Origin of the sequence: Pseudomonas sp. CROZ-RG-20F-R04-15, assembly GCF_022662375.1 — a bacterium.
Classification (GTDB): Bacteria; Pseudomonadota; Gammaproteobacteria; order Pseudomonadales; family Pseudomonadaceae; genus Aquipseudomonas.
The window spans coordinates 56,914-114,584 of the sequence record NZ_JAKNQL010000014.1; the positions used below are offsets into that span (position 1 = coordinate 56,914).

Annotated in this window: 46 protein-coding genes (2 of these 46 only partly in view); 28 read left to right on the top strand and 18 right to left on the bottom strand. The window is 60.9% G+C overall.

What is annotated here, in order from left to right; genetic code table 11:
- Nucleotides 1-15, bottom strand: partial view of a prepilin peptidase gene (locus L8H52_RS20100; RefSeq protein WP_242208427.1) — the 5' portion only. It extends 456 nt beyond the left edge of the window; 15 of the gene's 471 nt are visible here — the first part of the coding sequence; its start codon is at nucleotides 13-15; its stop codon lies off the left edge, out of view.
- 75 nt (nucleotides 16-90) lie between these two features.
- Here L8H52_RS20100 and L8H52_RS20105 point away from each other — a divergent pair, with 75 nt between their 5' ends.
- Nucleotides 91-534 (top strand): TadE/TadG family type IV pilus assembly protein, encoded by a 444-nt coding sequence (locus L8H52_RS20105; RefSeq protein WP_242208428.1) that lies wholly within the window; start codon nucleotides 91-93, stop codon nucleotides 532-534.
- A complete protein-coding gene (locus tag L8H52_RS20110) occupies nucleotides 531-3,296 on the top strand; it encodes a PAS domain-containing protein (protein ID WP_242208429.1) in 2,766 nt (921 codons plus the stop codon). The genes L8H52_RS20105 and L8H52_RS20110 overlap by 4 nt, the downstream gene beginning before the upstream one ends.
- Here L8H52_RS20110 and L8H52_RS20115 read toward each other — a convergent pair.
- The 5 genes from L8H52_RS20115 to L8H52_RS20135 all read right to left on the bottom strand — a co-directional run bounded on the left by L8H52_RS20115 (nucleotide 3,293) and on the right by L8H52_RS20135 (nucleotide 7,809).
- The gene (locus L8H52_RS20115; RefSeq protein ID WP_242208430.1) at nucleotides 3,293-5,281 is read right to left on the bottom strand and encodes a pilus assembly protein TadG-related protein; all 1,989 of its coding nucleotides are present in this window, start codon (nucleotides 5,279-5,281) and stop codon (nucleotides 3,293-3,295) included. The two genes, L8H52_RS20110 and L8H52_RS20115, sit on opposite strands and share 4 nt — an antisense overlap.
- Nucleotides 5,282-5,518: 237 nt before the next feature.
- Complete coding sequence (locus tag L8H52_RS20120; protein ID WP_242208431.1) at nucleotides 5,519-6,076, bottom strand: DUF4136 domain-containing protein; 558 nt, start codon at nucleotides 6,074-6,076, stop codon at nucleotides 5,519-5,521.
- A gap of 54 nt (nucleotides 6,077-6,130) precedes the next feature.
- Nucleotides 6,131-6,745 carry a DUF4136 domain-containing protein gene (locus L8H52_RS20125; protein ID WP_242208432.1) on the bottom strand — a complete coding sequence of 205 codons (615 nt, stop codon included), beginning with the start codon at nucleotides 6,743-6,745 and terminating at the stop codon, nucleotides 6,131-6,133.
- Nucleotides 6,746-6,757: 12 nt separating this feature from the next.
- Nucleotides 6,758-7,507, bottom strand: a complete 750-nt coding sequence (locus L8H52_RS20130; RefSeq protein ID WP_242208433.1) for a methyltransferase domain-containing protein — start codon at nucleotides 7,505-7,507, stop codon at nucleotides 6,758-6,760.
- On the bottom strand, nucleotides 7,507-7,809 hold the full coding sequence (locus L8H52_RS20135) for a MazG-like family protein (RefSeq protein ID WP_122606447.1): 303 nt from the start codon (nucleotides 7,807-7,809) through the stop codon (nucleotides 7,507-7,509). The genes L8H52_RS20130 and L8H52_RS20135 overlap by 1 nt, the downstream gene beginning before the upstream one ends.
- 245 nt (nucleotides 7,810-8,054) lie before the next feature.
- Between L8H52_RS20135 and L8H52_RS20140 the strand changes: the two genes are divergently transcribed.
- Complete coding sequence (locus tag L8H52_RS20140; protein ID WP_242208434.1) at nucleotides 8,055-8,348, top strand: hypothetical protein; 294 nt, start codon at nucleotides 8,055-8,057, stop codon at nucleotides 8,346-8,348.
- Nucleotides 8,349-8,606: 258 nt separating this feature from the next.
- Complete coding sequence (locus L8H52_RS20145; RefSeq protein WP_242208435.1) at nucleotides 8,607-9,956, top strand: MATE family efflux transporter; 1,350 nt, start codon at nucleotides 8,607-8,609, stop codon at nucleotides 9,954-9,956.
- Here L8H52_RS20145 and L8H52_RS20150 read toward each other — a convergent pair.
- The 7 genes from L8H52_RS20150 to L8H52_RS20180 form a co-directional block, all read right to left on the bottom strand.
- Nucleotides 9,950-10,825 carry an alpha/beta hydrolase gene (locus L8H52_RS20150; protein WP_242208436.1) on the bottom strand — a complete coding sequence of 292 codons (876 nt, stop codon included), beginning with the start codon at nucleotides 10,823-10,825 and terminating at the stop codon, nucleotides 9,950-9,952. The two genes, L8H52_RS20145 and L8H52_RS20150, sit on opposite strands and share 7 nt — an antisense overlap.
- Nucleotides 10,826-10,842: 17 nt before the next feature.
- Nucleotides 10,843-11,637 carry a DUF4123 domain-containing protein gene (locus L8H52_RS20155; RefSeq protein WP_242208437.1) on the bottom strand — a complete coding sequence of 265 codons (795 nt, stop codon included), beginning with the start codon at nucleotides 11,635-11,637 and terminating at the stop codon, nucleotides 10,843-10,845.
- The gene (locus tag L8H52_RS20160; protein ID WP_242208438.1) at nucleotides 11,634-12,971 is read right to left on the bottom strand and encodes a contractile injection system protein, VgrG/Pvc8 family; all 1,338 of its coding nucleotides are present in this window, start codon (nucleotides 12,969-12,971) and stop codon (nucleotides 11,634-11,636) included. The genes L8H52_RS20155 and L8H52_RS20160 overlap by 4 nt, the downstream gene beginning before the upstream one ends.
- A 232-nt stretch (nucleotides 12,972-13,203) precedes the next feature.
- Complete coding sequence (gene speA / locus L8H52_RS20165; protein WP_007914615.1) at nucleotides 13,204-15,117, bottom strand: arginine decarboxylase; 1,914 nt, start codon at nucleotides 15,115-15,117, stop codon at nucleotides 13,204-13,206.
- Nucleotides 15,118-15,336: 219 nt separating this feature from the next.
- Nucleotides 15,337-15,708: a translation initiation factor Sui1 gene (locus tag L8H52_RS20170; RefSeq protein ID WP_242208439.1), complete on the bottom strand. Its 372-nt coding sequence runs from the start codon at nucleotides 15,706-15,708 to the stop codon at nucleotides 15,337-15,339.
- A 187-nt stretch (nucleotides 15,709-15,895) separates the two neighbouring features.
- On the bottom strand, nucleotides 15,896-16,453 hold the full coding sequence (locus L8H52_RS20175; protein WP_242208440.1) for an NUDIX hydrolase: 558 nt from the start codon (nucleotides 16,451-16,453) through the stop codon (nucleotides 15,896-15,898).
- Between the two features lie 3 nt (nucleotides 16,454-16,456).
- On the bottom strand, nucleotides 16,457-17,524 hold the full coding sequence (locus L8H52_RS20180; protein ID WP_242208441.1) for a DUF2333 family protein: 1,068 nt from the start codon (nucleotides 17,522-17,524) through the stop codon (nucleotides 16,457-16,459).
- 434 nt (nucleotides 17,525-17,958) lie between these two features.
- Between L8H52_RS20180 and gcbA the strand changes: the two genes are divergently transcribed.
- From gcbA to L8H52_RS20245, 13 genes are all read left to right on the top strand, one after another.
- On the top strand, nucleotides 17,959-19,629 hold the full coding sequence (gene gcbA, locus L8H52_RS20185) for a diguanylate cyclase GcbA (RefSeq protein WP_034151562.1): 1,671 nt from the start codon (nucleotides 17,959-17,961) through the stop codon (nucleotides 19,627-19,629).
- Between the two features lie 51 nt (nucleotides 19,630-19,680).
- Nucleotides 19,681-21,627: a methyl-accepting chemotaxis protein gene (locus tag L8H52_RS20190; protein WP_242208442.1), complete on the top strand. Its 1,947-nt coding sequence runs from the start codon at nucleotides 19,681-19,683 to the stop codon at nucleotides 21,625-21,627.
- Nucleotides 21,628-21,868: 241 nt separating this feature from the next.
- On the top strand, nucleotides 21,869-22,321 hold the full coding sequence (aroQ, locus tag L8H52_RS20195; RefSeq protein ID WP_007914604.1) for a type II 3-dehydroquinate dehydratase: 453 nt from the start codon (nucleotides 21,869-21,871) through the stop codon (nucleotides 22,319-22,321).
- Nucleotides 22,322-22,369: 48 nt separating this feature from the next.
- Nucleotides 22,370-22,828, top strand: a complete 459-nt coding sequence (gene accB / locus L8H52_RS20200) for an acetyl-CoA carboxylase biotin carboxyl carrier protein (protein ID WP_242208443.1) — start codon at nucleotides 22,370-22,372, stop codon at nucleotides 22,826-22,828.
- A 17-nt stretch (nucleotides 22,829-22,845) separates the two neighbouring features.
- Complete coding sequence (accC, locus tag L8H52_RS20205; RefSeq protein WP_129388522.1) at nucleotides 22,846-24,204, top strand: acetyl-CoA carboxylase biotin carboxylase subunit; 1,359 nt, start codon at nucleotides 22,846-22,848, stop codon at nucleotides 24,202-24,204.
- A gap of 258 nt (nucleotides 24,205-24,462) precedes the next feature.
- A complete protein-coding gene (gene prmA / locus L8H52_RS20210) occupies nucleotides 24,463-25,341 on the top strand; it encodes a 50S ribosomal protein L11 methyltransferase (RefSeq protein WP_242208444.1) in 879 nt (292 codons plus the stop codon).
- Nucleotides 25,342-25,371: 30 nt separating this feature from the next.
- Complete coding sequence (locus L8H52_RS20215; protein ID WP_242208445.1) at nucleotides 25,372-26,649, top strand: DUF3426 domain-containing protein; 1,278 nt, start codon at nucleotides 25,372-25,374, stop codon at nucleotides 26,647-26,649.
- 185 nt (nucleotides 26,650-26,834) lie between these two features.
- Nucleotides 26,835-27,845 (top strand): tRNA dihydrouridine synthase DusB, encoded by a 1,011-nt coding sequence (dusB, locus tag L8H52_RS20220; protein WP_007914598.1) that lies wholly within the window; start codon nucleotides 26,835-26,837, stop codon nucleotides 27,843-27,845.
- The gene (gene fis, locus L8H52_RS20225) at nucleotides 27,842-28,162 is read left to right on the top strand and encodes a DNA-binding transcriptional regulator Fis (protein ID WP_003221275.1); all 321 of its coding nucleotides are present in this window, start codon (nucleotides 27,842-27,844) and stop codon (nucleotides 28,160-28,162) included. Before dusB ends, fis begins: the two co-directional genes overlap by 4 nt.
- 83 nt (nucleotides 28,163-28,245) lie before the next feature.
- Nucleotides 28,246-29,853 (top strand): bifunctional phosphoribosylaminoimidazolecarboxamide formyltransferase/IMP cyclohydrolase, encoded by a 1,608-nt coding sequence (gene purH / locus L8H52_RS20230; protein ID WP_242208446.1) that lies wholly within the window; start codon nucleotides 28,246-28,248, stop codon nucleotides 29,851-29,853.
- 147 nt (nucleotides 29,854-30,000) lie between these two features.
- Nucleotides 30,001-31,296: a phosphoribosylamine--glycine ligase gene (gene purD / locus L8H52_RS20235; protein WP_242208447.1), complete on the top strand. Its 1,296-nt coding sequence runs from the start codon at nucleotides 30,001-30,003 to the stop codon at nucleotides 31,294-31,296.
- Nucleotides 31,297-31,395: 99 nt separating this feature from the next.
- Nucleotides 31,396-34,173 (top strand): hybrid sensor histidine kinase/response regulator, encoded by a 2,778-nt coding sequence (locus L8H52_RS20240; protein WP_242208448.1) that lies wholly within the window; start codon nucleotides 31,396-31,398, stop codon nucleotides 34,171-34,173.
- 64 nt (nucleotides 34,174-34,237) lie between these two features.
- Nucleotides 34,238-34,834 (top strand): MarC family protein, encoded by a 597-nt coding sequence (locus L8H52_RS20245; protein WP_025111770.1) that lies wholly within the window; start codon nucleotides 34,238-34,240, stop codon nucleotides 34,832-34,834.
- Between the two features lie 86 nt (nucleotides 34,835-34,920).
- Here L8H52_RS20245 and L8H52_RS20250 read toward each other — a convergent pair whose 3' ends face one another.
- The 5 genes from L8H52_RS20250 to cobG form a co-directional block, all read right to left on the bottom strand.
- Nucleotides 34,921-41,748: a TcdA/TcdB pore-forming domain-containing protein gene (locus L8H52_RS20250; RefSeq protein WP_242208449.1), complete on the bottom strand. Its 6,828-nt coding sequence runs from the start codon at nucleotides 41,746-41,748 to the stop codon at nucleotides 34,921-34,923.
- 625 nt (nucleotides 41,749-42,373) lie between these two features.
- Nucleotides 42,374-44,074 carry a precorrin-3B C(17)-methyltransferase gene (gene cobJ, locus L8H52_RS20255; protein ID WP_242208450.1) on the bottom strand — a complete coding sequence of 567 codons (1,701 nt, stop codon included), beginning with the start codon at nucleotides 44,072-44,074 and terminating at the stop codon, nucleotides 42,374-42,376.
- Complete coding sequence (locus L8H52_RS20260) at nucleotides 44,074-44,805, bottom strand: precorrin-2 C(20)-methyltransferase (protein WP_045122954.1); 732 nt, start codon at nucleotides 44,803-44,805, stop codon at nucleotides 44,074-44,076. The genes cobJ and L8H52_RS20260 overlap by 1 nt, the downstream gene beginning before the upstream one ends.
- Entirely contained in the window at nucleotides 44,805-45,431 is a 627-nt protein-coding gene (locus L8H52_RS20265; RefSeq protein ID WP_064117254.1) for a precorrin-8X methylmutase, read from the bottom strand. Before L8H52_RS20265 ends, L8H52_RS20260 begins: the two co-directional genes overlap by 1 nt.
- Nucleotides 45,424-46,722: a precorrin-3B synthase gene (gene cobG / locus L8H52_RS20270; RefSeq protein WP_277930465.1), complete on the bottom strand. Its 1,299-nt coding sequence runs from the start codon at nucleotides 46,720-46,722 to the stop codon at nucleotides 45,424-45,426. The genes L8H52_RS20265 and cobG overlap by 8 nt, the downstream gene beginning before the upstream one ends.
- Before the next feature lie 132 nt (nucleotides 46,723-46,854).
- On the opposite strand from cobG, the gene cbiE reads away from it, so the two are divergent.
- The 11 genes from cbiE to urtB form a co-directional block, all read left to right on the top strand.
- On the top strand, nucleotides 46,855-48,066 hold the full coding sequence (cbiE, locus tag L8H52_RS20275) for a precorrin-6y C5,15-methyltransferase (decarboxylating) subunit CbiE (protein WP_242208452.1): 1,212 nt from the start codon (nucleotides 46,855-46,857) through the stop codon (nucleotides 48,064-48,066).
- The gene (locus tag L8H52_RS20280; RefSeq protein ID WP_242208453.1) at nucleotides 48,059-49,156 is read left to right on the top strand and encodes a cobalt-precorrin-5B (C(1))-methyltransferase; all 1,098 of its coding nucleotides are present in this window, start codon (nucleotides 48,059-48,061) and stop codon (nucleotides 49,154-49,156) included. Before cbiE ends, L8H52_RS20280 begins: the two co-directional genes overlap by 8 nt.
- Nucleotides 49,153-49,881, top strand: coding sequence for a cobalt-precorrin-6A reductase (locus L8H52_RS20285; RefSeq protein WP_242208454.1), 729 nt, complete (start codon nucleotides 49,153-49,155; stop codon nucleotides 49,879-49,881). Before L8H52_RS20280 ends, L8H52_RS20285 begins: the two co-directional genes overlap by 4 nt.
- Nucleotides 49,882-50,224: 343 nt before the next feature.
- Nucleotides 50,225-50,536: a hypothetical protein gene (locus L8H52_RS20290; RefSeq protein ID WP_064388729.1), complete on the top strand. Its 312-nt coding sequence runs from the start codon at nucleotides 50,225-50,227 to the stop codon at nucleotides 50,534-50,536.
- Between the two features lie 47 nt (nucleotides 50,537-50,583).
- Nucleotides 50,584-50,982, top strand: a complete 399-nt coding sequence (locus L8H52_RS20295) for a DUF2946 domain-containing protein (protein WP_242208455.1) — start codon at nucleotides 50,584-50,586, stop codon at nucleotides 50,980-50,982.
- Nucleotides 50,983-51,030: 48 nt separating this feature from the next.
- Complete coding sequence (locus tag L8H52_RS20300) at nucleotides 51,031-51,510, top strand: copper chaperone PCu(A)C (protein WP_242208456.1); 480 nt, start codon at nucleotides 51,031-51,033, stop codon at nucleotides 51,508-51,510.
- A gap of 21 nt (nucleotides 51,511-51,531) precedes the next feature.
- Nucleotides 51,532-51,978: a DUF2946 domain-containing protein gene (locus L8H52_RS20305; protein WP_242208457.1), complete on the top strand. Its 447-nt coding sequence runs from the start codon at nucleotides 51,532-51,534 to the stop codon at nucleotides 51,976-51,978.
- Between the two features lie 84 nt (nucleotides 51,979-52,062).
- Nucleotides 52,063-54,183 (top strand): TonB-dependent copper receptor, encoded by a 2,121-nt coding sequence (locus L8H52_RS20310; protein ID WP_242208458.1) that lies wholly within the window; start codon nucleotides 52,063-52,065, stop codon nucleotides 54,181-54,183.
- Nucleotides 54,184-54,348: 165 nt separating this feature from the next.
- Nucleotides 54,349-55,728: a PepSY domain-containing protein gene (locus L8H52_RS20315; protein ID WP_242208459.1), complete on the top strand. Its 1,380-nt coding sequence runs from the start codon at nucleotides 54,349-54,351 to the stop codon at nucleotides 55,726-55,728.
- A 254-nt stretch (nucleotides 55,729-55,982) separates the two neighbouring features.
- Entirely contained in the window at nucleotides 55,983-57,248 is a 1,266-nt protein-coding gene (urtA, locus tag L8H52_RS20320; RefSeq protein ID WP_064117243.1) for an urea ABC transporter substrate-binding protein, read from the top strand.
- 256 nt (nucleotides 57,249-57,504) lie between these two features.
- Nucleotides 57,505-57,671, top strand: the start of a protein-coding gene (gene urtB / locus L8H52_RS20325) for an urea ABC transporter permease subunit UrtB (RefSeq protein ID WP_242208460.1). Its footprint extends 1,336 nt past the window's final position; 167 of the gene's 1,503 nt are visible here — the first part of the coding sequence; its start codon is at nucleotides 57,505-57,507; the stop codon falls past the right edge of the window.

The window sequence follows — 57,671 nt, forward strand, 5'->3', positions numbered from 1 at the left end:
GACAAAACTGTGCATCCGGTAAAAACCGTCCGTTTTTGCTGAATGATTCTATGCTGATACTACGCAGTGACAGTCAGGGTAGACGCACTCATGAAAACCGGCTTTCGGAAGTCGCAAAAAGGTGCGGTGGCGATCGAGTTCGCCTTGGTGTTCATCGTCTTTTTCGCCGTGTTCTACGGTCTGGTCAGCTACAGCCTGCCGTTGGTGATGATGCAATCGTTCAATCAGGCCACGTCCGAAGCGGTGCGCCGCAGCGTCGCGGTCGACCCCAACACACCTAATTATTCAACGGTGGTGATCAACACCGCTAACGCCACCCTGACCCAGCAATTGTCGTGGATCCGGCCGATCTTCAACCTGGTGATCGGCGTTGATACCAGCGTCCAATACAGCGCTTCGGGCCTGCTGACGGTGCAAGTGAATTATCCGGTCAGCAAACTCAATCAGGTCATGCCGTTTCTGGTGCTGCCGGGCATCGGCACAGTGCCCAATCTGCCGCCCTACCTGACCGCCACCTCGAGTCTGCAATTTTGACGTCGGGGGACAAGCTCTTCGGGCGCTTGCTCAAACGCACACCGCCCGCCGCCCACGAGTTGCCCGACCCACTCGGCTCACCCGCAACAGGCTTGCACCTGTACCTGAACGACGACGCTGGCGTGCTGCACATCGCTGGCCCGTTACGTCATCTGCTGGCGCAGCACAACCCCCACCATCAGCCCTTGCCACTGAGCGCTTATCTGTTGCCCCACAGCACATTGACCATCGAAGGTCGGCCGAGGGAGTGGCAAGGGCTACTGCTCGATCTCGACTTTTCGGGCTTGGGCGAGCAGCCCTTGCACTTGCGTGGCTGGGTCCAGCCGCAGGGCGAAGGCTGGTTGATGCAGTTGATCGACATCGCCGACCTGCTAATCGAACGCCAGCAATCGCGCCACCGTGACGCCTGCCAATTGATGGCCGGGCAGATCAGCGAACAGCTGCGCGCGTGCAGCCAGCTGCGATTGCCGGTGATCGTCAGCGAACAACTGCAGGTGATTGCCCAGCGCTGGCACATCCCTTGTCTGGCACTGGCCTTGCTCGATGATGAGGCACAGGGCTGGCAGATTTATCGCCAGTATCGCGCCCACGATGCGCCAACCTTGTGGCATGACGAGCAACGTCTCGGCACGCCGCTGGACAGCCTCAACGGCGCCGCGCCACAGCGTGTCGGCGCGCACCATGGTCTCGACGAACACTCACGGGTGCAGGCTCTGTTTGGCAATGCCGAAGGTTTCGCCGTGCCGTATAGCGATGAACGCGGCGTGGTGGCCTGGCTGCTCTGCGGCTTTTATCCCGTGGACAGCGCCGCGCCCTACCTGACCGAGCGCGACTGGATAGCGCTGCTCGCCGCGCTGGCCGGGCCGTTGCTCGGGCGCCTGCGCGAACAGCAACATCACCTGCAACTGGAACGCATCGAAGCGCTGCAAACCCTGCTTGGCACCGGCTGGTGGGAGATTTTGGCAGGCGACGACAACATTCAACTGGCCCCCGCGCTGGCGGCGGCCCTGAACCTGACCCTGAACCTGAATCCTGGCGGATTACCGCTGGAAGACTGGCTGGCACAGATCCATCCCGCCGACCGCGACGAGTTGCGCAGCCGTCTGCAGGCCTTGCAGCAACACGGTGAAGCCCTGACATTATCGGTGCGCCTGCGCGGTGGTGATAACGAGCAGGCGCCCACGTGGTATCGCGTGCAGGGCCAAGTGATTGGCCACGGCGAGCACCGTCGGCGGGTCGGTTTCATGCTCGATATCAGCGACATCCAGAACCAGCAACAACGCGCCGCTGCGGCGCATGCACGGCTCGACAACCTGATCGCCAGTTCGCCGGCGGTGATTTACGTCCAGCACTACCACGAAGGCGCGCTGATTCCGGCGTTCTTCAGTGCCAGTCTGCAACCCTTGCTGGGCTGGAGCCTTGATGATTGTGGCGACGGCGCGTTGATCGAGATGATCCACCCTGAAGACCGCGACCTGTATTTCGCCCGCAGCCGCCAATTGCTGCGTGAAGGTTCAGTGCGCACGCGTTATCGACTGCGCGACCGACGCGGCGAATATCACTGGCTGCTTGATGAAGCCAAACTGCTGCGCAATGACCTCGGCCTGCCGGTGGAGGCGGTCGGGTTGTGGCTGGACGTCACCGAAGCGACCTTGGCGGCCGAACAGGTGAAAAAGAGTGAAGAACGCTACCGGATTCTGGTGGAGGATTCGCCGGCGATGATCTGTCGCTACCGCCCGGACCTGACGCTGACTTTCGGCAACCGGCCGTTGGCGACCTATCTGGAATGCACGCCGGAAGAGTTGCCGGGGGTCGATCTGGGCAGTTGGATGTCCGACGAACAACGTGCCGCCTTCGTCCAGCGCCTCGCTTCGCTGACCGCAGAGCAACCGGTGAGCACCGCCGAAATCAGCCTGCAACTGCCCGGCCGCGAGCACGCCTGGTGGGTGTGGTCCGATCGCGGCGTGTTCGATGAGCAGGGCCAATTGATCGAAGTGCAAGCGGTGGGCCGCGACAACACCGAGGTGCGCCGCTCGCAGCAACAGCTCACGCAAAGCGCGAAAATGGCCACCCTCGGTGAAATGGCCACCGGCCTGGCCCACGAAATCAATCAACCACTGAACGTGATGCGCATGGCCATCGTCAATGTGCTCAAGCGCCTGAGCAACGGCGATGTACAGATCGATTACCTGACCGACAAGCTCAATCGCATCGACGCGCAGGTGCAGCGCGCCGCGAAAGTGGTTGATCACATGCGCGTGTTTGGCCGGCGTTCGGAGATCGAGCAGCAACTGTTCAATCCGGCCTCGGCCATTGAGGGCACTCTGTCGCTGCTGGCCGAGGGCATGCGTGGCAAAGGCGTGGATTTGCGCATCAGCGAGACCGGGTTCGAGGTTCAGGTGCGCGGCTATGTCGATCAGCTTGAACAAGTGCTGATCAACCTGATGGTCAACGCGCGCGACGCCTTGTTGAGCAAGCGCGAGAAGGATTCATCCTTCAAACCGTGGATCTCGATTTATGCCGAGCGCGATGAACAGAGCGTGCGGCTATGGGTCGAGGACAACGGCGGCGGTATCGATCCGCGTCTGCTGGAGCGGATCTTCGAGCCGTTCTTCACCACCAAACCGATCGGCGTCGGCACCGGGCTGGGGTTGTCGGTGAGCTACGGCATCATCGACAACATGGGCGGCCAGTTGAGCGTGCGCAATTCGGCGGAGGGCGCGCGGTTCTGCATCGAGTTGCCGGTTGCCGTGGCCGCCTAGATCACCAGATAGGCCTTGCCGGTCTGGCCGCAGGTCATGTTGGCGCCAACGTCGACGTCCATCAGGTTGATACCCAAACCTTTGAGCAGGTTGTTCAGCAGCGGGTCGAGCAAGGGGCTGACCAGGCTGGTCACCACCGGTAGCAATTTACTGGTGACATCGCTGATCAACGAAGCAACGCCCGTGACAATGGCGCCAAACGGGTTGCCGCTCTGCGGTTGGTAAACAATCAGATTGATCCCCGCCAGCGTGTTGCTGAGGCTGCCGACGATATTATTGGTCGGAGCCGCCGACTGGATACTCGGTGGCAATTTGAGGTTGGCCGGCGTGGCGAACGGCGTACCGCTGGAAAACAGCAGGTCCTGGGAGCTTTGCGCGACCGACGTGTCGAGCATGATCGCGATGCCACCAGCGCCATAGGTAATATGAGAGTGCGGATCGCAACTGCCGAGCCCGGCGACCCTGTAGCACGTGGCAATCCCCAAATCGATCAGCGCCAGCGGCGCGACCGTCGGCTCGGCAGCGGATGAAAACGCATTGGTGGCGTCGATATTGCCGAGTTTGAGATCGGCAATCGAGGTGACGGTGTGTGCGGTCAGGCTCTTGGTGCCGGTCGTGTCCGTCGGGCAGCTGTAATCGGTGAGATAACTTTTAGCGCCGCCGGCATCCAGACTGATGTCGATTCTCGGCGACGGCAGGAGCAGAGGATCCAACTGCTGGCAGCCGATGCAGATAACCGAACTCAGTACCGCCACCAGATTCAGATGCAGCAGATCATTGACCGTAGAGGTCAATGTCCCGACCAGCCCGACAACCGCATTGGCCAGCCCGGTCACCCCGGACAGCACCGGCAAGTTCACCGACAACATCGTACGAATCTGCGCGGTTCGGACATAAATCCGATCCGGCCCCAACGGATTCGCCTTGGCACGCGCCGGATCGCCAATCGCGGAAAACTGCGGCGGCTCGATCACTTTCACCCGCACCGTGACATTCGCCAGCCCGAGCACACTGATCGGCAACGTTGCCGCCACCGCACTCTTGCTGTTGGCCAGTTGCACCACGCCCTGAATCAGCTGCAGCAGTTGCAGATTGGCGTCCAGTCCTGCTGCCGTGGTGCCAGTCTGCAATTGCAGGATGTCGCCCAGTTTGACCGGCGCCGCGTTGATTGCCGCGACCTGCAATTGGCCCAGCGCAGTGATCACCTGCGCAGTCGCCCCATTGAGCTGCACCACCGTCGCCGCCGCCTGAATCAGTTGCGTCACGGTCGCTTGGGTATTGAGCAACTGCGTGTAGTTGCCCGCCGCGACGTTGAGATTGATCGCCAGTTGATCAAGGTATTTGAGCAGGTTGATGTCCGTGTTCAGCAGGCCATCCCAGCCCAGTGCCGTGAGATTGACGTTGCCGCCGAGCAGTCCGGAAAACAGCGGATTGAGGATGTTCGACTGCGCCGTATCGATGCTGGCCAGGGTGCTGCGAATATTCAGTTGGGCCACCGTCGGCTGCGGTTTGGCAGCCACCGCCGAGGCATTGAGCGTGGTGTTGAGACTGACCGGTGTGCCGCTGAACAAGGCCTGCACGCCGCCAGCGAAACTGGTGGTCACGGTGCGACTGGCGACGACTTTCACCGCTGCCGCTTGCGTGGCATCCACTGCGAACGTGCGCACGCCGGAGGCGGGCGTGACCAAGGTGCCGCACGTGGTAGCAAGGGTATTGCCAGCATCGACAATGTAGCCATTGCGCACGGCGCTCTGCCCGGCGTAACTGGCAGCGCTCAGGCCCGGCAGGCAATTACCGCCACGACTGACGGCTTCGAGGGCGGCGTTGTCCACCACCCGCTGCAACTTGCGCTGTTCCATGTATAAGCGGCCGGTGTCGACCACTAACAGCAGCATCACCACCGCCAGACTGAGGGTGGCCGCCGCCATCAAGCCGATCGCCCCGCGCTGGCGGGCCGGGCCGTTGAATCGCGAACGAGGCGACATGGCGCACTCCTTTGCCGCTAGCTCCATTGGTGCAACTGAGTGTAGACGCGCCTAATGGCAACGCGCCATTTCGAACAGACAAACATCCCTGTGGGAGCGAGCCTGCTCGCGAAAGCGTCGTGTCAGATAAATAATAGTTGAATGACACCCTGCTTTCGCGAGCAGGCTCGCTCCCACATTAGAATTTATGGTGGAACAAAAAATGGGAGCTCAACAGCTCCCACTTTTTTAACGGATTCAACGCGGTGGATAGTTGACCAGAATCCGTCCGACGGTCTCACGAATGGCATTGCTGCGATCCTCGGGATTCGGTTTGCTGGCGAGCATCTGCTCATCGCTGCCGCGCCACACCAGTTTGCCGTCCTTGCCGTCGAGCAGGTCGATCTGGATGGTCGCCACCTTGTAGGTGATATTGCGCGTTTCGTTGTACATCGGCGCCCCCCAATATCCATTCCATGGGCCGCCCCAGCCGCCGCCGTAGTTGGTGGTCACTTGCTGCTGACGATCCTCGACGATCAGGTAAGTCTGCACATTCAAATCACCCTTGGCGCCCGCCGCCGCAGGACGCAAACCGCGCTGGTCAAGCTGGTCGGCGACGGCCTGGCGAATGCGTTGCTCGGTCAGGTCGCTTTTGATTCGTGGATCATCGGGGCGGTATTGCAGGGCGGGTTCTTTCCAGCTCCAGCTGCGATAGGCGGCAAAGTCGCGGCTGGCATCGAAGTCATGGTTGACCTGGTTGGCGGCGCAGGCGCTGAGCAGCGCGGCCATGGCCAGTAAAGCGAGACGGCGGAACATGGTTTTTCTCCGGTTGAAGACATGAACCTGCTAGAGCTTGTCATTTGCGGAAAGCTAACCGGGAGGATACGCCGACATGGCCTTTTCCACAGCTTCGCGGATCGAATCGGTGCGATCGATTTCGCTGCCCTTGTTCGCGGTTTCGGCACTGGCACTCCAGACCGGCTGACCGCTGCCTGCGTCGAACAGATTGACCTGGACCACCACGACTTGCTCGGAATAGGTGCGCACGATTGGCACCGTGTTGTACATGCCATAACCGCGACCATAGCGATCATAGCCGCCGTATCCGCCGCCGTAATAACCGTAGTCATCCTGGACCTGACGCAAACGGGTTTCCAGACGCAGATTGGCGCTGACCAACAAGTCGGCCGGGCGATTGTCGTGCAATGGGCGCAAGCCGCGCTGATCCAGCGCATTGCTCACCGCTTCGGCCACTTGCGCAGAATCGGCCCAAGCCGTGCCCGGTGGCAGTTGCCCATTGAGCCAGGCCCAACTGCGGTAGCGCCCATAATCACGCGGCGGCGCCGGGTATGCGCTACGGTCGAAGGTGGTGGCCGCTTGTGGCGGCGCCGGTGGCAAGGGTCGCGATTGCGCCACGTATGGGTTGCTGCTCTGGCAAGCAGCCAAGCCCAGACACATCAGCAGTAACCCGGATTGAGCTTTCATGTCGCGCTCCGATCAGATCGGCCGGCAGATCCAGTGCAAATAACGCCCAAGCCCGGCGAAGCTTGGGTGACGACGGTGAGCGAGCTCCATCTCGAGCAAATCGACGAGTTCGGCGCGGGCCTGGAATTCCACTGGCATGTAGTCATGGAAAACCCGGATCCCACTCTGGCTTTCGACCTGCCACAGGCCGTCGAGTTGCGTTGCCAGCTCCCGTGGGTCGAGCGGCTGCTGCGGAGTCAGGCTCTGCTTTTCGCCGGCCATGACGTTCTTGCGCATTTTCTTGAAATGGCCTTTGAGCAGGTTGCGATAGATCAGCGCATCACGGTTGTAGAACGCCAGCGACAACCAGCCACCGGGTTTGGTCAGTTGATGCAGCACCGGCAGGATCGCGTGGGGTTCGGCGAGCCATTCCAGTACGGCGTGGCAGATCACCAGATCGTAAGGTTCGGTGAGCTGGCCGAGCAGTTCCTGCCATGGCGCCTGAATGAATGTCGCGGTTTGCCCGGCTTCGGCGAAACGCTGACGCGCACCGTCGAGCATCGGTGCGGCCGGCTCGGTGAAGGTCACGTCGTGGCCGCGCTCGGCCAGCCACAGCGACATATGGCCGAGACCGCCGCCAATGTCGAGCACGCGCAATGGCCGATCCGGCAGCGCTTCGGCCAGGTCCGCCTGCAACACTGCGAGACGGATCGCACCTTTGGCGCCACCGTAGATTTTTTCGGCGAACCGCGTCGCCAACTGATCGAAATGCCGGTCGCTCATCAGTTGAACCGCCGTTCGCTGTCAGCGAGCTTGGCGCGCACCACTTCATTCATGTCCAGCCCCAACTCGCTGCACAGCAGCAACAGATACAGAACGATATCGCCGACTTCCTGCCCGGCGTGGGCAAGTTTGTCAGCGGGCAACTGGCGCGACTGGTCTTCCGTCAGCCACTGGAAGATTTCCACCAGCTCGGACATCTCGACACTGGCCGCCATGGCGAGGTTTTTCGGACTGTGAAATTGCCGCCAGTCATTGCGGTCGCGAATGGCGTGCAGGCGTTCGGTCAGTTCAACAAGGTTCATCGGGCTCTCCTGAAGGCGTATAGCTTCGGGGGGATGCGACCTGAAGGCAAGCAGCGCAGATGATCTATTGTGGGAGCGAGCCTGCTCGCGAATGCGGTGTGTCATTCAACCCATCAGTTATCTGATCCACCGTATTCGCGAGCAGGCTCGCTCCCACACGGGATTGGTGCAAACCTTCTATCATGCAGGGAACTCGGCCACCTGCGTTGTGGCCCAAGGCTCAGCCCTTTCATCAGGATGCACATATGCAGTTAGAAAGCTTTTTCGAATGGCTCGGCCAGGCGCTCGGTTCGGTCATCCGTTTTATCGTCGATGGCCTCAGCGGCCTGTTCAACATTTTGAGCAATGCCGGTGGCAACTTTGTCGACGGACTGGCCAAAACGCTGGGCATGGACACGTCGATCATCAGCATCATCGCGCTCATTGTCGGACTGATGCTGTTGTGGTCGGCGATTCGCGCGTTCATGAATGCGTCGATCATTGCCGGGATTATCTGGTTGTTGCTGGGGTTGTGGTTGCTTAGCTGGATTATTCATTAGGCCCTTGAAGAGCCCCTCACCCTAACCCTCTCCCAGAGGGAGAGGGGACTGAATGGGGGATATTCAAGAGCTACACCGACTTGAGCGAGCTTCAGCGAATCCATAATCGGCACATTCTCTCAGGTCGATGGATGACGCCAGACACCTCGGTCGGCCCCCTCTCCCTCTGGGAGAGGGCTGGGGTGAGGGGGTTGTTTCTGTCAGACACATCAAATCCTCCATGAATCGTTACAATCCCCGCTCCCCCAAGGAGCCCGCATGTCCACTCTGATCGCCGACTGGCGCGACCGCCCGACGCACCGCAAGGTCTGGGCACTCGCCGCGCCCATGATTCTGTCCAATATTTCCGTGCCGCTGGTGGCGCTGGTCGACAGCACTGTCATCGGCCACTTGCCCCACGCCCATCAATTGGGCGCGGTGGCGGTCGGTGCCAGCCTGTACACCTTTCTGGCCTGGGCCATGGGTTTTCTGCGCATGGGCACCACCGGGTTTGCCGCGCAAGCCGCCGGGCGCAGCGACGGTGCGGCGTTACGGCAGATTCTGTTACAGGGATTGCTGCTGGCGATGGGACTGGCACTGGTGCTTGGCACGTTGGGTGTGCCGCTGAGCGGCGTCGCGCTGCACTTCATGCAACCTTCGGCGGAACTGGACCAGCTCACTCGGGATTTCTTCCACACGCGCCTGTTCGGCTTGCCGGCGGCGCTGGCCAGTTATGCGCTGGTCGGCTGGTTCCTCGGAACGCAAAACGCCCGGGCGCCGCTGGCGATTCTGCTGACCACCAATCTGATCAACATTGCCCTCAATCTGTGGTTTGTCATCGGTCTGGACTGGGGCGTGGTCGGTTCGGCGCGGGCCTCGGTGATCGCCGAATGGAGCGGCGCCCTGCTCGGCCTGCTGCTGACCCGCAAGGCGCTGCGCGCGTATCCGGGACACATCGTCTGGGCGGCGTTGCGGGTTTGGCAAAGTTGGCGGCCATTGCTGGCGGTCAACCGCGACATCTTCATCCGCAGCCTGGCGCTGCAATCGGTGTTTTTCCTGATCACCGTGCAAGGCGCGCGGCTGGGCGATTCGACGGTGGCTGCCAACGCGCTGCTGCTCAATGGCTTGCTGTTGACGGCGCATGCGCTGGACGGTCTGGCCCACGCCGTCGAAGCCCTGTGCGGACACGCCATCGGCGCCCGTGATCGCCTGGCCTTGCGTCGTTCGCTGGTGGTGGCCGGCGGCTGGTCGCTGCTCGCCAGCCTCGGATTTGCCGCGCTGTTTCTGCTCGCCGGGCACCTGTTCATCGAGATGCAGACCGATATCCAGAGCGTGCGCGACACCGCGTTCGTCTACCTGCCCTACCTCGCCGTGCTGCCGTTGATTGCGGTCTGGAGTTACTTGCTCGACGGCCTGTTCATCGGCGCCACTCGCGCCCGGGAAATGCGCAACGGCATGCTTATCACCGTGGTTTTGCTCCTGCCGTTCGCGTGGGCGCTGCAAGACTTGGGCAATCACGGCCTGTGGATATCTTTTCTGCTGTTCATGGTGTTGCGCAGCCTGACCCTTGGTGCCCAAGCCTGGTGGCTCAAACGCAACGACGGCTGGTTCAGCGGCGGCGTTCACTGAGTCGGCGTGTGCGCGATAAACCCGACGACCTGATCGAGTACTGGCGCCAGACGCCGCAACGGACGCGACAGGGTCGCCACCAGGGTTATGTGGCTCGGCCGCGAGTAATACAAATCCTGCGCCGACACCCCGGCCGCGCGCAGCTTGCTCGCAAGGCCGCCGGTGTTGCGGGTCGGGTTGACCAGATCATCTTTGCTTGCCGCAATCAACAGAGCCGGTGGTGCGCCACGACGGACATGGTTGATCGGCTGTGATTGCGGCGGTGAGTCCGGCCAGAAGAACACCGGACGCACATCGGGATTCTTGATCGGCAGAAAGTCATAGGGCCCGGCGAGACCAATCCAGCCCTGCAGATCACTGGGCGACATGCCCACCGCTGCGAGCCATTGGTCATCCAGCGCGAGCATCGCTGCGTTGTATCCGCCGGAGCTGTGGCCCATCAGATACAAGCGCTGCGGGTTGCCGGAAAATTCGCGGATATGCGCTTTGGTCCACGCCACCGCTCGCGCGCCGTCCTGCAGAAACAGCGGATAGCGCACCTGCGGATACAAGCGGTAATCCGCCACCACCGTGACAATCCCCTTGGACGCCAGTGCTTCACCGACAAACCGGTAGTCGACGCGCGAGCCGCTGTTCCAGCTGCCGCCATAGAAAAACACCACCACCGGTGCGCCCGGCATCGGCTGATGCGGCACGTACACATCGAGCTTCTGCCGCGAATCGTCACCATAAGCGATGCCCGCCGTCCTGTCATAGGTGCTGTCCGGGGTCAGCGCATTGAGCAATTGCACCGGCGAACATCCGCCCAGCGCCAACAGCAATATACTGCCGATCACTGCACCGAACCCTTGCCGGAATAACCGTGTCATACGCGCCGAACCTCGTCTCAGAGCTGATCGCCGCGCCATTGACGCCGCACATGGTCGAGCCGTTGTTGCTGGGTCAGCCCCACCGGCGGCGGCACCAGTACGGCACGCGGATGCAGCAAGCGTAGCCATAACCAGCCATCGAGCACGGTGCGGTCACTGAACCCCAGCGCCAGCCCCTGTTGGACATGGGAGGACATCGTTGCGTAATCGGTTCCCAATGATTGGCACCAGCGCCAGATATGCTGCTCCAGCAGGCAGGTTTGCAAGCGTTCGCGCTGGCGCCGGGTCAGGCTTTCTTCGATGCACAGCGGCTCGACAGCAAGTCCCGGATTGCGCAACTGCTGCCAGCCCTGACTGCCAATCGCGCGGTCCGCCCAGGTGCCACCGAACCAGCGCAACTGGCGGATCGGTCCGAGCCAGCGGCTCAATTCAGCGGCGTCGCAGGCATCGAAGAAATAGCTCGCGGTCTGCCGGTTGTAATAGCTGAGCAAGGCCCGATGACTCAATCCAAACGACACTGTGAGCATGCGTTGCAAGTGGCCCAGCAACTGTTGCGCCGATGCCTCACTGACGAGCAACAGCCCGCGCCAGGTGTCCGGATCGCTGTGACACAAGGCGGCCAACGCCGGGCAATTGCGCAACTCGAGCAACACCGGGCCGTACTCGCTGACCGGTACAAACTCGGTACCCTCGAACAGACTGAAGCGCGGCACACCGCTAAAAGCCTGGCGCAAGGTCAGCAACGCCTGTGGAGCATCCGGGCCATCGAGCAACAGCCATTGCGGCCTGGGCTCATGCACCGCGCCACTCATGTTGCGCCGCTCTGTTCAAGCGCTGTAACCAGTCGACAACTGCACACCGACTCTGCGCAGTGACTGAAACTGCCGCCGCCGGGGATCAGGCACAGCAGCAGCAACGGCTCACCGGACGCCAGCAATTGCTGCAAGCCGTCACTGACCAGACGATCGGGCACTGGCGGGGCATCGCCCGTGTCAGTCTCGGCGAGTGGCGGCTGCAGGACGCCGCTGATCATCGGCTGATCCGGGTCGCCTTCGAAGAAACTCACTACCACCTCGACACCATCGCTCAGCGCCGTGATCGGCGTCTGCTGCAGAGACGGCGCCAGCGGCAACCAACAGTGACTCGGCGCGGCGCCTTCGCCTTGATAGAGCCAGTCGAACTGCACCGCTACCGGTCGCGAGCAATCGGGTTGTGGTTCATCGACCGCCACCACCCAGGCGCGTTGCAGGCTGTGCATGCGCTGGCGCGGTGGCGCGGTGGCCACTGCACCCGGCAGTTGCAACGCGCCGAACAGGCGGTTGGCGTAGGCAGGTTCGAGGGCCGGGTCGGCGCGATGCTCAATGCGAGTCAACAACCATGGGCGATTGCATTCGGCGAAGGGATGCCCGGCCAATCGCAACCAATGACCGCTGCGCAATGTCGCCAGATCACTCTGACCTTCGGCCTGTTGCACACCCGCCGAGTTGACCTGGATTGCACTGTGCAATTGCCATTGGTGCAACGCGGGAAAAGCAGGATGTCCGTCATCTTCGCGCTGATAGCTCGCGGCACCCGCCAATGGCAACTGCGCCGGATCGTCGGTGAACACCAGGCAATGCCGATCACGCTCGTGTTCAAAGTAATAGTGAATTCGCGCTTGCGCGCACAAGCGCTGAAGCAGTTGCAGATCGGACTCGCGGTATTGCGTGCAGAACGTCCGGGCCGGGTAATCACCACGCAATTGAAAGCGGCGCTGGGCAGCGACGATACCGTGCTCTTTGAGTACCTGATCGATGATCTGCGGCACCGAACGGCCACTGAAGATCCGCTGACTGAAGCGCAGCGCAAGGCAACCGAGTTTTGGCCCCAGACGAATCCGGCTCAACCGCAAGCCTTCGCCGTACTCATGCTGGACAAGGCTCTGCAATTGCCCGTGCACGCCCTCCCCTGACGGCCCGAAACAGAGGAATGCCGAACGGTAAAGCAGGCCGGCGAGATCCAGGTGCGGATCGTTGATCAACACATCGATCTCGAACGCGAAGGATTCGCTGAGGGCTTCGCTACCGGTAAAGGCCAGGACTTCGAAGGGGTCGGACAGGCCCGCTACATCGAGACGAAACGACGACTCGTTGACTGGATCGAACATGGGCGGATCTCTACAGGAGGGGCGGTCGGGGATTCTCGCCGAGAGCCATGGCCGAGTAGAGAGCTGAAGTACAACTTAGGAAATGACCTACGCGAAAAGCAGACCGGATGACTTTGCTGGCCAGGACAGCCAAGCTTTTCGCGAAGATTTTGGGAGATGTCCCACCGGGTCATGCGAATTTTCCACCACTTACGGAAAAAATTCGGACAACCCGGGGAGATCGCACCTGGCCTCAGGAAGACAGGTAGGAGGAGCGGGTCAGGCCCAGACGCAAGGCATCGAGAAATTGCGTGCGCTCGCTGGCACTGATGCGGGCACTGGCGCACTTGTCGCGGTAGTGGGTCATCAGTTCTTCCGGCGACAAGTGCACGTAACGCAGCATGTCTTCGATGGTGTCATGGGTCTCGATGCCAGCGTGGTACACGCTGCCATCGGCGTTCTGGTAGATGTTCACCGAGTCGGTGTCACCGAACAGGTTGTGCATGTCGCCGAGGATTTCCTGATAGGCGCCGACCAGGAACACGCCCAGCAGGTAGTCTTCACCTTCATTCAAACCGTGTACCGGCAGGCTGGTTTCGATGCTCTGCTCGTCGACGTACTGGTTGATCTTGCCGTCGGAGTCGCAGGTCAGATCCTGCAGCACCGCACGGCGCAGCGGCTCTTCGTCGAGACGGTGCAGCGGGATGATCGGCAGCACCTGATCGATCGCCCAGGTATCCGGCAGGCTCTGGAACACCGAGAAGTTGCAGATGTACTTGTCGGCCAGCTTGTCGTTGAGTTCGTCGAGCACCTGACGGTGTGAACGTTGACGCGCTTTCAGCGAGTTGTGCAGGCGACGGCACACGGCGAAGTAGCACTGCTCGGCCAAGGCTTTTTCGGCCAGGGTCAGTTTGCCGTCGGCGTACTGCGCAGCCACGTCGCTCATGTAGTGCGTGGCGCGCCAGTAGGTCTCGGTGACCATTTCGATGTCGGTCGGGCCGAGCAGGTCAACCAGCCACTGCACGGTCTCCGGCAGCGCTTCCTTGTTTTCGATTTGGGGGATTTCGTCGTTGTGCTTCTCGACGTCGGTCACCTGCACCACGAGCATCGCGTGATGCGCAGTCAGCGAACGGCCGCTTTCGGAGAAGATGTGCGGATGCGGCAGGGCCTGCGCGTCGCAGAACTCCTTGAGCATGCCGACCACGACACCGGCGTAATCGTCCATGTCGTAGTTGATCGAGCTGGCGTTACGCGAGTGCGTACCGTCGTAGTCGACGCCCAGACCGCCACCAACGTCGATGTGGTCGACCGGCAGACCGAGGTTACGCAGCTCGCCGTAGTAACGGATCGCTTCCTTGAAGCCGTGCTGATAGTCAGCGAGGTTGGCAATCTGCGAACCCATGTGGAAGTGCAGCAGACGAATGCCCTGATCCAGACCGGCCGCGCGGAAACGCTCGACCACCGACAGCAGTTGCGCTGCCGACAGACCAAATTTGGACTTCTCGCCACCGGTGTCGGCCCATTTCGACGAGGCCAGCGACGACAGACGCACGCGCAGGCCGACCTGTGGCTTGACCTTGAGCGAAGCCGCTTCTTCGATCACCAGGCCGACTTCGGATTCTTTCTCGATGACGATGAACACATTGTGGCCGAGCTTCTGGCCCATCAGCGCCAGACGGATGAACTCGCGGTCCTTGTAACCGTTGCAGACGATGGTGCCGCCCTTCGGCGCCAGCGCCAGCACGGCCAGCAGCTCAGGCTTGGAGCCGGCTTCCAGACCGATGGAGACGTCCTGAGTGGCGATGATGTTCTCGATCACCGCTTCTTGCTGGTTGACCTTGATCGGGTACAGCGCGGTGTACTTGCTCTGGTATTCCAGGCGCTCGATGTTCGCATCGAAAGCACCGGTCAACTGGCGAACACGGTCTTGCAGAATGTCGGGGAAACGAACCAGCAACGGCAGGGACAAACCGCTTTTGCGCAGTTGGTCGACTTGCTCGAACAGGTCGATAGGCGAGCTGCTCGGGCCGTTCGGACGAACTTCGACGCGACCGGCGTCATTGATCGCGAAATACCCGGCCCCCCAATGGCGAATCCCGTAAACACTGCGGCTGTCCGCAACTGTCCATTGGCTGCCATCGTCTTTGCGTGTGCGTCGTACGGACATCGAAGTCCCCTATAAAGAAGTCATAGTGCGTCGCCTGATCTCAGGCCGGCGCAGTCTAAAGTATGAAAATGACGGTTCGTCAGCGCGGCGGTAGACCGCACTGACTGCGTGGAGTTTAGAAACCGGTCATGAACAGGCTCTGTGAAAACCATGGTGACGACGCCGGATCTGCAACTGTGCAGAGCCGGATCAAGCCGCAGGTGGTTTTGACAGAGGCTGCTAGCCGCCGGACTTCTTCGCTTTGAAACCGTGCTTGATCAGTTCTGCCAAGAGTAGCTCGACATGATCGCCCTGGATTTCGATGATGCCGTCCTTCAACGCGCCGCCGGTGCCGCAACGTTTCTTCAACGTTGTCGCCAACTCTTTGAGCGCCTCTTCGGCCAGTGGCACGCCGGTAATGGTGGTCACCGTTTTGCCGCCACGGCCCTTGCTCTCGCGTCGCACGCGGGCAATACCGTCGCCGGCCGGGATCACGGTTTGTTTGCAGATACAGGCGTCCACCGGCTTACTGCATTCCGGGCAATGACGACCTGCGTCGGTGGAAAATACCAGGCCACCTAAGGCGGCGAAGGATGCGGCTTTTTTGGCCACCGGCAATCCTCTTGGGAGGACAAAGACTGATCGCGACCTTGGGCAAGGTCATCGACCGCGAAGCCCCACTCAGGCAGGGGCAGCGCTACTGCACCGATGCTTCAATAAAAGCAGGACGGTGCAGCTTGAAAAGGTCGCGCAGTGTAACGGCAAAAAAGCGCCTTGCTAAGTGCCAATCGGCGCCAATTTATGTGTTCTTTGCGACGTCGCTTTGCTGCGCCTTCAGATAGCGCTTCAATGCGGCCAGAGAGTCCGGGCAATAGGGCTTTTGCTGGATTTCCCGCATGACCTGTGCGACCGGAATAAAGCGCGCTTCCAGCACCTCTTCAGGTTGCAGTTTCAACGGCCCGTCCCACACGGCAGAAAACGCCGAACACCACAGACGGTTGCCGGTGTCTTCGAAGTAGAAATGATCATGAGCCGTCAGCTCTACGCCGCTGACACCCAACTCTTCTTCCAGCTCACGGGCCGCCGACTCGGCATAGCTCTCATCCGCCTGCACCATGCCGCCTGCCGCGACATCCCAGTAACCCGGGTAAATCGCCTTGCTCAACGTGCGCCGGTGCACACAAAGCTCACCGGCGGAATTGAACAACATGATGTAGGTGCCGCGACCGATGAGCCCGCGCTCGCGCAGATCGGCACGCACCAGAGCGCCGAGCAGGTTGTCCTGCTCGTCGACCCAAGCGATCTGTTCGGCATCTGAGGCGGCGCGATGGGCCGCCTCTTTGGCGTTCTGGCTCATGAATCAGCCCTGATTGAGCAGTTGACGCAAATCGATCACAGCGGCGTTGGCCCGGGAAATATAGTTGGCCATGACCAGCGAGTGGTTGGCCAGCACGCCGAAGCCGCTGCCGTTAAGGATCATAGGACTCCAGACCGGTTCCTGCGAGGCCTCCAGTTCACGAATGATCTGACGCACGCTGACCGTGGCGTTCTTCTTCGCCAGCACATCAGCGAAATCGACTTCGATGGCGCGCAGCAGGTGCGACAGCGCCCAGGCCTGACCGCGTGCTTCGTAGAACACGTTGTCGATCTGCATCCACGGGGTCTCGACGACTTCCTCGTCAACCTGTGGCACTTCGCCGATGGCCGGGGTTTCGGTTTTCAGCGCGGTGTTGAGTTTGACCCGACCGACACTGGCCGACAGACGTTGCGACAAGGAGCCCAGGCGCGTGCCGACATCGCCGAGCCAGTTATTCAGGTTGTCGGCGCGAGCATAGAACAGTGCGTTTTTCTGGGTCGGATCGGACAGACGCGCCTGATAGCGGCTCAGCGAGTTGATCCCTTCCTGATACTCCGACTCACTCGACGGCAGGATCCAGCTCTTGTTGTCGAAGTTGAAACGCGGCTCCGCCTTGGCCAGATCGGCATCTTCGGCTGACTGCGATTGCGAACGGGCGAAGTCTTTGCGCAAGGCGCGGGTCAGGTCACGCACCTGCACCAGCACGCCGTACTCCCAGCTTGGCGTGTTGTCCATCCACAGGCCAGGCGGGAAGCGGTCATTGGAGATATAGCCGCCCGGCTTGTTGAGCAAGGTGCCGGCGACGGTCTTCAGGGTTTCGACGGTGGTGTAGCCGATGACCATCTGCTTGCCTTCCTTCTCGGCAGCCATCTGGGCGTTTTGCGCGACCGGAAACAACGCCGGCTCCTGGCTCCAGTACCAGCCCAGGCCAATGGTCACCAGCAGATAAATGCCGATCAGCGTGGCCAGGGCACGACTGAAGAACAGCCCGCCAACATAGCTGCGAGTGGCCGACTTGGGCTCGGCGGCACGTTCAGGCGCGCTGCCCGCGCGGTTTTTCCAGTCCAGCATGGCGATATCCTTTCAAATCTTGGGTTCAACGGTTCGACCACAACCATACAACAACGTGCCGAGGCCGGGCACCCGCGCGTAAAGATAAGCCGCAAATCATGTGGGCGAATGACGCTTCGATGCCAACTAAGGGAATCCCCGATGCCCGCGCCTCAGTCAATCGAGTCGCAGAGTATTGAAAACCCTCGCAAAGCTCATTCATCGTGCGGATGAACTTACGACTGACAACTCATCCAGATCGGCCCAATCAATCAGCGAGCGCCCGTTCCACGGGGATTTGAACGACGACAAGGTCGAAATTGAAACCGCTCGGTCAGAAACTGAATGGTGACGCACTGCAGATTATTGACGTACGACACTCGTCTAAGGGAAAAGAGGTGCTAGCATAGAGCCACCAGTCGATCTCAGCATGCAGCCTAACTAGTAGTCAGGATATGACCGAGCCAGAAGACCCCAGCCGTGAGCGTCTCAAGCACCACTTTGCCCAGCGGGTAATTCATCAGGCACGTCAGATTCTTGAGATATGGCAGCGCCTGCAACGCAGTGAGTGGTCCACTGTCGACCTCGCCGAACTGAGCGAGGCGAACCTGCGCCTGCTGCGTTTTGCCGAGCGTTTCGAACAGCCCGAACATACTCAGCTTGCGCGCCATATCAGTCAGTCGCTGGAAGCGGTGGACGCCAATCGCGGCCGTCTCAGCAGTGGCCTGATCACCGACCTCAATCGCTTGATGCAGCGCTTGTCGCGCACCGGCCTGCGCCATGGCGATCAACTCGATCAGACTTTCCTGCCGCCGCTGCGCAAACCGATCTACGTGATGCTGCAGGACCACGACCGCGCCGAACGTCTGGCCAAGCAACTGGAGTTCTTCGGCCTGAGCGCTCAGGCGCTGGACAGTGTTTCGGCCTTCCGCTCATCGATGGTCGAGCGCCTGCCAGCGGCGATCGTCATGGACGTCGATTTCAGCGGTGCCGGTATCGGTCTGAAACTCGCCGCCGAAGCCCAGGTCGGCCTGGAAGAGCCGCTGCCGCTGCTGTTCTTCAGCCTGCACGAAACCGACACGCCGACCCGCCTCGCTGCCGTGCGTGCTGGCGGTCAGGAATTCCTCACTGGCACCCTCGAAGCGTCGAGCCTGCTGGAGAAGATCGAAGTCCTCACCTGCGTCGCCCAGTACGAGCCTTATAAAGTGTTGATCATCGACGACTCGCGTGCGCAAGCCTTGCACACCGAACGCCTGCTCAACAGCGCCGGCATCGTCACGCGCACCTTGATCGAACCAATTCAGGCAATGGCCGAGCTGGCGGATTTCCAGCCGGACCTGATCATTCTCGACATGTACATGCCGGCCTGCACCGGCACCGAACTGGCCAAAGTGATTCGCCACAACGACCGTTATGTCAGCGTGCCGATCATCTATCTGTCGGCCGAGGACGATCTGGACAAGCAGCTTGACGCCATGAGCGAGGGCGGCGATGACTTCCTGACCAAACCGATCAAGCCGCGTCACCTGATCACTACCGTGCGCAACCGCGCCGCTCGGGCGCGCAATCTGAAAGCGCGAATGGTCCGCGACAGCCTCACTGGTTTGTATAACCACACGCACATTCTGCAATTGCTCGAAGACTGCTCGTTCCGCGCCCGCCGTGAGAACAAGCCGCTGAGCTTTGCCATGCTCGACATCGACCACTTCAAACGGGTCAACGACAGCCACGGCCACCCGATGGGCGACCGGGTGATCAAAAGTCTGGCGTTGTTTCTCAAACAGCGTTTGCGCAAAACCGACTTCATCGGCCGCTACGGCGGTGAAGAGTTCGCCATCGTCATGCCCGACACCGATATAGAAGCGGCGCACAAAGTGCTCGACGAAATTCGCCAGCGCTTTGCCGAAATTCATTACCCGGCGCAGCCGCAGGATTTGTGGTGCACCTTCAGTGCCGGCGTGGTGGAAATGCACGACGACTGCGACAGTCTGATGATGGCCAGCCAGGCCGACGAGGCGCTGTACCGTGCCAAGGGTGCCGGACGCAATCGGGTGCAGACCGCACGCGACTCAAAGCAAAGTGCCACTTTTTCATCGGATTCCACTGATTCGGTCATAACCCTGTAACAGAACCGCAATAAATTCAGGCGCTTACCATTTCTGCCGTTGGTAGCCGTCATGCGCCTGAAGTTGCTCACCAATCTCAATACGCTGCTGCTGGTCGCCGTGTGCCTCGCACTCGGCGCCACGCTGTGGTGGTCGCAAAAAGCCCTCGAACGCCCGTACCTGTTGATGGAGCGCTATCTGGGCCTGTCGCAGCAGTTTCAGAACGAGGTCGCACGCAACGTCGAGGATTACCTCGGCAGCGGTGATGCCCTGCGCCTGAGCGGCGCCAGTCAGGCCATCGATAGCCTGCGCAAAGAACTCGATGAGTTGCCGCCGGCGCTGGCTGAAACGCTGCGCCCGAGCCTGTCGGGCCTGGATGAGTTCAGCAAAACCGACTTGCTCGCGGCCGGCAAACTGGCGGGTGATCCGCAGGCGTTGCTATTACAGGCCGAGCGCGAATTGAGCGCCAGCCTTGAGCAACTCAGCACTTATGCCAACGGCAACGCGGCCTATATGACACCACTGCTGGTTGCCTCTCAGCATTTGGGCAAACTGTCGCTGGCACGGGACAAACTGGTCAGCAGCGGGCGCAGTGAACTGGCCGCCGATGTCGAGCGCGAGGTCACCAACATCCGCACGCAAGCGCAATTGATCGATGCCCTGCCCTTGCTTGGCGTGGTCGCCAACAGTGAGTCCGGCAGTGATGACTTCGCCGCGATGATGGGCATCGAAAACACTGAAAAAACTGTCGCCGAAGACGCCGGTGTCAGTTTCAAACGTGAACTCAACAGTCTGCTCGGGCGCTACCCGGCGGAGCTGGCGCGTACCCGCGATCAGATCCAGAAACGCACCGACCTGAGCACTGCCACTCACCAGAAAATCGCCGCTGTGCAACAAGCCATCGCTGGACTGGAGCCGGTCGTGCGCGCTCAGCACGGGCAAATTCAAGGCGAAGTACGCCTGATGCAAGGCGTGATGATCGGTTTGATTCTGCTGATCGCTTTACTGATCGACACCTTGCAGCGGCGTCTCTCGCGCACCCTGACCAATCTCGCGCCAGCGCTTTCAACCTGGGCCGAGGGCGATTTCAGTCGCGACATACATCTGGGCAAAACCAATCGTGAACTGCACGACATCGAAGCCTCGCTCAACCGCTTGCGTGCCTATCTGGTGGATCTGGTCGGGACGATTCGCGGCAATGCCGAACAAGTCGCAGGCAGCAGCCGCACCCTCGCCGAACTGAGTAACGACTTGCACAGCGGCGCCGAACATCAGGCCGGCGATACCGCACTGATCCGCGATTCCCTCGGCGAACTCGAAGCGACAATCCAGCAGGTTGCCGGTGATGCCCAGCAAGCAGCAGACGCCAGTCGTCATGCCGGGCTGGCGGTCGAGCATGGCCAGACGGTGATCGGCCAGAGCCTGACCGGCCTGCACGCCTTGGTCGGCGAAGTGCAAGGCAACGCGCAGATGATCGAGCATCTGGCCGAGGAGTCAGCGACCATCGGCGGCGTGTTGACGGTAATTCGCTCGATTGCCGACCAGACCAATCTACTCGCGCTGAACGCGGCGATTGAAGCGGCGCGCGCCGGGGAAATGGGGCGGGGTTTTGCCGTGGTGGCCGAGGAAGTGCGCTCGCTGGCCCAACGCACCGCCGGCGCGACCGCCGAAATTCAGACGCTGATTGCCGGCCTGCAAACGGCGGCACGGCAATCGGTCGAAGGCATACGCGCACAGGTCGAACATGCCGAAGCCACCGCCAATCAGGCGCAAGCGGCGGACGGTGCGCTGGATAAAATTGTCGGTGCGATCCAGACCATTTCCGACACGGCGATCCGCATTGCCGATGTCACCGCGCAGCAGAGTGGCGCGGTCAGCGAGATTCGCGATCACAGTGAGCGGATTCATCAGTTGGGTGGGGATAACCTGGTGCGTATCGGTCGTGGGCGCGAACAGGGTGAGAACCTGTTGGTATTGGGCGGACAACTGCATACCGCCGTACAAGCCTTTCGCGTCTGATAGACCGCCTTCGCGAGCAGGCTCGCTTCCACAGGGGCATGCATTCCAATGTGGGAGCGAGCTTGCTCGCGAAGGAGCCCGCCTCATCACCGCGAATGACCGGATCAAATCACTTGGTCACATATTTCGCGCAAACATCGGCCATCGTGCTGGCTATTGCATAGAACTGGACAGTCACAAAGTCTTTGCGGCATAGTCGCCGGGTTCTGACGAATGCTCATTGATAACAAGGACTACGCAGATGGCAACCCTACTGGTGCTGCACGGCCCCAACCTGAACCTGCTCGGCACCCGCGAACCCGGCACTTACGGTTCTACGACCCTGGCGCAGATCAATCAGGATCTGGAGCGCCGCGCCCGTGAAGCCGGCCATCATCTGCTGTATCTGCAAAGCAATGCCGAGTACGAATTGATCGACCGCATCCACGCCGCACGCGGCGAAGGTGTCGATTTCATTCTGATCAATCCAGCAGCTTTTACACACACAAGTGTCGCATTACGTGACGCGCTGCTGGGAGTGAGCATCCCATTCATCGAAGTGCATTTGTCCAACGTGCACAAACGCGAACCTTTCCGCCATCACTCTTACTTCTCCGACGTAGCGGTGGGAGTGATCTGCGGCCTTGGCGCCAGCGGTTACCGACTGGCCCTGGAGGCTGCACTAGAACAGCTTGAAACACAGGCAACGACTTGAACTACAAGCGTTAAGCGCCCCTGACCGACCCTTGGGAGTTGATGATTCATGGATATCCGTAAAGTTAAGAAACTGATCGAATTGCTGGAAGAGTCCGGCATCGACGAGCTCGAGATCAAGGAAGGCGAAGAGTCCGTACGCATCAGCCGTCACAGCAAGACCCCGGCTCAGCAGTACTACGCGCCGGCTCCGATGCAAGCACCGGCCGCTGCGCCTGTTGCTGCTCCGGTTGCCGCCGCAGCCCCGGCTGCCGCTGCTGCACCTGCGCTGAACGGCACTGTTGCCCGTTCGCCAATGGTCGGCACCTTCTACCGCAAATCTTCGCCAACCTCGCCGTCCTTCGTTGAAGTCGGCCAGACCGTGAAGAAAGGCGACACTCTGTGCATCGTCGAAGCCATGAAGATGATGAACCACATCGAAGCTGAAACCAGCGGTGTGATCGAGTCCATCCTCGTCGAAGACGGCCAGCCGGTTGAGTACGACCAACCGCTGTTCACCATCGTTTGAACTGCGGAGAGCCTTTGATGACTGCGAAGTTGGAAAAAGTTCTGATCGCTAACCGCGGTGAGATCGCCCTGCGGATTCTGCGTGCCTGCAAAGAGATGGGCATCAAGACCGTCGCCGTTTACTCCAAGGCCGACAAAGAGCTGATGCACCTGGGTCTGGCAGACGAATCCGTCTGCATCGGCCCGGCTTCTGCCGCGCACTCTTACCTGCACATCCCGGCCATCATCGCGGCAGCTGAAGTGACTGGCGCTACCGCCATTCACCCAGGCTACGGTTTCCTCGCGGAAAACGCCGATTTTGCCGAGCAGGTCGAGAACTCCGGCTTCGCCTTCATCGGCCCGAAAGCCGACACCATTCGCCTGATGGGCGACAAGGTATCGGCCAAGCACGCGATGATCGAAGCGGGCGTACCTACCGTTCCAGGTTCTGACGGCCCGTTGCCGGAAGACGAAGAAACGGCGCTGCGCATCGGTCGTGAAGTCGGCTACCCGGTGATCATCAAAGCCGCTGGCGGCGGTGGTGGTCGCGGGATGCGTGTGGTGCACAAGGAAGAAGACCTGATCGCCTTCGCCAAACTGACCCGCACCGAAGCAGGCGCGGCGTTCGGCAACCCGATGGTCTATCTGGAAAAATTCCTGACCAACCCGCGCCACGTCGAAGTTCAGGTTCTGTCCGACGGCCAGGGTCACGCGATCCATCTGGGCGACCGCGATTGCTCGCTGCAACGTCGTCACCAGAAAGTTCTCGAAGAAGCGCCGGCACCGGGCATCGACGAGAAGGCTCGCGAAGAAGTGCTGGCTCGTTGCGTCAAGGCGTGCATCGACATCGGTTACCGTGGCGCCGGCACTTTCGAGTTCCTGTACGAGAACGGTCGTTTCTACTTCATCGAAATGAACACCCGTGTTCAGGTGGAGCACCCGGTTTCGGAAATGGTCACCGGTATCGACATCGTCAAGGAGATGCTCAGCATCGCCGCTGGCAACAAGCTGTCGTTCACGCAGGATGACGTGGTGATCCGCGGTCACTCGCTGGAATGCCGGATCAACGCTGAAGACCCGAAAACCTTCATGCCGAGCCCGGGCACGGTCAAGCATTTCCACGCCCCAGGCGGCAACGGCGTTCGCGTCGATTCGCACCTGTACAGCGGTTATGCAGTTCCGCCGAACTACGACTCGCTGATCGGCAAGCTGATCACTTACGGCGCGACCCGCGACGAAGCCATGGCACGCATGCGCAATGCCCTGGACGAAATCGTGGTTGACGGGATCAAGACCAACATCCCGCTGCACCGTGATCTGGTTCGTGACGAAGGCTTCTGCAAAGGGGGCGTGAACATTCACTACCTCGAGCACAAGCTGGCTGCTGAGAAGCACTAGCTTCGAGCCTGCACCAGACAAAGCCGCCCTCGGGCGGCTTTGTTGTTTCTGCAGGTTTCACAAGCCCCTTGTGGGAGCGAGCCTGCTCGCGAAAGCGGTGTATCAGATCCATATGCATTCACTGACACTCCGCTTTCGCGAGCAGGCTCGCTCCCACAGGGTGCAATGCATCTCCCACAAACCCAGCGCGCTCGCGTAAACTTGCGCGCTTCTCGCCGGCCGCTAGGCTGCAATCAATATTTTTCAAAGGTGCCCGCCATGCCTTGGCTGCAAGTACGTCTCGCCATCAGCCCGGAACAAGCCGAAACCTACGAAGACGCTTTCCTTGAAGTGGGCGCCGTGTCGGTGACTTTCATGGACGCCGAAGACCAGCCGATCTTCGAGCCGGAACTCAACACCACGCCGCTGTGGGCGCACACACACCTGCTGGCCCTGTTCGAGGGCGGTACCGAACCGGCACCGGTTCTGGCCCATCTCGAACTGTTGACTGGCAGCCCGTTGCCTGAGCATCACAGCGAAGTCATTGAAGATCAGGACTGGGAACGCAGCTGGATGGACGGTTTCCAGCCGATGCGTTTCGGCCAGCGCCTGTGGATCGTGCCGAGCTGGCACGCCGCGCCTGAGCCTGACGCCGTCAACCTGCTGCTCGATCCGGGTCTGGCGTTCGGCACCGGCACTCATCCGACTACCGCACTGTGCCTGGAATGGCTCGACGGTCAGGATCTGAAAGACTGCAACGTGCTCGACTTCGGCTGCGGTTCGGGGATTCTGGCGATTGCCGCCCTGCTGCTCGGCGCCAAGGAAGCGGTCGGCACCGACATCGACGTGCAGGCGCTGGAAGCCTCCCGCGACAACGCCGGGCGCAATAACATTGCCGACGAACTGTTCCCGCTGTACCTGCCGCAAGATCTGCCGCAGGTTCAAGCTGACGTGCTGGTCGCCAACATTCTGGCCGGCCCACTGGTTTCTTTGGCGCCGCAACTGTCCGGACTGGTGAAATCCGGTGGACGTCTGGCGCTGTCGGGCATCCTCGCTGAACAAGGTGATGAAGTCGCTGCCGCGTATGCGCAGGACTTCGATCTCGACCCGATCGCCAATCGCGATGGCTGGGTGCGCATCACCGGCCGTCGGCGTTAATATGAGCGCCTGCATAATCCGGATCGCCGCATGACCGACAGTTTCGTCACCCAGTGCCCGCATTGCCAAACCAGCTTCCGCGTCAGCCACGCTCAATTGAGCGTGGCCCGCGGGGTGGTTCGTTGCGGCTCCTGCCTGCAAGTGTTCAATGCGGCCAAACAGCTGCTGGAGCAACACGCCGGCAAGGACGCGGTGACGCCGGTTGCACCGTCGATTGTCGAGCAGCCGCCGTTTGTCGAGGCCCCGCCCGTTATCGAGCCGCCGGCCATCGTCGAACAGCCCGCCCCGCGCGCCATCAGCCAAAAGCAGTGGAGCGCGTCGGAGCTGGATCTCGATAGCCTCGATCTGGACGAAGAACTGGCCCGCCTCGAACAACGGGAAATCCAGCCGACCACCGAATTCGGTCGTCCGCGCGAAGATGCCCTGAGCGCACGCCGCGACAACCCTGAACCGGATGAAACGCTCTGGCGCGACAGTCTGTTCAGCGAGCGCGCCGATGAGCACACGGTCGAACCCGAGGACGACGAGACTGAAATCGTCGACATCGAACCGCTCAAATCCGAGCGCACCGAGCCATCGCTGTCACTGGAACCGGTGGATCTGGATGACGAGCCAGCGATTCCGCATCTGCGCCTGCACGATCCTATCGACCCCAATGCCCGCCGCGAACGCCTGTCAGCCAGCGCCGAAGCCGATGACGACGATTTGCCATCGATCGAGCCAGTGCGCAAAAAACGTGAGCGCGCAGAGCCCGGCGTACGTGCCGAAGTCCTGCAAGACCTGACCGACGACCCGCTGCAACTGGACTGGCAAAAGCGCCGCTCGCCGTGGGGCCGACGCATGCTCTGGCTGCTGTTGGTACTGCTGGCGGCAGGTGGACTGGCGGCCCAGTACATTTCCTATCATTTCGAGGAGCTGGCGCGGCAGGATCAGTATCGCCCGTGGTTCCAGCAAATCTGCCCGCAGATCGGCTGCACGGTGCCGTCCAAGGTCGACATTGCCCGGATCAAGAGCAGCAACCTGGTGGTGCGCAGCCATCCGGAGTTCAACGGTGCGCTGGTGGTCGACGCGATCATTTATAACCGCGCGACATTCTCCCAGCCGTTTCCATTGCTGGAATTGCGCTTTGCCGACCTCAACGGTCACCTGATCGCCAGTCGTCGCTTCAAACCCGGCGAATACCTCAGAGGTGATCTCGAAGGTCTGGCGGAAATGCCGCCGCAGACGCCAATCCATATTGCTCTGGATATTCTCGATCCCGGGCCGAAGGCGGTGAATTACAGCCTGAGTTTCCACTCGCCCGAGTGAATCACGGCGTCGCTTTCCAATTGACGGCGGTTTTCTGACTTTGCCACCCACAACCAAACCCGTGGCGATAACAGAATAACTGTTCAGATTTTGTTCAATTCAGCCTTTATCCAGTCATCGAGAGCGGGTATCATGCCAACCCTTTTTCGAACTCTCATGATCCGGCCCCACCTCAGGGAAGTCCTATGTCGGCGGTACGCATCGGCCCATACACATTGCAGAACGGCTTGATTCTCGCCCCCATGGCGGGCGTCACCGACCAGCCCTTTCGTCAGCTGTGCAAGCGTTTGGGCGCAGGGCTTGTAGTCTCGGAAATGGTCACCAGCGACATGAGCTTGTGGAACACCCGCAAGTCGCGCATGCGCATGATCCACGAAGGCGATCCCGAGCCACGCTCGGTGCAGATTGCCGGTGGTGATGCGCAGATGCTGGCGGATGCAGCCCGGGCTAACGTCGAACTGGGCGCACAGATTATTGATATCAACATGGGTTGCCCGGCAAAAAAGGTCTGCAACAAGGCCGCCGGTTCTGCGTTGTTGAAGGACGAGGCACTGGTCACCGAGATCCTGCAGGCCGTTGTGGCTGCGGTAGATGTGCCGGTGACCCTGAAGATCCGCACTGGCTGGGATCGCGACAACAAGAACGGCCTGACCGTGGCGAAGATCGCCGAGCAGGCCGGCATTACGGCGCTGGCAGTGCATGGCCGCACTCGTGCCGATCTGTATAAAGGGGAAGCCGAGTACGACACGATTGCCGCGATCAAGCAGGCGGTGTCGATTCCGGTGTTTGCCAATGGCGATATCGATTCGCCGGAGAAGGCCCGTTACGTCCTCGACGCAACCGGTGCCGATGGCCTGTTGGTAGGCCGAGCCGCCCAAGGGCGGCCATGGATTTTTCGCGAGATCGAACACTTCCTGCGTACCGGCGAGAAATTGCCGGCACCGGAGCTGATCGAGGTGGAACACATACTGCTGGAGCATCTGGCCGCACTTCACGCTTTCTATGGGGACGTGATGGGCGTGCGCATTGCCCGGAAGCATGTGGGCTGGTATCTCGCAACCTTGCCGGGCGCCAGGGAGTTTCGCGCCCACTTCAATCGTTTGGATGGTACGGAAACACAATGCGCCAATGTTCGGGAGTTTTTCGCCGAGCATTACAAGAGCCTGACAGGGGACGAAGAAGGGGTGGCCGCATGACGATGATGACCGAGACTTTAGTGAGTGGAACAGCACCCGTGAGCGACAACGTGAATTTGAAACAGCACCTCAACACCCCGAGCGAAGAAGGTCAGACCCTTCGCGGGAGTGTCGAGAAGGCGCTGCACAATTATTTCGCCCACCTTGAGGGCGCGTCCGTCACGGACGTGTACAACCTGGTGCTCTCCGAAGTCGAGGCGCCCCTGCTCGAAAGCGTGATGAACTACGTCAAGGGCAACCAGACCAAGGCGAGCGAGCTGCTGGGACTTAACCGCGGCACGCTGCGCAAGAAACTCAAGCAGTACGATCTGCTGTAAGCATTCAATCAAACCAGAAAGGCGCCCGCGTAAAAAACGGTCGCCTTTTTTGCTGACTTCCTTTGCTTTTGATGGAAATTGAGATGACCGACCAGACTACCCGCCTGCCGATCCGCCGCGCCTTGATCAGCGTTTCCGACAAGACCGGGATCCTCGAATTCGCCAAGGAGCTTGAAGCCCTGGGCGTCGAGATCCTCTCCACCGGCGGGACGTTCAAGCTGCTGCAGGACAACGGCGTAGCCGCTGTGGAAGTCGCGGATTACACCGGTTTCGCCGAAATGATGGACGGTCGGGTAAAAACCCTGCACCCGAAAATCCACGGCGGCATCCTCGGTCGTCGCGGTATCGACGACGCAATCATGAACGAGCACGGCATCAAGCCGATCGATCTGGTTGCAGTCAACCTGTACCCGTTCGAAGCCACCATCAACAAGCCAGGCTGCGACCTGCCGACCGCCATCGAAAACATCGACATCGGCGGCCCGACCATGGTCCGTTCGGCAGCGAAAAACCACAAAGACGTAGCGATCGTGGTGAATGCCAGCGACTACGCCAGCGTGCTCGAAGGCCTCAAGGCCGGTGGCCTGACCTACGCGCAGCGTTTCGACCTGATGCTCAAGGCCTTCGAACACACCGCGGCCTACGACGGCATGATCGCCAACTACATGGGCACCGTGAATCAGGCGGCTGAAACCCTCTCGACTTCCGGTCGCAGCGAATTCCCGCGCACCTTCAACAGCCAGTTCATCAAGGCTCAGGAAATGCGCTACGGCGAGAACCCGCACCAGAGCGCGGCGTTCTACGTTGAAGCCAAGCCTGCCGAAGTCGGCATCGCCACCGCGACCCAACTGCAGGGCAAAGAGCTGTCGTACAACAACGTGGCCGACACCGACGCCGCGCTGGAATGCGTGAAGAGCTTCGTCAAACCTGCCTGCGTGATCGTCAAGCACGCCAACCCATGCGGCGTGGCGGTCAGCCCGGACGCTGAAGGCGGTATTCGTCAGGCCTACGAACTGGCCTACGCCACCGACACCGAGTCAGCATTCGGCGGCATCATCGCTTTCAACCGTGAACTGGATGCCGAGACCGCGAAAGCGATCGTCGAGCGTCAGTTCGTTGAAGTGATCATCGCCCCAAGCGTCAGCGAAGAAGCCCGCGCCATCGTCGCGGCCAAAGCCAACGTGCGCCTGCTGGCCTGCGGCGAGTGGTCGGCTGACCGCGCCGCTGCCTGGGACTACAAGCGCGTCAACGGCGGCCTGCTGGTACAGAGCCGCGATATCGGCATGATCAGCGCCGATGACCTGAAAGTCGTGACCAAACGCGCCCCGACCGAACAGGAAATCCACGACCTGATCTTTGCCTGGAAAGTCGCCAAATACGTTAAGTCCAACGCCATCGTCTACGCCAAGAACCGTCAGACCATCGGTGTCGGCGCTGGCCAGATGAGCCGCGTAAACTCGGCGCGTATCGCCGCGATCAAGGCTGAGCATGCCGGCCTGCAAGTTGCCGGTTCGGTAATGGCCTCCGATGCATTCTTCCCGTTCCGTGACGGCCTGGACAATGCGGCCAAGGTCGGCATCACTGCGGTGATCCAGCCGGGCGGCTCGATGCGTGATGCTGAAGTGATTGCTGCTGCTGATGAGGCTGGCATCGCGATGGTGTTCACAGGAATGCGTCATTTCCGTCACTGATATACCGGTTCAAATGTGGGAGCGAGCCTGCTCGCGAATGCAATCTGTCTGTCATAGCTGTTTTGACTGACACACCGCTTTCGCGAGCAGGCTCGCTCCCACATAAAGCGCTCCAGCAGCGCCTGACAGATTTTTGAGGTTTTTGAAATGAATGTTTTGATCATTGGCAGCGGTGGCCGTGAACACGCCCTGGCCTGGAAAGTGGCTCAGGATCCGCGCGTGCAGAAGGTTTTTGTTGCACCAGGTAACGCTGGCACCGCCATTGAAGCCAAGTGCGAAAACGTCGCCATCGACGTGCTGGCCCTTGAGCAACTCGCCGATTTCGCCGAGAAAAACGTTTCCCTGACCATCGTCGGCCCGGAAGTGCCGCTGGTGGCTGGCGTTGTCGACCTGTTCCGCTCCCGTGGCCTGGACTGCTTTGGTCCGACCGCTGGTGCTGCGCAGCTGGAAGGCTCGAAAGCCTTCACCAAGGATTTCCTGGCGCGCCACAAGATCCCGACCGCCGACTACCAGAACTTCACCGAGATCGAGCCGGCCCTGGCTTATCTGCGTGAAAAAGGCGCGCCGATTGTGATCAAGGCCGATGGCCTGGCCGCCGGTAAAGGCGTGATTGTCGCCATGACCCTCGCCGAAGCCGAAGACGCCGTGCGCGACATGCTCGCTGGCAACGCTTTCGGTGATGCCGGTTCGCGTGTGGTCATCGAAGAATTCCTCGACGGCGAAGAAGCTTCGTTCATCGTCATGGTCGACGGCAAGAATGTGCTGCCGATGGCTACCAGCCAGGACCACAAGCGCGTCGGCGATGGCGACAGTGGCCCGAACACTGGCGGCATGGGTGCTTACTCCCCTGCCCCGGTCGTCACCGCCGACGTGCACCAGCGCGTGATGGATCTGGTGATCTGGCCGACCGTGCGCGGCATGGCCGAAGAAGGCAACGTCTACACCGGTTTCCTCTATGCCGGTCTGATGATCGACAAGGCCGGCAACCCGAAAGTCATCGAGTTCAACTGCCGCTTCGGCGATCCGGAAACCCAACCGGTGATGCTGCGTCTGCAATCGAGCCTGGTGCTGCTGGTCGAAGCCGCTCTGGCGCAAGCGCTGGACAAGGTTGAAGCACAGTGGGATCCACGTCCGAGCGTGGGCATCGTGCTGGCCGCTGGCGGTTACCCGGGCGACTACGCCAAGGGCGCGGCAATCAACGGTCTGGACGCAGCCGCGAAGCTGGAAGGCAAAGTCTTCCACGCCGGTACTGCGCTGAAAGATGGCAACGTCGTCACCGCCGGTGGTCGCGTACTCTGCGCCACCGCAATGGGCGCAAGCGTGAGTGAAGCGCAGCAGCAAGCCTACAAGCTGGCGGCCGCCATCGACTGGGAAGGCTGCTTCTACCGCAAGGACATTGGCTACCGCGCCATTGCCCGTGAGCGTGGCGAAACCCAGGAATAAGCTGTACCTCAAGTCCGGCGAGGGATACCGTTCCTCGCCGGGCTGTTCCGCCGCCGCGCATCGTTATATTCTGGCATCAACCTACGAAGGGATTTCGCCGTGCGCTGGCTCAGGATTGCCATAAGCTTCACCGTCACGTTGCTGACCTTGCTCTGCATGCTCCCGGCCCAGGCCGCGCAAGGCAGTGGCTGGTCGGTATTGCTTGATGATCAGGGCAATCTGCAACTGAGCGACATCCGCTCCACTCGTTACACCAATCAATTCAGCCCCATCGACCTTGACCGCCTCACCGCGTCCGAGCCCGATGGCGCCTTGTGGCTGCGTTTCCGGCTGGCACCGGGCAAGCACGAACAAGTGCTGCGGGTCTTCGCCCCTGACCTGTCACAGCTCAATCTCTATGTACTCGACGGTGACAAACTGATCGAGCAACGCAACACCGGTACCGACCAGCCGCAAGCCGAACGGCCGTTGCCGAGCAGCGACTTCATGCTGCCGTTGCCGCAGAGCGACAAACCCCTCGATGTCTATCTGCGCATGGTCTCCGACCATCAGTTGCGCCCGCACGTCACCCTGCAATCGGCGGTGATGAGCGCGGCCAACCACAATCAGACGCTGGTCTTCGGCTTGTTGTTCGGCTGCCTCGGCATGCTGTTGTTGCACAACCTGGTGCGCTACGCCTACTCCCGCTCGCGCAGCAGTTTGTGGCTGGCGGTCTGTGAAGGCCTGCTGGGGCTGAGTCTGTTGCTGCTGCTCAATCTCGCCGGCCCGTGGCTGCCGAACTGGCATGCGGTGCAGACGCCGGGCGCCTATCTGGCGTTGCTGCTGACCGCTCCGGCCGGGTTGATGTTCGCCTATCGTTTCTTCGCCCCGCTCGGCCCGCATCCGCTGAACAAATTGCTGCTGGGCGACATCCTGTTCATCGTCACTTGCAGCCTGTTGCTGCTGTTCGTCAACACCCTGCCGCTGAACATCATCACTTATGCCTTGGTGGCTCTGGCCGGCCTGAGCATGTTGTTTGTCGCCTTCTATCATTGGCAGAAGGGCTATCGTCCGGCGCGCTTGTTCGTCGCGGCGATGGTGGTGTTCAACATCGGTACGCTGATCATTCTTCCGGCTCTGTTGGGGCTGACACTGGTATCGCCGCAAGGCCTGATCATGACCCTGATGGCGTTCATCTGCATCAGCGGCCTGTTGATGAGCATCGCCCTCGGCGAGCGTCAGCGCAGCATCACCGAAAGCCGCTTCAGCGTCAGCCGCGACCTCGCGGCGAGCAATGCCGAGATCAACGCAAAAGCCGAATTTCTCGCCAAGATCAGCCACGAAATCCGCACGCCAATGAACGGCGTACTGGGCATGACCGAGTTGCTGCTGGGTACGCCGCTGTCGGTCAAGCAACGCGACTACGTGCAGACCATCCACAGCGCCGGCAACGAACTGCTGACGCTGATCAACGAGATCCTCGACATCTCCAAGCTCGAATCCGGGCAGATCGAGCTGGACGACGTGCAGTTCGACCTCAACGCCTTGATCGATGATTGCCTGAGCATCTACCGGGCCAAGGCCGAGCAGCAGAACGTCGAGCTGATCAGCTTCATCCAGCCGCAAGTACCGCGAGTGATCAGCGGCGACCCGACCCGTCTGCGCCAGACCCTGCTGAGCCTGCTGGAAAACGCGCTGAAGAAAACCGACGAAGGCGAAGTGCTGATCGTCGTCGCCCTCGACGAACGCAGCAACAAACCGCGCCTGCGCATTGCCGTGCAGGACAGCGGCCAGCCCATGGATCAGGAAGAACGCGATGCGCTGATGCACGCCGAACTGCACAGCAAGCACTTCCTCTCGGCCAATCGCCTGGGTGGCAATCTGGGGCTGGTGATCGCACGCCAACTGATCCGCCTGATGCAGGGCGAATTCGGCATCAAGAGCGGCGCCAATCAGGGCAGCACCTTGTGGCTGACCCTGCCGCTGGATCCCGATCGCCTCGAACACCCGACCTCGGATCTCGACAGCCCGCTGCAAGGCGCGCGGGTGCTGGTGGTCGATGACAACGACACCTGCCGCAAAGTGCTGGTGCAGCAGTGCAGTGCCTGGGGCCTGAATGTCAGCGCCGTACCGTCGGGCAAGGAAGCGCTGGCACTGTTGCGCACCAAGGCGCACTTGCGTGACTACTTTGATGTGGTGCTGCTCGACCAGAACATGCCGGGCATGACCGGCATGCAGCTCGCGGCCAAAATCAAGGAAGACCCGAGCCTGAACCACGATATTTTGCTGATCATGCTCACCGGCATCAGCAATGCGCCGAGCAAGATCATCGCGCGTAACTCGGGGATCAAACGCATCCTCGCCAAACCAGTGGCCGGCTACACGCTCAAGACCACGCTGGCCGATGAACTCAACCAGCGCAACAAAGGCCAGGTGGTGTTCCAGCCGCAAGTGGTCACTGCAGCCACGGCCGCCAAAGTGCCAAGCGATTTCCGCATCCTCGTCGCCGAAGACAACACGATTTCGACCAAAGTGATTCGCGGCATGCTCGGTAAGCTCAACCTGCAGCCGGACACCGCTGCCAACGGCGAAGAAGCGTTGCAAGCGATGAAAGCGCAGCGTTACGACCTGGTACTGATGGACTGCGAAATGCCGATCCTCGACGGTTTCTCGGCGACCCAGCAACTGCGCGCATGGGAAGTCAGCAATCAGCGCATCCGCACGCCGATCGTGGCGTTGACCGCGCACATTCTCGCCGAGCACAAGGAGCGCGCGCGCCAGGCCGGGATGGATGGGCACATGTCCAAACCGGTCGAACTGTCGCAACTGCGCGAGCTGATTGAGCACTGGGTGGCCCAGCGTGATCAGCAGAACCGGGCCACGACGCCAACCTCCTGAGTCCACAGGCCCCGTAGCGCCTGATAGACTCCCCCTCGACTTCCCTCGCCAGTGAGCTTGCACCATGCTCCATGTGTTGTTCAGCGTTTACCTGAAGATGCTGGTGCTCTACAGCCCTTTCTTCGTGCTGTCCTGCTTTATCAGTCTGACCCGCGGTTATTCACGCAAAGAGCAACGGCGGCTGGCCTGGAAAGTCGCGGTGGCGACGCTGGTCTCCAGCGTTCTGCTGTATTTGTTCGGGCGGGTGATTTTCGATGTGTTCGGCATTACCGTGGATGCGTTTCGCATTGGTGCCGGCAGCGTGCTGTTCATTTCGGCGCTGGGCATGGCGCAGGGCAAACCGGCAGTGCAGGCCGACAACGTGCAGCAGGACGTGACCATCGTGCCGCTGACCATTCCGCTGACCGTCGGCCCGGGCACCATCGGCGCCTTGCTGGTGATGGGTGTCAGCCAGCCGCACTGGGACGACAAGCTCACTGCGATCATGAGTATTGCGCTGGCCAGTTTCACGGTGGGCGTGGTGCTGTATCTGTCGAACCGCATCGAACGGATTCTGGGGGATCAGGGTTTGCAGATTGTCAGTCGTTTGATGGGTTTGTTTGTCTGCGCACTGGCGGCGCAGATCATTTTTACCGGGGTCAAAGGTTATCTGGTGCCTTGAGCGCCTAACCTCGGTTTAACTGCCAAAACAAAAACGCCGCGAACGACAACGTTCGCGGCGTTTTACTGTGCAGATGAATTTACTGCTCAGGGCAGACGTTCAGCCACCACCGCCAGGCTGGCAATGGCGTCACCGTCCTGCACAGCCGCAAAAGCCTGCAACCACTGTTCGAGTGCGAACAGGCAATGACGGCCAGCCATTTTGACCGCCAGCTCGCATTCACCCTGCTCCTCGACGCCGCGAATGATCAGACTGTGCCCATTGTCCGGGTCGGCCAGTACCAGGTGGCCAGCCACTCGCGACATCAGCAAATGCCCACCCTCCGCTACATCCAGCACCAGCAAGCCAGGTTCCGGCGTTTGCCCGGCAGATGGACGTCGCACATCGACAACAATGCAATCCAGACGCTGCCAGGCTTCGGCCGATATCCGGTAGCCTTCGGTGCGCGGACCGAAGGTCAGAATCAGCTTTTCGACACCGTCGGCAAGCAATGGCTGCACCTCGGCGAGATCATCACTCAACTCCAGCGCCATGACTTCCTCATCACGGTGCGCATAGCTACCCGGCAACCAGACGCCATCGACTGTTCCGGCACTGAAGAGCAATTCGTCAATAGGGTCGAACAGCAGCGGATTGGCCGCATCACGCGTACCGAGGAATGTTGCCCATTGTCCATCGTCCCGTGCGGCCACCTCAAACAGCCGATCGAGCGTCGGAACGTAGTACTGGTAGCGATTACCGGTGTTTTCCACGGGTAGAAATGCGGCATGGGACTGCCCTTCCAGCCGCCGTTGCAAACGCTCCTGCAACTGCCCTGGCGTCTGACCAGGGACGTGTGACCATCGGTTTTCCAGGCTGGTAATCCGCGCCGGTTGCTGATCGCGCAGTAGCAGCGTCACACCTTCGCGGGTACGCCCGAGCAGGCCGTCTGCGTGCGGCAACACTTCGCAAAACGCCCACGACGACCAAACCTGTTCGGGCTGGGGCAAGGCTTCGCGATGCAACAACACGCTGCCGCTGCCAAACGCCGTCCGCATCCTATCGACGCAAACCAGCGTCTGGCGCCAAAGCTGTCCGGCGCGCGCATCAAACAACCAAACGGCCTGCCGATCAGGCGTCAGCGCCAGTAAAGCAAACTCGCGGTTAGCCGTTGCGTCCATCAGCACGAGCTTTGCGTCAATGCACCACGCCGCCAGAAATGTCTGCCCCAGATGGGCACGCAAGCCGATAATCGCAAAGGCTGCGCTACTGTATTGCCTGGCAAGCGCCGGTAATGCCGTCAGCCAATCGGGATTTTGTTGCAGCCAATGCCGGCTGAGACCGACAAACTTCAGAACATTTCTATCAAGCTCGGACAGCCAGTTGTCGTCCTTGGCACCGAGGTCGATTTCGAACAGTCGTCCGTCGTTTTGAGTGGCGAGGAAGCTTTCACCCACACGGGTAACCTCGATCACATCTTTCGCCAGCGCCTTGTGCCAGAAAACATTGTCGCGCAGTTCGATGCCATGGCTGAGCGTCTGGCTTTGCTGGCTGTAAAACAGCAGCGAAGCAGCCGGATCAGCGGACCGAGGCATCAGCATCACCCTGTCCTCGTCACTGCCGCCGTCGGCACGGAAGTACCTGTCGTGATGCGCGCCAATCCATGCCCACTCAAGCAACTGATCGAAAGACCAGGCACGCGCGTGAATATACGGTGCGTAGGTCCAGGTAGTGACCGGCGACGCCATGCCGGGTGTCTCGTCCGCATAGGGGCGCTGCGTTTTCTGGCGATGGCGGAAAAACGCGATTCTCGTGCCTTCCTCCGGCTTGAGGAAAGAGTTTTCCAGACCGGGCGACCACATGTGGATGTCCGTCAGGATCACCTCGTGGTCGCTCAGATGAAACTCCAGCGTCGTGCGCACTTTCACGGACTTTTGTTCTACCAACTGCTGCGAGACTCGCAGCGTGCCGTCAGCCAGTTGCCCGAATGTGGTGATTTTCGTACCAGGTTCCAGGCTCAGTAACCGATAACGATGGACGACCGAGCCAGTGATCACATCGACGCGCCAGACCGTGGCATGGTCGGGATGATAAAACCACGCATGAGTCGTGTTGGCGGCGCCGAGCATCAGACCCTCATTGACTTCGCCCGGCAGATCGCGCGCATACAACACGCGTTTTTGAGCGACATCGTAAAAGGCTGTCGTGCGCACATCGAGGCTGGGCGGATTGAGCGGAACCTTGAACCGCTGAAGCGTGACGTACCCCGTGCCTAGGCGCATCTCCTTATCTCGTTTGCGCAGGTGGGCAAGCACTTCACGCGGGGTGTTTTTATCATCGCCCAAGGTGATGGAAACCAGGCACAACGCATTGCGTTGCCAGTCCAGTTGAAACAACTCTCCCCCGGCCAACTCGATCAGCCCCTCGAACGCCGACAGTACGATACCGTCGACCGTCAGTTGATGCCCCGCCAGGTATGTCTGCGGGGGGTCGACATCCATCTTGGGCAGGACATCAAAGCTGACCTGCTCGATGCTGGCCCAAGGGGCATGCACCAGCCATTGGGTCGCGCCTTTGAATTTCACCGCTTTCAATCCCGGCGTCAGACGTAGCTGGCAGCGGTCTGACGTGGCGCTGATTTCGTAGGACAGTTTTTGCTGGCATTCCACCGGCAAGGCCGGCACCGCCAGTTGGCGCACGTGCTCGTCCAGCACCACGCTGATCGTTGTCGGTTTGTAGACCGGATGCAGTTTGTAGAGGATGTGCTTGAGCGACGGCGTGCTGTGCAGATAAAAGCGTCGGTTGCCCTGCTCGTCATACTCCAGCTTGTCCGCCGCGCTGTTGCGCAATTGCGGATAGCGCGTGTGGATGCGTTCATCCAGTTGATTCTTCAGCGTATCGGTCAATGCCGTGAATGGATTGATCAACGAGTACCAGTTCGGCTCAGGCATTTCACTGGCGATGCGAGGCTCTACCTGCTCTCCCGGCAGTGGCTCGTAGACGTAGCCCGCGCCTCCCAATTGATATTCGTACCCGTAGTAGCAGAGCGGCGTGCACGGCAACACCACGGTATGAGGCGCAGCAGCTCTGTGAATGTTCAGCGTCGCACTTTCGGGGAGACCGAACGCATGCCGAATATTGAGGGAACGGTGTATCTGCCTGGGATCAGCGTTGTATTGCGGCAATTCAAGTGCACCGCCGCCCCACGGATAAAATCGCTGACTGTCAAAGCGCACCCGCCGGTCCTGCAAATCCAGATGGGTGATGACGGCTTCCGGCGGGAACTGCAACACCCCGTCTTCGACAGTGAATGCGCCCGGTTGGTACGCATTGTGGATGGCACGCAGGTGATTGCCGACCGCTGTTGCCTTGTCGGCAATCTGCCCCAGATTACTGGCGATGGCAGTGACACCGATGCCGATGCCGAGCAGCGGCACAGACAGAAAAGCAGCGGCTGCGCCTGCCGTTCCACCTGCCGCCAACGCGGCGATATCCAATCCCAGCGCCACTGTGTTGAACGCCAGGGATGTGGAGAAGCGCGAGCGCTGCTCGTGATTCTCCGCCAGTGACAGGTTGTAAATATCGAAGCCGATATTGACCAGCGAGAACGCAAAACCAACGCCGGTTGCCGCGCGACCGAGCACGCGGCCAGACAATGACGACTGGCGCAAGAGCAGCGCCTGTTCACTGGCCACCACTTGCCGCACCAGGTTGATCATCTGCGCGGTATCGCTGACCACGCCAAAACCCAACTGCGCATAGCTGACGTAGACTTGTACTTGCAGCGCGATCGACAAGCCTGGCACCTGATCACCCGCCAGGTATTCGCGATGACGCATTTCGCTGATCAGCGTCTGGATCGCAAAGGCGAAACTCAAGCGACTGCCGCCATCCGCCTCGGCCGGACCACCGGGGTTGCCTGCCTTCACACTCTCATGCAGATGCTGTTTGAGCTGAGTGAAGCGCGGGTCGGCCGTACTGACGGTGCGCGCTGGATGGCGATTCTGCGCATCGACCAACGTCAGCGAAAAACCCCCGTCCGCCTGCGGTTTGAGCGTTTCCAGCAAAGGCAGATATTCCCGCCCGAGCGAATGCTCGCTGCGCAACTGCCGCGTAGCCTGAGCAAATTCCTGCGCCCAATAGCGCGCATCCATTTGCGCCAGACTGGCGCCCATTCGCGCGTTTTCGCTGAGCGAACGCTGGCGCGCCACGGCTTGTTTTGTCCAGACCGGAACACGCTGTGAATCACTCGAAGGCATGAGCAAAAAACTGTCCAGGCGCAAACCGCTCGATAGCTTGCGGGCCGCGATCGCTGCAGTGTTCAACTCGATCACGTTGAACCGCGCTGCGGCCATCTCGCCAAGCCCGTAAAGCTTCGCCAGTGCGCTGTCGCCCGCGCTCAGATAACGCTCAACGCCGAGCTTCACTTGCGCGCCTTTGGCGAACGCGTAAATGGCAAAGTTCGGGTCATAGAAGCGGTAGACGAATTGGTCTCCAGCCTGCACTTTGGCCACCAGCAAAGCGTGATCACCGGTGTCGAGCAAGAAGACGCTGGACGCCGTTTTCGCCTCCAGCGTCTGCATGACCGTGTCCAGACTCTGCAAGCCGCGTGATTCGCCGATGGCACTGCCGGGCAGGGCCCGCAGTTCGTTCAACGCACTGAGCAATGCCTGGGAGCTAAGCTCCTGATGGTTGACGTTGGCTGTGGCGACATGCCCCACCAACGTCCGTTCGGCCGACTCGCCGGCAGCCACCGCTGCGCCCATCAGCAGCGCCAGCGGATAACACCGACGCCCTGGGTCACTGGCATTGTGCATCAGCAAATCCTGTGACAGTTGCCGGGCCGAGGTCGCGCCGGCCTCGACGAACATCTCGCGCACCTGCGCACTGCGCTGGAGAATCCGCGAGCGGTACTCACCCTGCGCCGTGCGATTGATCTGGCCGATACGTTCGCCCCATTGCCGCAAGGTCAGCGGCTCAAACAATGCCTGCACCTTGAGTTCGCGCGAGGTCAAAATCCCTGGCACCTCTCCACGCGCCAGCCCGGCCTCGAAATCGGCTGATTGCCGCTGGCGGATGGCTTTTTCGACGGCGTCATAACGGGCGAACGTGCCGTCACCGTCGGTATCGACAGCGAGGTCACGCACGGTTTGCCAGACCTCGCTGAAGCCGGCATCGTCCAGACTTGTCGCACCGAAAATCCCCCCGAGCATGACGCGCACCAACGGGCTCAGTTGCTCAATCGGCAAAGCGTCATGGGCAATGCGGCTGAACAGTTCGTTGAGGTTGCTCGAGGATTCGGCGCCATGGGAAACAGGCAGTGCGCGCACAGGTTGCGCAAGGATCATCTGACGATTATCGAAGCCGATGGAAAAGCCCTTGGTGAAGGTGATGTCACCACTCAGCTTGTCCCTCATGGCGCGCACAAAAGGTTCGCCCAGATCATCCATCAATTGCTGCAGGACTGCCGTCAACAGTACCGGTTTACCGCCGACCACGGGCCAGCCTTGTTTGAACGTCAGTGTCTGTCGCGGTTGAAGCAGATCCGCCAGTTGGCCGGTATAACGCGATTTGAGTTTGCCGGCTTTCCACTTTTCCTGCTCGTTGGCCAGCCATTGCGCCTCGTCGTCATTGACGGTCCAACCGGAGATAGCCTCCTCCTCGGTCTGGACGTTGTAACCCTCCGCCAGGCGCAAACGCTCCTGAACCGTGACTTCGTTGTCCGACAGGAGGTGAGTCTCGACATGGTTTTTCAATCCGGTGACCGCCGCGCCGGGTCCGGTCAGCGTAATGGTGCCGCGCGCTCCGACGCGAATGCCATCGCGGTAGTAACTTAAAATGGACTCGCTCAACTTGCCCAGAAAATCCTGCAGCGTGCGTGTCAGTTGCCCCTGCGCGATTTTCTCGTTCATCACGTTTTCTATGACATCGAGCAATCGTTCCGTCTGTGACCAGTCGACCGACGATGCTATTGCCGACTGTTCAACGGCTTGCAGACAGTCATAGTTGAAGCGGATCAATTGCATGACCGCGAGCGTCATCTCGCTTTGCGGGTGTGCCAGCAGATGAGCGTTCATCTCTCGGCTGAATTGCGTGCCCATACGCAGACCGTGTTGCGGGCTGTGGACTTCACGTGGCGCGACGAATATAGCCTCGACGCCGGGCTTGCTGCGGGCAAAGGCCAGCAGTGCATCGAGATGGGTGACAGGCAACGTATCCGTGTGGTCGGTGTAGCGCAGGCGGTCGCGCCCCGGCATCAAGGTTTCGTCATGATTGAGCAAAAGCTGCAGCACCCCCAGTCGCTGCTCGTCACTGAAACCGCTTATATCGACTCCACCCAGTTTGTCGGACAGCGGCGGCAAGTAATCCATGTCACTGTAACGACCGCCCTGCAGATACTCGGCCTGCAAACGCACCACATCGCTGGCTGCTGCAAAGTTACCGCGCATGGACACTTCGCGTTGATAGACATCCTGTAAAAAGTGCCCGGCAAACTCCCGTCCGACATCGCGCAACTGCAAATCGGTGCCAGCCATTTGCTGATGACTTTGCAAACAGCGTTGACGAAAGGCCTCCAGCGTCGCGCGGTCCTTGCCGTACGCACGCACCATCAAATCGATTCGGGCCTGATCGGCGTGGCCTTGCCATTGCGGCTGTTGCAGGTATTCAAACATCTCGCGCTTCAATACACGTGCACGATCTTCAATCATCTTTGCCAGCTCACCGGGGCTGGTCACAGTGTCGCCGCCCGACTCCATCGCATCGACTCTGGCACTGTCGGATATCACCCGATTCATTTCGAAAGCGAGCAATGCATCGCTGTCGTACCAAAGATTGAACTGGTAATTTTCGGCAGCCAGCACCTGGCGCCAGATATTCATGTAATCGCGCTGGATACTGCCGACTTCACTGCCGCCCACCCAGACAAAGTGCATGATTGCGGGGACCGGACTGGATACATCACTAAGTATGTTGACAGTACCTGCCAAACGACCGGCATAGTCTCGCAACTTGTCTTCAATCATATTGATCAACGCCGGCACGGGCGCTGAGTTGAAATGTGACAAGCGTTCGAGGTTTTGAACGAAGAGCGTTACAACTTGCAGCTTTTCAGTGAGACTCGTGGCCTGCCCGGCATTTTCGTAAAGGGCTACCAACATTGCATATTCGGCAGAACCGGAAAGTGCCTTGAACGTTCGTTTCAGCGCAGAATATTCATCAGGCGAAATAAAGTTGAACCCGCCGACATATTGCTCCATGACACCCATCAGACTTCATCCTTTATTCATTGAGAGAATCCAGGACGAAGTTATTCTGCCGACGCGGCAACTTCAAAAAACACAAAACTCAAATAATTTCCCGAGAAACATCAAACGACAGATAAGTTCATCGCGCGCATGATCCGGTAACAAACAGCGGCATGGCGAGTCGTTCAATAAACAAACGAAGCGGTGTTCCTGACGGATTCACCGCTCGGTTTTAAACCTTATCGGCTGATAAGGAATTTCGACTTGATATCTCGCCGAGGCAACTTATTTACAACTTGCCTCGGGGTGATGCTCAGGACAGCGGTTTTTCACCATACCAGCGCGGCGTGTAAACCCAGTCACCCCCGCTGGCGCGAGGGAAGGTGCAGGTCGTGGAAGAACCAATCAGCACCATGGTGCGCATGTCCACCTGCTCCGGCGTCAGTGCCCCCAACGTCGTGGTACGCAAAGTCTGACCCGGACGGCCGATGTCGCGACCCAACACCACGGGCGTTTCAGGTGCACGATGTTGCGCGACGATTTCCAGCGCCCGGCCCAGTTGCCACGGACGCGCGCGTGAAATCGGGTTGTAGAACGCCAGGGCCAGATCCGCTTCGGCGGCCAGGTCCAGGCGTTTTTCGATGATCGACCAGGGTTTGAGGTTGTCCGACAGCGACATCACGCAGAAGTCATGGCCCAGCGGTGCACCGGCCTGCGCGGCGGTGGCCAGCGAGGCCGACACGCCCGGGAGGATTTCCAGGTCGACGCTGTGCCATGCCGGATCAGCCGACTCGTGCAACGCTTCAAGCACCGCGGCGGCCATGGCGAACACGCCGGGATCGCCCGACGACACGACGATCACCGAGCGTCCCTCGGCTGCCAGCCTGAAAGCGTGGCGGGCGCGCTGCATTTCTTCACGGTTGTCGGTGCAGTGCTGCACCTGATCGTCGCGAAACGGCCCGGCCATGCGTACATAAGTTTCGTAGCCGAGTACATCGGTGGCGCGCGCCAGCTCGGCTTTCACCGCCGGCACCATCAGTTCGGCAGCACCGGGGCCGAGGCCGATCACGGCGAGACGGCCACGTGGCCGGCCAATGCTGGAAACATCCAATGGCTGCCCGGCGACCGCGATTGCCATGCCGTGGCCAGTCAGGACGGTTGCCGCTGGCACTGCGACTCGCGCCAGGGTTTCGATGTCGCTTTGTGCCGCGACAAAGCGCAGCGGCACACCCAGCTCAAGCGCCGCTTCACGCAATAGTGGCGAAGCCATTTGCGTCTCGCTGGCCAGCAGACAAGCCAGCGATTGCACGGCAACTTTCGCCTGCTGCAAGGCACTGCGAACGGCATCTGGCAAATCTGCAGTCTCAGCACTCACCGCCACCGCCACGCTGCGCGGATAGATCAGCAGCTCACTGGCACTCGCCTCACGCGCGGCACTGCCGACATGAATCGAGCGCTGTGCCTGCGGATCTTCCGGCAATTGCGCCTGATCCAGCCACGGCGCCGCGCCTTCGATGCGCACGCTGTGGCCGGCCAACAGGTCGGAAACAAACCGCTTGCCCAGTTCCAGATCGCCCAGTGCGTAACCACTCGGCGGATTGAGCAGGCACGTACCAAAACGCAACTCGCCGCTGGTGGTAATCGCCGCGGCGACTTGCAGCCCGTCGGCGATTTCCCGCGCCATGATGTTGACCCCGCCGAGGCCGCCCAACAGCGGCACCACGGCGCTGCCGTCTTCGGCCACCGCAAGTACCGCAGGCTCAGCGCCCTTCTCCAGCAGCAGCGGCGCCAGCGTGCGGATGACAATGCCGGCCGCGCACAGGGCAATGATCGGTGTGTCCTGCTGATACAACGCGCGCAGGGTCACGCCGAATTCCTGATACGTGCAATCGGCGCCTTCGACCCGCCCGGCGAGGCCGTGGATCTGCGCCGCCGGATAGACCTGCTGAATACGACGCGCGGTAGCCAGGCTGCCCTGACCGAGAATGACGATGGCTGGCGTGGATTGAGTCATCAGCCTTGCCACCGTTCGCCCGGCACGATGATCAGCGAGAAGTACGGCGACGACATCGGCTCGACCTGATCCATCGGTACGATCTTCTGATTGGCCATGGTTGCGCGCTCGACATACAGCGCGCGTTCGGCCAGACCGAGCTCTTCCAGCACCTGACGCACTTTCGGGAAGTTGCGCCCCAGCTTCATGATGACAGCGGCGTCGGCATCGGCCAGACGCCGCTTCAACTCTTCATGGGGCAACACGCCGGAAAGCACCGACAGGCTCTGATTGCGATACACCAGCGGCGCGCCGAGCACCGAAGCGCCGCCGAGCATCGAGCAGACGCCCGGCACCACTTGCGCTTCATAGCGCGTGGCGAGGCGATCGTGCAGATACATGTAGGAGCCATAGAAGAACGGATCGCCCTCACAGATCACTGCGACGTCACGACCGGCGTCCAGATGCGCGGCCACCGTTTCGGCGGCTTCATCGTAGAAATCGCTGATCACCTGCTCATAGGAAAGCGGCGCCGGCAGCGCTTCGGTGGTCACCGGGTAGACCAGCGGCAGCAGGTTCTGCGCCTCTTGCAAGTGCGCCTCGATGATGCCGAACGCATTGCCCTTTTTGCCCTTGGCGACGAAGTACGCCACCACCGGCGATTCGCGCAACAGGCGCAGGGCCTTGACGGTAATCAGTTCCGGATCACCGGGGCCGACGCCCAGGCCAATCAAACGTCCTTGAGCCTGCATCATTCGATCTCCGTGGCGAGGGCATTCACCGCAGCCGCAGCCATGGCGCTGCCACCGAGACGGCCTTGCATGATCACGAATGGCACGCCACGGCTGTCGGCGGCCAGAGCGGCTTTCGATTCGGCGGCGCCAACGAAACCGACCGGGAAGCCCAGAATCAGCGCCGGTTTCGGGGCGCCGGCATCAAGCATTTCCAGCAGATAGAACAGCGCCGTCGGCGCGTTGCCGATCACCACCACGCTGCCTTCCAGGTGTGGACGCCACAGTTCCAGCGCGGCGGCGGAACGGGTATTGCCCAACTCGCGCGCCAGCTCCGGCACGCTGTCGTCGCGCAGCGTGCAGATCACTTCGTTGTTGGCTGGCAGACGCGCACGGGTCACGCCTTCGGAAACCATGCGCGCATCGCACAGAATCGGCGCACCGGCCGCCAGTGCATCGCGCCCGGCCTTGCCCGCGCCTTCGGAGAACTGCAGACCGTCGATGGCTTCGACCATGCCGCAAGCGTGGATGACTCGCACTGCGAGTTTTTCCAGATCGGCCGGAATGCGCGCCAGATTGGCCTCGCTGCGAATGATCGCGAAGGAGTTGCGATAGATCTCCTGACCGTCGCGGATGTAATCAAGCATCAAGGGGGCTCCGAGAGCGGGCGGCGAGCAGGGTCGCGGCCGCTTCAATAGTAAGGTTGCGTGCGTGCAGCGCGCCGAAACCCGGCAGCGTGGCATCGCGAAAATAGAGGTCGTAATGACCGGCACTGACAGCCAGCAACGTCACCGGGGCACAGTGTGCAGCAGCGCAAGAGCGCGTGCAGCCGCTGAGGTGGACGTTGAGGGCTGAAGGCAACAAGGTCGCCAGATGGCGGGCGTCCTGTTTGGTGTCGGCCAGGCCTTTGCCGCAGCCATTGGAGCCGGTGCAGGCGATCAGGCGTGAGAGGGGTTGGGCAGCGCGGGTCAACAGGTGCAGTTGCTCAAGACCTTCCAGCACTTGCGCCGCATCGCTGGCTTGCACATCAGGCACCAGCAAGCTTTGCCAGGGTGTGAAACGCAGGCTGCCATTGCCGAACCGGCGGGCCAGTTGCGCGGCCCCGCGCAGCATTGCCGGATCGAGACGCCCCAGCGCCGGCACCGCACCGATGTACACTCGGTCCGGTGCATTTTGCGGATGAACGCCGATGTGCAGATCGTCCGCTGCGGCTGTGCGCTGCCAGTGACTGAGCGCCTTGATCGGCAGGTGCTTGCGCAGTTGTTCAAGAAACGCCGACAGCGGCAACTCATCGAGCAAATGACGCATGCGCGTCTGTTCGGGCCGCGCCGATTCAAGAAACAACTCCAGCACCGCCACCACCAGTGCATGGCCGTGCTCCAGCGCCACGGCGCCGAACGCACGATCCGTCGGGCTTCCGGCGAGGCCGAATGCCAGCAACACTTCACCGTCACGTTCGAATGCTGACAACCACAGGTCATGGCGATGCTCAAGCATCGCCAGCGCTTCACCGCCATCCAGTTGCACAGCGAACTTGGCGCTCAACTGGTGAAAACGTGGATGGCTTTGCAGGGTGTCGAGGATCTGCTCGGCAAGAGCGCGCGTGTCGAAGTGCATCTGCCGATCAATCCCGGCAGCGGGGCTGAGCATCAGGTTGCGCACATCGTCACCGGCCGCCGTGCGCGGGCCGAGACCGACGGCGAGCAAACGCTCAATCAATGCCGCAGATTGCTGGCCGATCCCACGGATTTGCAGATTGGCGCGGTTGGTCGCTTCGATGGCTCCGCTGGCGAACAGTTCGGCGGCATCAGCCACCGCGTCGGCCTGATCGGCACTGATCGAGCCGCCATTGAGCTTGATCCGGCAGATGCCGCCGTCCAGTGCCTGGACGATACGCAGCAACCCCGGGCAGGCCGAGGGGCGTAAGACGGTGGACATCGGGCGTTCGTTCAAGGGGCGGACCGGCTGCGTGGGAAAGGCGCTTCGCGGGCGAAGGCGCGGTATTATGCCTGCTTTGTCCGCTGGCATGAAAAGTCTGCCCGTCGGAACGGCCTGTTTAGAGGAATATAGATGTCACCCTGGCTGACGGTAGTGGGAATCGGTGAAGACGGCTTCAAGGGCCTGGGCAAAAACGCCCGGCGTGCCCTGCTGGGCGCCGCGCGGATCGTCGGTGGCCAGCGTCAACTGGATCTGCTGCCGGTGTGTATTCGCGGTGAGCGGCAATTGTGGCCGAGCCCGTTTTCCCTCGCACCGGTGCTTGAGCAGCGGGGCGAGGCGGTCTGCGTGCTGGCCAGTGGTGACCCGATGTTCTACGGCGTCGGCGCCAGTCTCGCCCGCCAGATGCCGAGCGAGGAGATGCTGATCCTGCCGGCACCGTCGTCGTGCTCGCTGGCCGCCGCGCGTCTCGGCTGGCCGTTGCAGGACGTGGTGACGCTGTCGCTGGTGGCCCGGCCACTGACGGCGCTCAATGCGCAATTGTTCAGTGGCGTGCGGCTGTTGTTGCTGAGCAATGACGGTCAGAGTCCGGCGGCGGTCGCGCAGTTGCTTTGTGAACGCGGCTTTGGCTCAAGTCGCATGAGCGTTCTCGAGCATCTTGGCGGCGACGCCGAGCGACGCATCGACAGCAGCGCCAACGCCTGGGACGGCGCACCGATAGCCGACCTCAATGTGATCGCCATCGAATGCCTGGCCGATCCACATGCCCCGCGACTTTCACGTTTGGCCGGGTTGCCGGATTCAGCATTCCAGCATGACGGCCAACTGACCAAGCGCGACGTGCGCGCCATCACCCTCGCCCGCCTCGCCCCGACCCCCGGCGAATTGCTTTGGGATGTCGGCGCCGGTAGCGGCTCGATCGGTATCGAGTGGATGCGCGCGCACCCGAGTTGCCGCGCCTTGGCCATCGAGGCCGATGATGGCCGTCAGCAATTGATCGAGTACAACCGCGATACGCTGGGCGTGCCCGGCTTGCAGCTGATTCGTGGCAAAGCACCGCTGGCATTGGCCGGACTGGAGCGCCCGGACGCGATTTTCATCGGCGGCGGCGTGACCCGTGAGGGCGTGTTCGAAACCTGCTGGGAACAACTCAAACCCGGTGGCCGCCTGGTCGCCAACGCGGTGACCCTGCAAAGCGAAGTGGCCCTGATGAACTGGCGCGAACGCTTCGGCGGCGAACTGACACGTATCCATGTCGCCCAGGCGCAGCCGCTCGGCGAGTTCGAAACCTGGCGTCAGGCGTTGCCGATCACCCTGCTCGATCTGGTCAAACCCCTCGATGCGTGACGAAACCGCCGAACAACCCGCGCCCTTGCGCAGCGGCCTGACCACCGGCAGCTGCGCCACCGCCACCAGCCTTGCCGCCGCGCGTCTGTTGCTTGGCGGGCTGTCGGCGGATGCGGTGCAGATCGTTTTGCCCAAAGGAAAACAGGTGCAGATGCGTCTGGAGTTCTGTCGTTTGACCGACGACGGCGCCGAGGCCGGGACGATCAAGGATGCCGGTGACGATCCCGACGTGACCCACGGCGCGCTGCTCTATTCGCGGGTGCGGCTGCTGAGTGAGCCGGGCATTCGTTTCAATGCCGGCGCAGGCGTTGGCACCGTGACGCGGCCGGGGCTGGTGCTGGGTGTCGGCGAACCGGCGATCAATCCGGTGCCGCGCAAGATGATCAGCGATCACCTGACACTGCTCGCTGCCGAAACCGGCTATGGCGGCGGCTTCGACATCACGGTCAACGTCGAAGGCGGCGAAGCGCTGGCGCTGAAAACCATGAACCCACGGCTGGGCATTCTTGGCGGGCTGTCGATCCTCGGCACCAGCGGCATCGTCCGGCCGTTCTCTTGCGCGGCTTACATTGCTTCGATCCACCAAGGCATCGACGTGGCGAAAACCAACGGTTATCTGCACATCGCCGCCTGCACCGGTAATGCCAGCGAAGACACCATGCGCCGGGTCTACGATCTGCCGGAAATCGCCCTGATCGAAATGGGCGATTTCGTCGGCGCGGTGCTCAAGCATTTGCGCAAAGTACCTGTGGATAAACTCAGCCTGTGCGGCGGTTTCGGCAAGATCAGCAAACTGGCGGCCGGGCACATGGACTTGCACTCGCGGCATTCGAGTATCGACTTGCCGCAACTGGCGGAGTGGGCGGCGGCGATTGGCGCGGACGAAGCGTTGCAGCAAGGCATTCGCGAGGCCAATACCAGTCAGCAGGCATTGGCGATGGCCAGTGCGGTGGGAATCGCCCTCGGAGATGAAGTCTGTCGACATGCATTGAATTTCGCCCGCGGCGTGGTGCCGGCGCAGGTCCAGGTCGAGGTGTTTGCGATTGATCGTCAGGGCGGGATTGTCGGGCATGCCGGAGGTTTTGCATGAAGCGGACTTTACTGCTCGGCGGCGTCACCGAAGCGCTGGCGATTGCCCGCACGCTGGGGCCGGAACATATTTATAGCCTGGCAGGTGTTGGCCGGGTGCCGACGGATCTGATCTGTCAGGTGCGGGTGGGTGGTTACGGTGGCGCTGAAGGACTGGCGCAGTTCATTCGTGACGAAGGCATCGACCTGTTGCTCGATGCCACGCATCCCTATGCCGCACAGATCAGCCAGAACGCCGCGACCGCCGCGCAACTGACCGGCATCCCCTGCTGGGCTTTGCGCCGTCCGGCGTGGCAGCCGCAATCCGGTGACGACTGGCGTGAAGTCAGTGACTGGGCCGAGCTGATCGCTGCCCTCAAGCCTTTCCGCCGCCCATTGTTCACCCTCGGCCGTGAACCGCTGCAACACCTCGATGAGATCCCTGCCGAACAGTTCTGGACCCTGCGCGCGCTCGACGTCTACCCCGGCAACGAACGCTGCGAAGTGATCGGCGCACGCGGGCCGTTTCTGCTGGAGGATGAGCGAGCGCTGTTCGAACGGCGGCAGATCGATGTGTTGATCAGCAAGAACAGCGGCAGCACCGCCACCGAGCCGAAGCTGGAAGTGGCGCGTGAGCGTGGGGTGCCGGTGCTGGTGTTGAAGCGGCCGGGGTTGCCAGAAGTTGATCGGGAGTTTGCCTCGGTCGACGAAATTCTCATGGCCCTCGCGACCGTTAACCTTATCTAAAAATACAAGCGCAGTTCTCACACACGCCTTCGCGGGCAAGTCGAATCGTCGCACCGCTGCTCCCACCGGGCTCGCGGGGTAAACAGGCTATGTGGTCGCCACCGACCACTGTGGGAGCGAGCCTGCTCGCGAAGACGTCGGCAAAGTCTGCACATCATTGCCTGACCCACCGCTTTCGCGAGCAGGCTCGCTCCCACAATGTCACGGGCTCGGCCGGATATCTGACTTGAATCCTACAAACGCGCCGGACACTGCCCACAACAACTTAACGAATCACTGACTATCGGCAGTCAGCGTCCACCTCTACGCTCAACGTCTTTGATTCCAAGGGCGCACACATCCAATGTCAGAAAAATTCTCCCGTTTCGACGTCAAGGATTACCTGAAAACACCTGTCGATCTTAGCGAATACATCAAGGGCTGTGAGATCGAAGACTCGGGCGATGGGCAGCTCAACCGGGTAGCACTTCGAGACGTCAAGCAGACCATTCGTGCACGAATAGAAAGCGACTCGAATTTCGCCCAGGCAATGCGAATCGAAGCCGCTACACTCATTTATAACGGCGAAATCGAGCTGGGGCGCAGGCTTCTCAAGCTCTTGCAGGAAGCGCTGCGACACCAAACCGCACGACGCTTTTTTACTTATCGGCCCTGATCAGGCTAAATAGCCGCGCCTGATCGCCCACCCAATGGATCTGTCCCATGAACCGACACCGGCTGGCAATTGCCTGGATCGCCTGCTTTGCAGTGCTGTTCAACATGCTCGCCATGCCGATGACCGGCGCGATGGCGCAGGCGGCCAGTTCACCGGCCGAGCAATTGCTCTGGAGCAGTTTCTGCACCGGCAGCGGGACGAAGATGGTGGCGATCAACATCGGCGCCACCGATCAAAAAGCCCCGACCAACGACACTCATTCGAACATGCAGCATTGCTGGTGCTGCTCGGGCTCGGCGCCATTGGTGGCGTTGCCGGGGCATTCGCCGCAGCTGTATTTCGCCCGCTATGAAAGCAATCGCAGCGTGGCGCCCGCCTTGCTGCAAACACCGACGCCGCGCCAGCAATGGCCGAGTCTCAATCCCCGCGCCTCCCCTCTGGTTTGATTTGTTCGCGCAATTGACCTGCGTTTCAAATCGTTCTGGAGAACTGCCATGTTGAACAAACTCATCGTCGTCGCTGCGCTGCTGTTGCCGGCGTGCTTTGCCCATGCTCACGAATACAAGGCCGGCGAGCTGGAAATCGCTCATCCGTGGTCGCAAGAGCTGCCGCCGAATGCGCCCACCGTTGCCGCCTACTTCGTCATTCACAACGCAGGCAAGACGGACGACCGCCTGCTCAGCGTCGACTCGCCCATCGCCCCCGAAGCGCAATTGCACGAGCACGTGATGCAGGGCGATCTGATGAAGATGCAGCAAGTGCCGAGCGTGGAAATTCCCGCTGGCGGCAACGTGACCTTCGCACCGATGGCCTATCACGTAATGCTGCTCAACCCGAGCGATCGCAGCCTACTCAGCGACGGCAAACGCTTCCCGCTGACGATGCATTTCGAGAAGGCCGGTGACGTCACCGTCGAAGTCTCGGTGCAGAAGAAACCGCCGGAAACCACGCAGGCCCACGCGCACGCTCAGTAAGCCCTCCGGCAGACTCCGCCCATGCGCCCGCTGAGCGCCAGGCCGCCACTGCAACGCCGTCAGACTCAACACCTGACTCGCGGCAGCTGGATCGCCCTGTTCGCCATGTTGATGATTTTCATCGGCCCACTGATTTCTCAGTCGATGCCGATGGATCAACACGCCTCGACTTCGATGCCGATGAGCATGGACATGTCGATGGACATGCCGGGCATGGATCACAGCGGCCATGATGCAAAACCCAGCGCCGAACACTGTCCGCCGCAATCCTCGCACCACGTGCTGTGGGAAAAGTGCGGCTATTGCAGCCTGCTGTTCAACTGCCCGGCGCTGACCGGAGCCGGCGATTTTGTCGCCTTCAATATCCCGCCGCTGAACACCTTCACCCCGCCCTCCCCGCGCCTGGGCCACGCCCGGCAACCCTTCTTCCCCGGAGCCCGCAGTCGCGCCCCGCCCATCGCAGCGTAAACACGCACCTTTGATTGCACACGGTTGAGAAGACAGCTTCAGGCTGCCGGCCGTGTCGTTTACGACTGTTTGATGGAAATTGTCATGTCCAGGTTTGCTGCTGTTCCACGCTCGGGCTGTGCCCCGGCATCCTTCGCTTTGAACGAATCGCGGATTCGTTTCAGGCACGCTACCGCCGTCCTTTGCGGCGTATTGCTGTCCCCGCAGGTGCTAGCCGATGATCACACCGCGCACAACGAAGAACTCAGCCCGACGGTGATTACTGCAATCGCCCCGAGTTCACCGCTGACCATCGTCACCAACCCCAAGGACCCGCGCCAACCAGTGCCGGCCAGTGACGGCGGCGATTATCTGAAAACCATTCCCGGTTTCGCCCTGGTGCGCAATGGCGGCACCAACGGCGATCCGGTACTGCGCGGGATGTTCGGTTCGCGCCTGAATATCCTCACTAACGGCAGCATGATGCTCGGTGCCTGCCCGGGCCGAATGGATGCGCCGACCTCGTATATCTCACCGGAAACCTACGACAAACTGACGGTGATCAAAGGCCCGCAAACCGTGCTTTGGGGCCCGGGCGCGTCGGCGGGTACGGTGTTGTTTGACCGTGAACCGGAGAGGTTCGGCGAACTCGGCACACGGGTAAACGCAAGCATCCTTGCCGGCTCTCACGGACGCTTCGACAAGGTCGTCGATGCCGCTGCTGGCGGACCGTTGGGCTACGTGCGGGTAATCGGCAACACCGCGCATTCCGACGATTACCGCGACGGCGACAACGACATCGTCGCCTCGCGTTACGACAAGTGGAACGGTGACATCGCGGTCGGCTGGACGCCGGACGCCGACACCCTGATCGAACTCACCGCCGGCAAGGGCGACGGTGAAGCACGCTACGCCGGACGCGGCATGGACGGTTCGCAGTTCTTGCGTGAAAGCCTCGGCCTGCGTTTCGAAAAATCCAACATCACCGACGTGCTGGAGAAACTCGAAGCACAGGTCTACTACAACTACGCCGACCACGTGATGGACAACTACACCCTGCGCACGCCGTCCGGCACCGGCATGATGTCGGGGCCTATGGCGTCCAACGTCGACCGCCGCACCCTCGGCGCACGGATCAAGGCCACCTGGCGCTGGGCTGATATTCAACTGATCACCGGCCTCGATGCGCAGACCAACGAACACCGTCAGCGCAGCGGCATGGGCATCGACACCTACAAGGATCAGCCGTACAGCAAGGACGCCGATTTCCATAACTACGGCGTGTTCAGCGAGATGACCTGGTACGCCGCCGACCGCGACCGGCTGATCAGCGGTGCCCGGGTCGACCGTGCCTCGGCCAAGGATTACCGGCAGACCACTGGCTCGGGAATGATGACTCGCCCGAACCCGACCGCCGACGACACCCGCGCCGATACCCTGCCGAGTGGTTTCATCCGCTACGAGCATGATCTTGCCGACAGCCCGACCACGCTCTATGCAGGTTTGGGCCACGCGCAACGCTTCCCGGATTACTGGGAGCTGTTTTCGCCCAAGTCCGGCCCGGCCGGATCGGTCAATGCGTTCGATTCGATCAAACCGGAAAAGACCACCCAGTTCGACTTCGGCGTGAACTACAAGAGCGCCGACCTCGAAGCCTGGGCCTCGGGTTATGTCGGCGTGGTACGCGACTACATCCTCTTCGACTACACCCCGGCAATGATGGGCATGAGCACCTCGCGCGCCGAGAACATCGACGCGCGAATCATGGGCGGTGAGCTCGGTGCCGCCTACAGACTCACCGACCACTGGAAAGCCGATGCGACCCTGGCCTACGCCTGGGGCAAGAACAGCAGTGACGGCAAGGCTCTGCCGCAGATGCCGCCGCTGGATGCACGCTTCGGTCTGACCTATACCGAAGATAACTGGAGCGCCGGCGCACTGTGGAGGGTGGTTGCCGCGCAAAACCGTATCGACCAGAACAAGGGCAACGTGGTCGGCAAGGATTACGACAAGAGTTCGGGCTTCGGCGTGTTCTCGCTAAACGGTGCCTATCGGATCAACAAGCACTGGAAGGTCAGCAGCGGCGTCGACAACCTGTTCGGCAAGGCTTACGCCGAACACCTGAACCTGGCGGGCAACGCCGGGTTCGGCTACCCGGCCAACGACCCGCAAGCGATCAATGAGCCGGGGCGCACGCTCTGGACCAAGGTCGACATGAGTTTCTAACACCCACCCACCCATGTGGGAGCGACGGTGCGACGATTCGACCTGCTCGCGAAGGGGACGGCACATCCAACGTTGATGTCGTCTGGCACGACGCCTTCGCGAGCAGGCTCGCTCCCACAAGGTTGCAGAACAACTAAAAGATCCAAGCCAAGCGGAGCACACGTGATGAAACAGCCCAAACCGAATTTCTACAACCTGGCCTGGCGTTGGCATTTTTACGCCGGCCTGTTCGTCGCCCCGTTCATGGTGATGCTGGCCCTGACCGGCATCATTTACCTGTTCAAACCGCAGCTCGATTCACTGATGTACAGCAGCCTGCTCAACGTCCCCGCCGGTCATCACACCGTCTCGGCCGATGACTTGCTGCAACGAGTAAAAAGCGCTTATCCACAAGGCCAGGTCAGCCAATACCTGCCACCGGTCAACGCCGAACGCAGCGCGCAGTTTGTCGTCAAGAACGCAGGTCACGAACTCAACGTATTCATCGACCCGTACCACGGCGACATCCTTGGCGAACAGGATGCCAAGCAAAACCTGCAAGCCATCGCCCGCGCCATTCACGGCGAATTGATGATCGGCACCGTCGGTGATCGCCTCATCGAAATGGCTGCCGGTTGGGGTGTGGTGCTGGTGGTGTCGGGGCTTTTCCTGTGGTGGCCGCGCGGTCAGGCAGCGGGCATTCTGTGGCCACGGCTGAACATTCGCGGTCGTGTACTGTGGCGTGATCTGCACGCGGTTACCGGGTTCTGGGGCGCGACCTTGCTGTTGGTGATGCTGCTCAGCGGCATGACCTGGACCGGTTTCTGGGGCAAGCAATATGCGCAAGTGTGGAACGTGTTCCCGGCCGCGATGTGGGACAACGTACCGACCTCCGACGTCGAGGCCCGCAGCCTCAACAGCGCCACGCGTCAGACCGTGCCCTGGGCGATGGAAAACACGCCGATGCCAATGTCCGGCGACCACGCCGAACACATGGCCCACGGCGGCGCCAACGCTGGCCCCGCAGCACCTGCCATCAGCCTGCAAGACGTGCAAAACATCGCCACCCAGCGCAAGGTCGAACCGGGCTACAGCATCACCCTGCCGACCACCGCCACGGGTGTATTCACCATCGCCGTGTTCGCCGATGACCCGCGCAACGACGCGACCCTGCATGTCGATCAGTACACCGGCAAGGTCCTCGCCGATGTCCGCTTCGAACAATACGGCAGCGTTGCCCGCGCCACGGAAATCGGCGTGATGCTCCACGAAGGCAAAATGTTCGGCACCTTCAACCAGATTGTCGTCCTGCTGATCTGCCTGATGATTCTGCTCAGCGCCGTCAGCGGCGTGGTGATCTGGTGGAAGCGCCGGCCACAGGGAAAATTCGGCGTACCACCGCTGCGCCATGACCTGCCGAAATGGAAAACCGGCGTGGTGATCATGCTGGCGCTGGCGGTGGTGTTCCCGCTGGTGGGGGCTTCGCTGGTGGTGGCGTGGTTGCTGGATCGATTGCTGCTGTCGCGGATGAACCGGCACACCGAGTCTGCCTCGACTTCATCCTGAAACCGCACCCGAGGTTTTCAACGCCAATCCCGTGCAGGCTCCCCTGCACGGGATTTTTTTGCGCCCCAATCTGGCGCGGCTGCCTGCACCAATGCCTCATGCGCGTCCCTTCATGGTGCAGCGCTCGGCAGCGCAAGCGCTCTAACACGACATTTTCTTGCCAAAACCCGACCGGGCACAGCCCTTGCAAAACACCCTTCAGTCGTCCGCATCTGCCAACCAAAAAAACTTCAAACGTTCATGGAGATCGCACAATGAAGCGTCGCAGTTTGATCAAGGCTTTCACACTCACGGCATCCATTGCCGCGATGGGCATGACCTGGACTGTCCAGGCCGCCGAGACCATCAAGGTCGGGATTCTGCATTCGTTGTCCGGCACCATGGCGATCTCCGAAACGTCGCTCAAAGACATGGCGCTGATGACCATCGACGAGATCAACGCCAAGGGCGGTGTGAACGGCAAGATGCTTGAGCCGGTGGTGGTTGACCCGGCGTCGAACTGGCCGCTGTTCGCCGAAAAGGGCCGGCAGTTGCTGACCCAGGACAAGGTTGCCGTGGTGTTCGGCTGCTGGACATCGGTGTCGCGTAAATCGGTGTTGCCGGTGTTCGAAGAACTCAACGGCCTGCTGTTCTACCCGGTGCAATATGAAGGCGAAGAAATGTCGCCGAACGTCTTCTACACCGGCGCCGCGCCGAACCAGCAAGCGATTCCGGCGGTTGAATACCTGATGAGCGAAGAAGGCGGCAGCGCCAAGCGCTACTTCCTGCTCGGCACCGATTACGTCTACCCGCGCACCACCAACAAGATCCTGCGCTCGTTCCTGCACTCCAAAGGCGTCGCCGACAAAGACATCGAAGAGGTCTACACGCCGTTCGGTCACAGCGACTATCAAACCATCGTCGCCAACATCAAAAAATTCTCGGCCGGTGGCAAGACTGCGGTCATCTCGACAGTCAATGGCGACTCCAACGTGCCGTTCTATAAAGAGCTGGCCAACCAGGGTCTGAAAGCTACCGACGTACCGGTTGTAGCGTTCTCGGTCGGCGAAGAAGAACTGCGAGGCATCGACACCAAACCGCTGGTGGGCAACCTCGCGGCATGGAACTACTTCGAGTCGGTGGAGAATCCGGTGAACAAGAAGTTCGTCGATGACTGGAAGGCCTATGCGAAGAAACACAACTTGCCGGGCGCGGATAAAGCGGTGACCAACGACCCGATGGAAGCCACTTACGTCGGCATCCACATGTGGGCACAGGCGGTTGAGAAAGCCAAATCCACTGACGTCGACAAAGTCCGCGAAGCGCTCGCCGGGCAGACCTTTGCCGCGCCGTCGGGCTACACGCTGACCATGGACAAGACCAATCACCACCTGCACAAACCGGTGATGATCGGTGAGATTCAGGCTGATGGTCAGTTCAACGTGGTATGGCAGACCGAAGGACCGATCCGCGCGCAACCGTGGAGCCCGTTCATTCAGGGCAACGACAAGAAGCCGGATTATGCGGTGAAGAGCAACTGAGTCTGACTTGAATTTTGGGCTGGGGCGGAGATCCTTCCCCCCTCACCCCAACCCTCTCCCCCAGAGGGGGCGAGGGGGAAGGGAGCAGATCTCTACGGCTTTCAGAACCTGAGTTCGACGCAGGAATGTCAGGTCGAGGTTGGATGCCCTGACAACTCGGTCAGTCCCCTCTCCCTTTGGGAGAGGGTTAGGGTGAGGGGCGGATTCACAGCCGGACACCGCTCCATCGGCCACCGCAAGAAAGGAAACACCACTAATGCCCACTGCCATACACCGCTTGCTTCTCGCCATCGCACTCTTGCTGCCGATGCTGGCCCACGCCGGCGATGCCGAAGACTTCGTCGCGGCCAATCCCGTGCAACAAGCCAAACTCCTGGAAACCTGGGCCGCGCAGCCCGATCCGGCCCGTATCGAATTGATCAA

Coding starts and splice junctions, on each gene's coding strand:
- L8H52_RS20105 (WP_242208428.1), top strand. CDS start 91: ATGAAAACCGGCTTTCGGAAGTCGCAAAAAGGTGCGGTGGCGATCGAG.
- L8H52_RS20115 (WP_242208430.1), bottom strand. CDS start 5,281: ATGTCGCCTCGTTCGCGATTCAACGGCCCGGCCCGCCAGCGCGGGGCG.
- L8H52_RS20120 (WP_242208431.1), bottom strand. CDS start 6,076: ATGTTCCGCCGTCTCGCTTTACTGGCCATGGCCGCGCTGCTCAGCGCC.
- L8H52_RS20125 (WP_242208432.1), bottom strand. CDS start 6,745: ATGAAAGCTCAATCCGGGTTACTGCTGATGTGTCTGGGCTTGGCTGCT.
- L8H52_RS20130 (WP_242208433.1), bottom strand. CDS start 7,507: ATGAGCGACCGGCATTTCGATCAGTTGGCGACGCGGTTCGCCGAAAAA.
- L8H52_RS20135 (WP_122606447.1), bottom strand. CDS start 7,809: ATGAACCTTGTTGAACTGACCGAACGCCTGCACGCCATTCGCGACCGC.
- L8H52_RS20140 (WP_242208434.1), top strand. CDS start 8,055: ATGCAGTTAGAAAGCTTTTTCGAATGGCTCGGCCAGGCGCTCGGTTCG.
- L8H52_RS20145 (WP_242208435.1), top strand. CDS start 8,607: ATGTCCACTCTGATCGCCGACTGGCGCGACCGCCCGACGCACCGCAAG.
- L8H52_RS20150 (WP_242208436.1), bottom strand. CDS start 10,825: ATGACACGGTTATTCCGGCAAGGGTTCGGTGCAGTGATCGGCAGTATA.
- L8H52_RS20155 (WP_242208437.1), bottom strand. CDS start 11,637: ATGAGTGGCGCGGTGCATGAGCCCAGGCCGCAATGGCTGTTGCTCGAT.
- L8H52_RS20160 (WP_242208438.1), bottom strand. CDS start 12,971: ATGTTCGATCCAGTCAACGAGTCGTCGTTTCGTCTCGATGTAGCGGGC.
- speA (WP_007914615.1), bottom strand. CDS start 15,117: ATGTCCGTACGACGCACACGCAAAGACGATGGCAGCCAATGGACAGTT.
- L8H52_RS20175 (WP_242208440.1), bottom strand. CDS start 16,453: ATGAGCCAGAACGCCAAAGAGGCGGCCCATCGCGCCGCCTCAGATGCC.
- L8H52_RS20180 (WP_242208441.1), bottom strand. CDS start 17,524: ATGCTGGACTGGAAAAACCGCGCGGGCAGCGCGCCTGAACGTGCCGCC.
- gcbA (WP_034151562.1), top strand. CDS start 17,959: ATGACCGAGCCAGAAGACCCCAGCCGTGAGCGTCTCAAGCACCACTTT.
- L8H52_RS20190 (WP_242208442.1), top strand. CDS start 19,681: ATGCGCCTGAAGTTGCTCACCAATCTCAATACGCTGCTGCTGGTCGCC.
- aroQ (WP_007914604.1), top strand. CDS start 21,869: ATGGCAACCCTACTGGTGCTGCACGGCCCCAACCTGAACCTGCTCGGC.
- accB (WP_242208443.1), top strand. CDS start 22,370: ATGGATATCCGTAAAGTTAAGAAACTGATCGAATTGCTGGAAGAGTCC.
- accC (WP_129388522.1), top strand. CDS start 22,846: ATGACTGCGAAGTTGGAAAAAGTTCTGATCGCTAACCGCGGTGAGATC.
- prmA (WP_242208444.1), top strand. CDS start 24,463: ATGCCTTGGCTGCAAGTACGTCTCGCCATCAGCCCGGAACAAGCCGAA.
- L8H52_RS20215 (WP_242208445.1), top strand. CDS start 25,372: ATGACCGACAGTTTCGTCACCCAGTGCCCGCATTGCCAAACCAGCTTC.
- dusB (WP_007914598.1), top strand. CDS start 26,835: ATGTCGGCGGTACGCATCGGCCCATACACATTGCAGAACGGCTTGATT.
- fis (WP_003221275.1), top strand. CDS start 27,842: ATGACGATGATGACCGAGACTTTAGTGAGTGGAACAGCACCCGTGAGC.
- purH (WP_242208446.1), top strand. CDS start 28,246: ATGACCGACCAGACTACCCGCCTGCCGATCCGCCGCGCCTTGATCAGC.
- purD (WP_242208447.1), top strand. CDS start 30,001: ATGAATGTTTTGATCATTGGCAGCGGTGGCCGTGAACACGCCCTGGCC.
- L8H52_RS20245 (WP_025111770.1), top strand. CDS start 34,238: ATGCTCCATGTGTTGTTCAGCGTTTACCTGAAGATGCTGGTGCTCTAC.
- L8H52_RS20250 (WP_242208449.1), bottom strand. CDS start 41,748: ATGCACTTTGTCTGGGTGGGCGGCAGTGAAGTCGGCAGTATCCAGCGC.
- cobJ (WP_242208450.1), bottom strand. CDS start 44,074: ATGACTCAATCCACGCCAGCCATCGTCATTCTCGGTCAGGGCAGCCTG.
- L8H52_RS20260 (WP_045122954.1), bottom strand. CDS start 44,805: ATGCAGGCTCAAGGACGTTTGATTGGCCTGGGCGTCGGCCCCGGTGAT.
- L8H52_RS20265 (WP_064117254.1), bottom strand. CDS start 45,431: ATGCTTGATTACATCCGCGACGGTCAGGAGATCTATCGCAACTCCTTC.
- cobG (WP_277930465.1), bottom strand. CDS start 46,722: ATGTCCACCGTCTTACGCCCCTCGGCCTGCCCGGGGTTGCTGCGTATC.
- cbiE (WP_242208452.1), top strand. CDS start 46,855: ATGTCACCCTGGCTGACGGTAGTGGGAATCGGTGAAGACGGCTTCAAG.
- L8H52_RS20280 (WP_242208453.1), top strand. CDS start 48,059: ATGCGTGACGAAACCGCCGAACAACCCGCGCCCTTGCGCAGCGGCCTG.
- L8H52_RS20285 (WP_242208454.1), top strand. CDS start 49,153: ATGAAGCGGACTTTACTGCTCGGCGGCGTCACCGAAGCGCTGGCGATT.
- L8H52_RS20290 (WP_064388729.1), top strand. CDS start 50,225: ATGTCAGAAAAATTCTCCCGTTTCGACGTCAAGGATTACCTGAAAACA.
- L8H52_RS20295 (WP_242208455.1), top strand. CDS start 50,584: ATGAACCGACACCGGCTGGCAATTGCCTGGATCGCCTGCTTTGCAGTG.
- L8H52_RS20300 (WP_242208456.1), top strand. CDS start 51,031: ATGTTGAACAAACTCATCGTCGTCGCTGCGCTGCTGTTGCCGGCGTGC.
- L8H52_RS20305 (WP_242208457.1), top strand. CDS start 51,532: ATGCGCCCGCTGAGCGCCAGGCCGCCACTGCAACGCCGTCAGACTCAA.
- L8H52_RS20310 (WP_242208458.1), top strand. CDS start 52,063: ATGTCCAGGTTTGCTGCTGTTCCACGCTCGGGCTGTGCCCCGGCATCC.
- L8H52_RS20315 (WP_242208459.1), top strand. CDS start 54,349: ATGAAACAGCCCAAACCGAATTTCTACAACCTGGCCTGGCGTTGGCAT.
- urtA (WP_064117243.1), top strand. CDS start 55,983: ATGAAGCGTCGCAGTTTGATCAAGGCTTTCACACTCACGGCATCCATT.